Source organism: Rhodoblastus sphagnicola (assembly GCF_002937075.1).
GTDB lineage: Bacteria > Pseudomonadota > Alphaproteobacteria > Rhizobiales > Beijerinckiaceae > Rhodoblastus > Rhodoblastus sphagnicola.
Genome location: NZ_NHSJ01000129.1, coordinates 56640 through 113023, shown reverse-complemented (window position 1 = coordinate 113023; position 56384 = coordinate 56640). Strand labels below are relative to the sequence as shown.

Annotated in this window: 55 protein-coding genes and 2 pseudogenes (2 of these 57 cut by a window edge); 37 read left to right on the top strand and 20 right to left on the bottom strand. The window is 64.8% G+C overall.

Annotated features, from left to right (window positions below):
* From CCR94_RS21495 to CCR94_RS26205, 3 genes and pseudogenes are all read left to right on the top strand, one after another.
* Positions 1-279, top strand: the 3' portion of a protein-coding gene (locus tag CCR94_RS21495; RefSeq protein ID WP_104510157.1) for a DUF2023 family protein. 147 nt of this gene lie to the left of the window's left edge; the window shows 279 of its 426 coding nt (coding positions 148-426); the start codon falls outside the window, past its left edge; it ends in the stop codon at positions 277-279.
* The gene (locus tag CCR94_RS21490; protein ID WP_104510154.1) at positions 276-467 is read left to right on the top strand and encodes a hypothetical protein; all 192 of its coding nucleotides are present in this window, start codon (positions 276-278) and stop codon (positions 465-467) included. The genes CCR94_RS21495 and CCR94_RS21490 overlap by 4 nt, the downstream gene beginning before the upstream one ends.
* Positions 440-550, top strand: a pseudogene (locus tag CCR94_RS26205) (HAD-IC family P-type ATPase); the annotation flags it as partial. The gene CCR94_RS21490 and the pseudogene CCR94_RS26205, both read left to right, overlap by 28 nt.
* Here CCR94_RS26205 and CCR94_RS21485 read toward each other — a convergent pair.
* From CCR94_RS21485 to CCR94_RS21475, 3 genes are read right to left on the bottom strand one after another with little or no spacing between them, the layout of a single operon-like run.
* Entirely contained in the window at positions 551-775 is a 225-nt protein-coding gene (locus tag CCR94_RS21485) for a FeoC-like transcriptional regulator (RefSeq protein WP_104510151.1), read from the bottom strand. It lies immediately after the preceding pseudogene.
* Between the two features lie 4 nt (positions 776-779).
* Positions 780-3128, bottom strand: coding sequence for a Fe(2+) transporter permease subunit FeoB (gene feoB / locus CCR94_RS21480; RefSeq protein WP_104510149.1), 2349 nt, complete (start codon positions 3126-3128; stop codon positions 780-782).
* A 2-nt stretch (positions 3129-3130) separates the two neighbouring features.
* Positions 3131-3373 carry a FeoA family protein gene (locus CCR94_RS21475; RefSeq protein WP_104510196.1) on the bottom strand — a complete coding sequence of 81 codons (243 nt, stop codon included), beginning with the start codon at positions 3371-3373 and terminating at the stop codon, positions 3131-3133.
* A gap of 243 nt (positions 3374-3616) precedes the next feature.
* On the opposite strand from CCR94_RS21475, the gene CCR94_RS21470 reads away from it, so the two are divergent.
* The 7 genes from CCR94_RS21470 (at position 3617) to CCR94_RS25295 (ending at position 10962) form a co-directional block, all read left to right on the top strand.
* Entirely contained in the window at positions 3617-4894 is a 1278-nt protein-coding gene (locus tag CCR94_RS21470) for a DUF2325 domain-containing protein (protein ID WP_104510146.1), read from the top strand.
* Between the two features lie 134 nt (positions 4895-5028).
* Positions 5029-6381, top strand: coding sequence for a carbohydrate porin (locus CCR94_RS21465; protein ID WP_158254866.1), 1353 nt, complete (start codon positions 5029-5031; stop codon positions 6379-6381).
* A 273-nt stretch (positions 6382-6654) separates the two neighbouring features.
* Complete coding sequence (gene efeU, locus CCR94_RS21460; protein ID WP_104510140.1) at positions 6655-7494, top strand: iron uptake transporter permease EfeU; 840 nt, start codon at positions 6655-6657, stop codon at positions 7492-7494.
* Positions 7491-8489 (top strand): cupredoxin domain-containing protein, encoded by a 999-nt coding sequence (locus CCR94_RS25455; RefSeq protein ID WP_170068961.1) that lies wholly within the window; start codon positions 7491-7493, stop codon positions 8487-8489. The genes efeU and CCR94_RS25455 overlap by 4 nt, the downstream gene beginning before the upstream one ends.
* Before the next feature lie 14 nt (positions 8490-8503).
* Complete coding sequence (efeB, locus tag CCR94_RS21450) at positions 8504-9862, top strand: iron uptake transporter deferrochelatase/peroxidase subunit (protein ID WP_104510137.1); 1359 nt, start codon at positions 8504-8506, stop codon at positions 9860-9862.
* A gap of 3 nt (positions 9863-9865) precedes the next feature.
* Entirely contained in the window at positions 9866-10699 is an 834-nt protein-coding gene (gene efeO, locus CCR94_RS21445; protein ID WP_104510135.1) for an iron uptake system protein EfeO, read from the top strand.
* A gap of 122 nt (positions 10700-10821) precedes the next feature.
* Positions 10822-10962, top strand: a complete 141-nt coding sequence (locus tag CCR94_RS25295; RefSeq protein WP_158254865.1) for a hypothetical protein — start codon at positions 10822-10824, stop codon at positions 10960-10962.
* 27 nt (positions 10963-10989) lie between these two features.
* Here the strand turns inward: CCR94_RS25295 and CCR94_RS21440 are convergent, their stop codons facing one another.
* The 12 genes from CCR94_RS21440 to CCR94_RS21390 form a co-directional block, all read right to left on the bottom strand.
* Positions 10990-13086 (bottom strand): heavy metal translocating P-type ATPase, encoded by a 2097-nt coding sequence (locus CCR94_RS21440; protein ID WP_104510133.1) that lies wholly within the window; start codon positions 13084-13086, stop codon positions 10990-10992.
* Complete coding sequence (locus CCR94_RS21435; RefSeq protein WP_104510131.1) at positions 13083-13415, bottom strand: YtxH domain-containing protein; 333 nt, start codon at positions 13413-13415, stop codon at positions 13083-13085. The genes CCR94_RS21440 and CCR94_RS21435 overlap by 4 nt, the downstream gene beginning before the upstream one ends.
* Entirely contained in the window at positions 13408-13737 is a 330-nt protein-coding gene (locus tag CCR94_RS21430; RefSeq protein WP_104510129.1) for a hypothetical protein, read from the bottom strand. The genes CCR94_RS21435 and CCR94_RS21430 overlap by 8 nt, the downstream gene beginning before the upstream one ends.
* Positions 13724-14032 carry a hypothetical protein gene (locus CCR94_RS21425; protein WP_104510127.1) on the bottom strand — a complete coding sequence of 103 codons (309 nt, stop codon included), beginning with the start codon at positions 14030-14032 and terminating at the stop codon, positions 13724-13726. The genes CCR94_RS21430 and CCR94_RS21425 overlap by 14 nt, the downstream gene beginning before the upstream one ends.
* Before the next feature lie 21 nt (positions 14033-14053).
* Positions 14054-14371, bottom strand: a complete 318-nt coding sequence (locus CCR94_RS21420) for a hypothetical protein (RefSeq protein ID WP_104510125.1) — start codon at positions 14369-14371, stop codon at positions 14054-14056.
* 9 nt (positions 14372-14380) lie between these two features.
* Entirely contained in the window at positions 14381-14854 is a 474-nt protein-coding gene (locus tag CCR94_RS21415) for an HMA2 domain-containing protein (protein WP_104510123.1), read from the bottom strand.
* The gene (locus CCR94_RS21410; protein ID WP_104510121.1) at positions 14851-15105 is read right to left on the bottom strand and encodes a hypothetical protein; all 255 of its coding nucleotides are present in this window, start codon (positions 15103-15105) and stop codon (positions 14851-14853) included. The genes CCR94_RS21415 and CCR94_RS21410 overlap by 4 nt, the downstream gene beginning before the upstream one ends.
* Positions 15106-15120: 15 nt before the next feature.
* Complete coding sequence (locus CCR94_RS25290; RefSeq protein WP_158254864.1) at positions 15121-15297, bottom strand: hypothetical protein; 177 nt, start codon at positions 15295-15297, stop codon at positions 15121-15123.
* Positions 15298-15354: 57 nt separating this feature from the next.
* Complete coding sequence (locus CCR94_RS21405) at positions 15355-15600, bottom strand: hypothetical protein (protein WP_104510119.1); 246 nt, start codon at positions 15598-15600, stop codon at positions 15355-15357.
* Positions 15601-15624: 24 nt separating this feature from the next.
* Positions 15625-16098 (bottom strand): iron response transcriptional regulator IrrA, encoded by a 474-nt coding sequence (gene irrA / locus CCR94_RS21400; RefSeq protein WP_275112831.1) that lies wholly within the window; start codon positions 16096-16098, stop codon positions 15625-15627.
* A gap of 132 nt (positions 16099-16230) precedes the next feature.
* Positions 16231-17592: an Nramp family divalent metal transporter gene (locus tag CCR94_RS21395; RefSeq protein WP_104510117.1), complete on the bottom strand. Its 1362-nt coding sequence runs from the start codon at positions 17590-17592 to the stop codon at positions 16231-16233.
* Positions 17593-17819: 227 nt separating this feature from the next.
* Complete coding sequence (locus CCR94_RS21390) at positions 17820-18239, bottom strand: MarR family winged helix-turn-helix transcriptional regulator (RefSeq protein WP_104510191.1); 420 nt, start codon at positions 18237-18239, stop codon at positions 17820-17822.
* Positions 18240-18808: 569 nt separating this feature from the next.
* Here CCR94_RS21390 and katG point away from each other — a divergent pair.
* The 19 genes and pseudogenes from katG to CCR94_RS21295 all read left to right on the top strand — a co-directional run bounded on the left by katG (position 18809) and on the right by CCR94_RS21295 (position 42576).
* A complete protein-coding gene (gene katG / locus CCR94_RS21385) occupies positions 18809-20977 on the top strand; it encodes a catalase/peroxidase HPI (protein WP_104510115.1) in 2169 nt (722 codons plus the stop codon).
* Positions 20978-21317: 340 nt separating this feature from the next.
* Positions 21318-22934 carry a sensor histidine kinase gene (locus CCR94_RS21380; protein ID WP_104510113.1) on the top strand — a complete coding sequence of 539 codons (1617 nt, stop codon included), beginning with the start codon at positions 21318-21320 and terminating at the stop codon, positions 22932-22934.
* The gene (locus CCR94_RS21375) at positions 22931-23611 is read left to right on the top strand and encodes a response regulator transcription factor (RefSeq protein ID WP_104510111.1); all 681 of its coding nucleotides are present in this window, start codon (positions 22931-22933) and stop codon (positions 23609-23611) included. The genes CCR94_RS21380 and CCR94_RS21375 overlap by 4 nt, the downstream gene beginning before the upstream one ends.
* Positions 23612-23754: 143 nt before the next feature.
* On the top strand, positions 23755-25659 hold the full coding sequence (locus CCR94_RS21370; RefSeq protein ID WP_104510108.1) for a methanol/ethanol family PQQ-dependent dehydrogenase: 1905 nt from the start codon (positions 23755-23757) through the stop codon (positions 25657-25659).
* A 210-nt stretch (positions 25660-25869) separates the two neighbouring features.
* Positions 25870-26502 (top strand): pentapeptide repeat-containing protein, encoded by a 633-nt coding sequence (locus CCR94_RS26420; protein ID WP_104510106.1) that lies wholly within the window; start codon positions 25870-25872, stop codon positions 26500-26502.
* Between the two features lie 29 nt (positions 26503-26531).
* Positions 26532-26912, top strand: a complete 381-nt coding sequence (locus CCR94_RS21360; RefSeq protein ID WP_104510103.1) for a hypothetical protein — start codon at positions 26532-26534, stop codon at positions 26910-26912.
* Between the two features lie 58 nt (positions 26913-26970).
* Entirely contained in the window at positions 26971-27801 is an 831-nt protein-coding gene (locus CCR94_RS21355; RefSeq protein WP_158254863.1) for a DUF1194 domain-containing protein, read from the top strand.
* Between the two features lie 79 nt (positions 27802-27880).
* Positions 27881-28100: pseudogene (locus CCR94_RS21350) on the top strand (IS3 family transposase); the annotation flags it as partial.
* Positions 28101-28524: 424 nt separating this feature from the next.
* Complete coding sequence (locus tag CCR94_RS21345) at positions 28525-29172, top strand: cytochrome b/b6 domain-containing protein (RefSeq protein WP_104510099.1); 648 nt, start codon at positions 28525-28527, stop codon at positions 29170-29172.
* Positions 29173-29239: 67 nt separating this feature from the next.
* Positions 29240-30484, top strand: coding sequence for an MgtC/SapB family protein (locus tag CCR94_RS21340; RefSeq protein ID WP_104510097.1), 1245 nt, complete (start codon positions 29240-29242; stop codon positions 30482-30484).
* A gap of 37 nt (positions 30485-30521) precedes the next feature.
* Positions 30522-34235, top strand: coding sequence for an HAD-IC family P-type ATPase (locus CCR94_RS21335; RefSeq protein ID WP_104510095.1), 3714 nt, complete (start codon positions 30522-30524; stop codon positions 34233-34235).
* Between the two features lie 442 nt (positions 34236-34677).
* Positions 34678-35769 carry an efflux RND transporter periplasmic adaptor subunit gene (locus CCR94_RS21330; RefSeq protein WP_158254862.1) on the top strand — a complete coding sequence of 364 codons (1092 nt, stop codon included), beginning with the start codon at positions 34678-34680 and terminating at the stop codon, positions 35767-35769.
* Position 35770: 1 nt separating this feature from the next.
* Positions 35771-38881 carry an efflux RND transporter permease subunit gene (locus CCR94_RS21325; protein WP_104510091.1) on the top strand — a complete coding sequence of 1037 codons (3111 nt, stop codon included), beginning with the start codon at positions 35771-35773 and terminating at the stop codon, positions 38879-38881.
* The gene (locus tag CCR94_RS21320) at positions 38857-39168 is read left to right on the top strand and encodes a DUF3240 family protein (RefSeq protein ID WP_104510089.1); all 312 of its coding nucleotides are present in this window, start codon (positions 38857-38859) and stop codon (positions 39166-39168) included. The genes CCR94_RS21325 and CCR94_RS21320 overlap by 25 nt, the downstream gene beginning before the upstream one ends.
* Positions 39165-39563, top strand: coding sequence for a hypothetical protein (locus CCR94_RS24745; protein WP_146090134.1), 399 nt, complete (start codon positions 39165-39167; stop codon positions 39561-39563). The genes CCR94_RS21320 and CCR94_RS24745 overlap by 4 nt, the downstream gene beginning before the upstream one ends.
* A gap of 173 nt (positions 39564-39736) precedes the next feature.
* The gene (locus tag CCR94_RS21310) at positions 39737-40015 is read left to right on the top strand and encodes a PepSY domain-containing protein (protein ID WP_104510084.1); all 279 of its coding nucleotides are present in this window, start codon (positions 39737-39739) and stop codon (positions 40013-40015) included.
* Position 40016: 1 nt separating this feature from the next.
* Positions 40017-40577, top strand: coding sequence for a cytochrome b/b6 domain-containing protein (locus tag CCR94_RS21305; RefSeq protein WP_104510081.1), 561 nt, complete (start codon positions 40017-40019; stop codon positions 40575-40577).
* Complete coding sequence (locus CCR94_RS21300; RefSeq protein WP_104510078.1) at positions 40574-41251, top strand: response regulator transcription factor; 678 nt, start codon at positions 40574-40576, stop codon at positions 41249-41251. Before CCR94_RS21305 ends, CCR94_RS21300 begins: the two co-directional genes overlap by 4 nt.
* Entirely contained in the window at positions 41248-42576 is a 1329-nt protein-coding gene (locus CCR94_RS21295) for a sensor histidine kinase (protein WP_104510075.1), read from the top strand. Before CCR94_RS21300 ends, CCR94_RS21295 begins: the two co-directional genes overlap by 4 nt.
* Before the next feature lie 787 nt (positions 42577-43363).
* Here the strand turns inward: CCR94_RS21295 and CCR94_RS21290 are convergent.
* The 5 genes from CCR94_RS21290 to CCR94_RS21270 form a co-directional block, all read right to left on the bottom strand.
* Positions 43364-44803, bottom strand: coding sequence for an aldehyde dehydrogenase family protein (locus CCR94_RS21290; protein WP_104510072.1), 1440 nt, complete (start codon positions 44801-44803; stop codon positions 43364-43366).
* A gap of 7 nt (positions 44804-44810) precedes the next feature.
* A complete protein-coding gene (locus CCR94_RS21285) occupies positions 44811-46358 on the bottom strand; it encodes an FAD-binding oxidoreductase (protein ID WP_104510070.1) in 1548 nt (515 codons plus the stop codon).
* A gap of 20 nt (positions 46359-46378) precedes the next feature.
* A complete protein-coding gene (locus CCR94_RS21280) occupies positions 46379-46813 on the bottom strand; it encodes a twin-arginine translocation signal domain-containing protein (RefSeq protein WP_104510067.1) in 435 nt (144 codons plus the stop codon).
* A complete protein-coding gene (locus CCR94_RS21275; protein WP_104510065.1) occupies positions 46810-47205 on the bottom strand; it encodes a c-type cytochrome in 396 nt (131 codons plus the stop codon). Before CCR94_RS21275 ends, CCR94_RS21280 begins: the two co-directional genes overlap by 4 nt.
* A 398-nt stretch (positions 47206-47603) precedes the next feature.
* Complete coding sequence (locus CCR94_RS21270; RefSeq protein ID WP_104510062.1) at positions 47604-48632, bottom strand: helix-turn-helix domain-containing protein; 1029 nt, start codon at positions 48630-48632, stop codon at positions 47604-47606.
* Positions 48633-49103: 471 nt separating this feature from the next.
* On the opposite strand from CCR94_RS21270, the gene oah reads away from it, so the two are divergent.
* From oah to CCR94_RS21230, 8 genes are all read left to right on the top strand, one after another.
* Positions 49104-50201: a 6-oxocyclohex-1-ene-1-carbonyl-CoA hydratase gene (gene oah / locus CCR94_RS21265; protein ID WP_104510059.1), complete on the top strand. Its 1098-nt coding sequence runs from the start codon at positions 49104-49106 to the stop codon at positions 50199-50201.
* Positions 50198-50965 (top strand): cyclohexa-1,5-dienecarbonyl-CoA hydratase, encoded by a 768-nt coding sequence (locus CCR94_RS21260; RefSeq protein WP_104510057.1) that lies wholly within the window; start codon positions 50198-50200, stop codon positions 50963-50965. Before oah ends, CCR94_RS21260 begins: the two co-directional genes overlap by 4 nt.
* Position 50966: 1 nt before the next feature.
* On the top strand, positions 50967-52151 hold the full coding sequence (gene bcrC / locus CCR94_RS21255) for a benzoyl-CoA reductase subunit C (protein ID WP_104510055.1): 1185 nt from the start codon (positions 50967-50969) through the stop codon (positions 52149-52151).
* Complete coding sequence (gene bcrB, locus CCR94_RS21250) at positions 52148-53458, top strand: benzoyl-CoA reductase subunit B (protein ID WP_104510052.1); 1311 nt, start codon at positions 52148-52150, stop codon at positions 53456-53458. Before bcrC ends, bcrB begins: the two co-directional genes overlap by 4 nt.
* A gap of 9 nt (positions 53459-53467) precedes the next feature.
* Complete coding sequence (bcrA, locus tag CCR94_RS21245; protein ID WP_104510049.1) at positions 53468-54781, top strand: benzoyl-CoA reductase subunit A; 1314 nt, start codon at positions 53468-53470, stop codon at positions 54779-54781.
* Between the two features lie 11 nt (positions 54782-54792).
* Entirely contained in the window at positions 54793-55632 is an 840-nt protein-coding gene (gene bcrD / locus CCR94_RS21240; protein ID WP_104510046.1) for a benzoyl-CoA reductase subunit D, read from the top strand.
* Positions 55633-55644: 12 nt separating this feature from the next.
* Entirely contained in the window at positions 55645-55890 is a 246-nt protein-coding gene (locus tag CCR94_RS21235) for a YfhL family 4Fe-4S dicluster ferredoxin (RefSeq protein ID WP_104510044.1), read from the top strand.
* A gap of 231 nt (positions 55891-56121) precedes the next feature.
* Positions 56122-56384, top strand: partial view of an SDR family oxidoreductase gene (locus CCR94_RS21230; RefSeq protein WP_244594171.1) — the 5' portion only. It continues 511 nt past the right edge of the window; 263 of the gene's 774 nt are visible here — the first part of the coding sequence; its start codon is at positions 56122-56124; its stop codon lies off the right edge, out of view.

Genomic DNA, 56384 nt, shown 5'->3' with positions numbered 1-56384 from the left:
ACGCTGACCCGCGCTGAACTGGCGCGCGCGCGCGACCGTCTGGGAAAGCTCGGCATCGACCATTTCGTCCAGGAGGTGTGTCCCGCCAAGGCCAACCTGTTCTTCGGCCGGCGCGCCTTCGTCGATGTGGCGCGCGCGCTGGCGACGCGACCGCTGAACATGCTGACGGCGGAAGAGGATTTCATGCTCGGCGCGCTGCTTGGCTATGATCGCGAGCAGCAATGCCTCCGCTATCTCGCGCGCTGCGAACGCGTCGCGCTGGCGACCGCCGCAGAGTGAATTCGCCCCCGCGCGACGGCGCCGATGGCGAGGCGCTCAACGCCGAGGGCAAGACGGTCTTCGTGCGGGCGTTCGGCGCAACGCCCGGCGTCGCGACGCGCGCCGAACGGATGCCGGAGGACAAGCAGCGCATCGTGCGCGATCTTAAGGCCGCAGGGATTTTCTCGTCACCACGCTGGTCGGGCTGACCGGCCTGTGGCCGGCCGTTCTCGCCAACACCGGCGCGACCGCGCCGGTGACCGCCAACGCCCCGCGCCTGCTTGCGCGCCGATCATGGCGTCACCCATTCATAGACGTCGTCGGGCCGGCTGGCGCAGGCGCAGCCGGCCTTGCAGGGCGCGCCTCGCAGCAGTTTTGCCCGACCCTTCGCCACCCAATGCTGCATGACGTGCCGCGCGGCGTCGGGCGATGAATCGAAATGGGTCGCGATATCGCAAAGCGTGGCGCGCCGCTTGTCCATCAGATAGGCCTTGGCGTCGGTCAGCGTCATCGTCATGGCGTCACTCCGCCGGGGCCGCCGCGAGCGCGCGCAGGCGCATGCGACCAGCCACGATCATCAATCCGATCGCGAGCCCGGCCAATCCGACGCAGGCCGCAAGCGTGTTCGATGACGATACGGGATCGCGCGAGAAGGTGGCGATCTGGTAGAACGCGACCGCCGCCGTGTAGCCGAGCGCCGTGTTCCAGCCCGCCGCGAAGGCTGTCCAGGCCAGGCCCGCCTCGTGGCGGATCGCGCCCAGCGCCGCCACGCAGGGCGTGTAGAGCAGGATGAACAGCATGTAGGCGAAGGCGCCGGCGAGGCCGTCGAAACGGCTGGTCATCGCGCCGAACACGCCGTCCTGCACCTTCAGTTCGGTCGCCGCCTGCGCGGCGTCGCCGGTGTAGGACACGTTCAGCCCCAGCGGATCGATCAGCGAAGAGCCGATCTCGCCGAATTTGGCGGGAATGGTGGCGACGGCTTCCGAGAGCTTGGCGACAATGCCGCCGCTTTCCTTCGGCGCCGCTGTTTCGCCCCCGGCCCGCGCCTTCGCGGCCGCGTCCGCCGCGCCCATTTCGGTGTAGAGCGAATTCAGCGTCCCGACCACGGCCTCCTTGGCGAAAATGCCGGTGAACAGGCCGACGGCGGCCGGCCAGTTCTCGTCGGTCACGCCGAGCGGGCGAAATATCGGCGTAATGGCCTGGCTCGCGACGGCGAGCACGGAGTCGCGCGTGTTCTCCTTGCCGAACGTCCCGTCCGTTCCCAGCGCGTTGAAGAAGCTGAGCGCGGCGACAATGGGCACGATGATTTGTCCCGCACGAAAAATGAATTCGCGCAGCCGTCGCCAGGCCTGAAGCAGCACGGTGTGCGGCGTGGGCAGATGATAGGGCGGCAATTCCATCACGAAGGGCGAGGTCTCGCCCTTCAGCAAGGTCGCCTTCAGCAGCAGACCGGTCGCCACCGCGAAGCCGATGCCCAGCAGATAAAGCGCGAACACCACGTTCTGGCCGTTGCTCGTGAAAAACGCGGCGGCGAACAGGGCGTAAACCGGCAGCCGCGCGCCGCAGGACATGAACGGCGCCATCATCATGGTGAGGATGCGGTCGCGGCGGTTCTCCAGCGTCCGCGTCGCCATGATCGCCGGCACGTTGCAGCCGAAGCCGACGATCAGCGGCACGAAGCTTTTGCCGGGCAGGCCGATGGCGCGCATGGCGCGGTCCATGACGAAGGCGGCGCGCGCCATGTAGCCGGAGTCTTCAAGGAACGACAGGAACAGAAACAGCGAGCCGATGATGGGAATGAAAGTGGCGACGGTTTTTATGCCGCCGCCGATGCCGGTGGCGACGAACACGGTCAGCCATTCCGGCGCGTTGATCGCCTTGAGCGCCTCCCCGACGCCGTCGACGAACACGGCTTCCGCCGTGAGGCCGAAGAACTCGATGAAGGCGCCGCCCACCTTCATCGTGAACAGGAACATCAGATACATGGCGAACAGGAACACGGGCACGCCCAAGAAACGGTTCAGCACGATCCTGTCGATGCGCCGCGTCAGTTTTAACGAAATCTTGCGCGGCTGGCGGAAACAGGCGGCGATGACGTCGCCGATGAAGCGATAGCGGCCGTCGGCGATGATGATGTCGGCTTCATCGCCGCAGGCGTCTTCGATCGCCGCGCCATGCTCTTTGATCTCGCTCGCCAAGTCCTGGCCGGCCAACGCTTCGGCGAAGCCGTCGCCTTCCAGCAGTTTGAGCGCCACCCAGGCGGGATCGACGCCTCGGGCGCCCGCCGCCTCGGCGATCCTGGGCAGCAGGGCGGCGCGCGCGGCTTCCACCGCCGGGGCGTGTTCAAGCCGGACCGAGGGAATCGACGGCTTGCGGCAGGCGGCGGCTATGGCCGCCTTCAGTTCGGCCACGCCTTTGCGCCGGCTGGCGACGATGGAGACCACCGGGCAGTCCAGCTTCCGCGACAAGGCCTTCACGTCGATATGGATGCCGCTCTTCTCGGCCAGATCCACCATGTTGACGGCGACCACGACCGGAACCCGCATCTCCAGCAATTGCGTGGTCAGATAGAGGTTGCGCTCCAGATTGGCGGCGTCGAGGATGTTGACGACGACTTCCGCCTCGCCGGAAAGGATGAAATCGCGGGCCACGCGCTCGTCCTCGGCCCCCTGCGCCAGACTCCCGATCATGTAGATGCCGGGCAGGTCCACCAGGTCGAACTTTTCGTCCTCCAGCCTGTAGGAGCCGACCTTCTTCTCCACAGTGACGCCCGGCCAGTTGCCGACCTGCTGCGTCGAACCGGTGAGCGCGTTGAACATGGTCGTCTTGCCGCAATTGGGATTGCCGACGACAGCCACCACGTGGGTCATGATCAGAGCCTTTCCGCCAGTAGAATGGCCGCCTCGCGCCGGCGCAGCGTGAGCGTGAAATTGCGCACCGAGATTTCCAGGGGATCGCCGAGCGGCGCGACGCGGGTCACGGAGAAGACGGTTCCCGGCGTCAAGCCCATGGCCAGCAGGCGCTGGCGGTACGCGCGCTCGCCCTTCACGAAACCGACGATGCGGGCGGCGTCCCCCGGCTTCATCGTTTGCAAGGAAATCGCGTCGTCAGTCATGAGCGCCTCGTTCGGCAGTGAAATCACTTCGGTCAAGTGTCGATTATTCCGAGAGGGACAGGCCTTGGTCAAGGCGATCGCCGCAGTTTAGAAGTGTTCCAACTACGGCTATTTCGCTTGAGCGGCGCCGCCCGAAGTGTTGTCTCATCCTGGAGACAACAGATTTTGGAGAGCTACCATGACTTGCCAGCGTCGTCGATCGTTCGCGTGCGGCGAATTTGACCGCGCCGGCGCGGCGCGGTCATGAAGAAGAAGCCGACCGTCGCGCCGGCGGCGCTGGCGCTGGCCTCTTCCGGGTTGACGCCGATCCTGGCCGATCTCGTGCGGCCGCCCGCCAACAGCGTCACGGCCGACCATCGCGCCGACGGGCGCCGTCTCACTATATGGGAAGTGCGCGGCGCCTCGCTGTGCTCGATCGTCGGCACGTGCATGTCGCTTGGCGAATTGCGTCGCATCGCGAAAAAATGCGGCGTGGTCGACGACCCCTGGCGCATGAGCGACTACGACATTCACGGCACGCTCACCGCGCGGATGAGCACCGAGACCGCGGCGGCCCGCGCTGTGACAAAACATCTCGACGCCAAGTTCGAAGGCGCCATCCGCAAGGCGCGCGCGCTGGAAAGCGCCGAGGATTTCATCGGCTATTGGGAGGCGGCGGTCGATGCTGGCCTTGCGCCCGGCGCCTATTGGGCGATGCTCACCCATCCCAAGCTGCCGCCCGATGTCGAATCGCGGGTCTATGGCGAAATCCACATGATGTCGCACATGTCCGGCGCCTCCAATCGCGGCGACGCCCGCGCCATCGCGGAGGCGCGCCGGGAGAAGGGCGAACTCGCCCGCCGCCTGACCGCGCGAATCGACGAGCGCGCCGCCCACCTGCGCGAGGCCCAGGCGGAAATGGCGCGGCTGCGCGACCGCGTCGCGGCGATGGAGACGCTCGAAGACGAATGCGCGCTGCTGCGGGGCCTCGCCGACCATAACCGGTTGGCGTCCGAGTTGCGGGCGCAGGCGGACGAACTTGAACTGTTGCGGCAGGAGAATGCGCTTCTCAAGCGCGAGGCCACCGGCTTCGAACTGCAATGCGAACATTTGCGCGCCCGCCTGCACGCCGCCGAGGCCACCGTCGCGGAACCGGCGCGGGGCTGGACCGGGGATGAGAGTCTGGACGATGGCGCGGACGGCGATGGCAAGACCGCGAGCCTGTGCGGCCGCTGCCTGCTCTACGTCGGCGGGCGTCCGCAAACCGTGTGCAAGCTCCGCCAACTGATCGCCGGCCGCAACGGGCAGTTGCTTCATCACGACGGCGGGCTGGAAAATTCCTCCGCCCGGCTCGGCGAACTCGTGCGCCAGGCGGACGCCGTGTTCTTTCCTGTCGATTGCGTCAGCCACAGCGCGGTCGAGGCCGTCAAGAAAATCTGCCAGAGCGAGGGCAAGCCGATGCGGCCGCTGCGCACGGCGAGCGCGACAACCTTCCTGCGCGCCCTGGAATCCGCCCTGGTCCCGACGGGGAGCCCGCCATGACGCGGTCGCGCCGTTGCCGCCGCGGGTTCGGAAAATTCAACTGTTCTCCGCAAGTTTCCATTGCCTTCAACTGCTTAGCAAAGCATCTCGGCAACGGGAATCCATCACCCAACAAGAATAAATTGGAGTTTGACATGACCGGGGCGCGTCTCACCGCGACGAAGCAGAAATGGGCCGTTCGCGCAAGTCTCCTTGCGCTTCTTGCCGCCACCTCGGCGCAGGCCGCCGAGGACGCCAAGCCAGCGGAACCCGCAGCGGACGAACTGCCGTCGCTGCTCACCAGCCTTCCCGCCCTGGCGCCGATCGCCGACGCCAAGAGGCAGCTCAAGGACAGGGGCATATTCGTCCAGCTCAACTATATCGGCGAAGTGCTCGGCAACGCCTCCGGCGGTCTGCGCCGGGGCGGCGTCTACGATGGGCGCATGGAACTGGCTGTCGACGCCGACATGGAGAAGCTCGCGGGCTTGACAGGCGGCGCCTTCCACGCCAACGGCTACTGGATTCATGGAACGGGCCTGTCGCGCTATTATCTTGGCAACACTCTGACCGTCAGCAACATCGAGGCGCTGCCCACCGTTCGTCTCTACGAACTGTGGTACGAACAAAAAGCCTTTGACGACCGGCTCGGCGTGCGTTTCGGCCAGCTTGCCGCCGACACCGAATTCTTCGCCAGCAAATACAGCGCGCTGTTCATCAACGGCACCTTCGGCTGGCCCGCCTTCACCGGCGCCAATCTGCCCAGCGGCGGTCCCGGCTATCCCTTCGCCACGCCCGGCGTGCGCGTAAAACTCGGCAATGATTCCGACCCGGTCAACATCCTCGCCGCCGTGTTCGACGGCGATCCCTCCGGTTCGTGCGGGGACGACTCACAGCGCTGCAACCGATACGGAACCAATTTCCGCCTGCAAGACGCGCCGCTGGCCATGCAGGAAGTTCAATACCGCTACAATCAGGGCAAGGACGATGGCCTCGCGGGTTCGATCAAACTCGGCGCCTTCGAGCATTACGGCGATTTCGCCCATCAGCGCTTCGGCACGACGCTCAAGGGCGACTGGGGCGTTTACGGCATCTGGGACCAGCAGTTCTGGAAACTTGGAACCGGCGAGGACGCGGCCAAGGGCGGGGCGTTTTTCGTGCGCGTCGGCGGCGGGCCGCAGACGCGCAACCTGGTCGATTTCTACGCGGACGCCGGCCTGACTTTCTCTGGCCTCGTTCCCGGCCGTCCTGATGACGGCTTCGGCGTCGCCTTCGGCTACGCCCATATCTCCGATCAGGCGCGGGACTCCGACATCGATGCCGGCCTGACGGTGTTGCGCCGCGCCGAATCCGTGCTGGAGCTTTCCTATCAGGCCCAGATCGTTCCGGGTTGGAGCCTGCAGCCGGACTTCCAGTATATTTTCAGCCCCGGCGGCGGCGTGGCCGACGCCAATGGCGCGCGCGTGCGCGACGCGGCTGTGTTCGGCGTGCGCTCGACGATGAATTTCTGATCAAGCGCCCTCGCGCCGCCCGACGGCGCGAGGGCGACACCTGTCTAATACGGTTTCCGCGAGATTGCTTCGCAATCCGCGAAAACAACGCCTATGGCCACGCGGCGGAGAAGGCGCGCGTGGCATAAAGCATTGATTCCAATGTTTACATCGCAATTTAGAATCGTTCTATTTTACACGTAATGTTTTGACCTTGAGCCTGCCGCAACGCAAATCCTGATCAGTCTCCCGACGCTGAATGCGTCCAGCTGAAAAGCGCCTGCAAGGTCTGCGATGTTGGTTCCCTTTCTCATCATGCTTCGTGAAGGCGTCGAAGCCGCGTTGATCGTGGCGATCGTCGCGAGCTACCTCGACCATGTCGGCCGCGGCGACGCCATGCGCTCGGTCTGGATCGGCGTCGCCGCTGCTGTGGCGCTGTCGGCGGCGATCGGCGTCGCAATTGCTGTCAGCGCTTCCGAACTGCCTCAGAGACTTCAAGAGCTGTTCGAAGCCGCCGTAGGTCTGTTCGCGGCCGTCATGCTCACGGCCATGGCGCTCTGGATGGGCAAGGCGGCGAAATCGATCCGCGCGGCCTTGCACGCCGGCATAGAGAAGGCCTTCGCAAGCGGCTCGCAAGGCGTGGCGCTGGCGGGCCTCGCCTTCTTCGCTGTCGCGCGCGAGGGCATCGAATCCGTTCTCTTTCTAATGGCCGCCTGGCAGCAGCGCGACGATGTCGGCATCGAGGCGTTGTTCGGCGCGGTCGGCGGGCTGGTCGTCGCTATTGGCGTCGGCATCGCCCTCCATCGCGGCGGCCGGCGCTTTAACCTCGCCGGCTTCTTCCGCTGGACCGGGCTTTTCATCCTGTTCGTCGCCGCCGGTCTGCTGGCCGGCGCATTGCGCGCGCTTCATGAAGCCGGCTTGTGGAACGGCCTCCAGGGCATCGCCTTCGATCTCAGCCGCGTCCTGCCCACCGACGGCTTCCTCGGCGCGCTGCTCGCCGGCGTGTTCGGCTATGCCGACGCGCCGACCTGGGGCGAGGTGGCGCTCTGGCTGGCCTATTTCATCCCCGCCCTGATCCTGTTCCGGCGCGCGACCGCCCCCGCCGCGCCCATTGGAAAGCCCGTCATTTCATGAGAACGCTCTTTTCACACGTCGCCTTCATCGTCTTCGCCAGCCTTGCGGCGCAGGGCGCGCAGGCTGCTGACGTCCCGACCCTTCCCATCGCCGTGACCGCGCAGGGCTGCGAGCCGATGGCGCTCACGGCGCCCGCCGGCAAGGTGACCTTCGTGATCGCCAACAAGTCGACGCGGGCGCTGGAGTGGGAAATCCTGCAAGGCGTCATGATCATCGACGAGCGCGAGAACATCGCGCCCGGTTTCAAGGCAAAGTTGACGACGAAACTCGAACCCGGCGTTTACGACATCACCTGCGGCCTGCTCGACAATCCGCGCGGCAAGCTCACGGTGACCGGCGCAACGGCCGCGATCACGCCGGGAGACCTCACCGGACCGGTCGCCGAATATCGCTTCGGCGCCGCGCAGGTTCTGTCCGATCTCGAAACGGCGCTGGGCCGGCTCAAGGCCGCCGGCGCCAACCGCGAGGCGGCCCGCAAGGCTTTTGTGGAGGTTCGCGCGGCGGCGTTGGCGCTGGCCCCGATCTGGGCCGAGGCCGGCGCGACGGCGGGTCCGCTGAGAACCGATCTCGAAGACGCTGACCGCCTGCTGTTCGGCGACGGCGCGGCCGAGGCCGCGCCAATCCTGGACAAGCTCGACAAGGACGCGCGGGCCTTCGCCGCCGCCGTCAGGCCGCTGGTCACGCCGGCTGACCGTCTGGTGGCCGGCGCGCTGGCGCTGGCGCGCGGACTCCCCGCCAAGATCGAAGCGTCGGCTTCCCCCTCGGCGCTGTCCGCGCTTGAGGCCGAACGCGCGGCGGTCGAACGGGTGATCGTCCTGTTCAACCCGCTGTGGATGCGCGTCAACGCCCCGGCGGCCGGCGCCGCGTCGCTGGCGCTGGCGCGGCTGAAAAGCGAGTTGACCGGCGCCGGCGCCCAAACCCTTGAAACCCGCCGGGCGGCGGCCACGGAACTCGCCGAAAGGCTCGCCGGGCTGCCCGCCGACCTCGGTCTTTGATCAGGAGAAGTCTCATGTGCAGCGATCGCCCCCTCGCCAAAACCCCGCCGGCGTCGCCCGAACGCCGCAACCTGCTGCTGGGCCTCGCCGGCGGCGTCGGCTATCTCGCCTCGAACGCGGAGAGCGCCGCCGCGCCCCAGGCGCCGCCGGCCGCTCCCCAAGCGCCGCCGGCCGCTCCCGAGACGCCGCCCGCCGCGCCCGTCAAGCCGCTGACGGTTGCGTTCCATGGCCCCAACCAGGCCGGAATCACCACGCCGCAGCCGTTCTCCTGCCTCGTCGCGTCGTTCGACCTGCTGGTGGAAAAGCGAGACGAACTCGCCACGCTGCTCAAGGACCTCACCGGCCTGTTGCGCCTGCTGGCCGAGGGCGGCGACCTGCCGCAGGACGACCCGCGCCTGCCGCCCTCCGACAACGGCCTGCTCGGCACACACCGCATCAATCCGGAACGACTGACCGCCACGGTGGCTCTGGGCGCCTCGGCGTTCGACGAGCGCTTCGGCCTCGCGCCGCTGCGTCCGCGCCAACTGGTCGAGATGACCGCATTCCCCAATGACGCGCTCGACGATACGCTCTGCCACGGCGATCTGCTGATCCAGTTCTGCGCGGAGACGCCGGAGGAGGTCATCCACGCCTTGCGCCTGGTGCTCAAGGCGACCCCCGACCGATTGGCGATCAAGTGGAAGCAGGAGGGCTTCGCGGCCACGCACGGCGCCCGCTCCGGCCCGCTGGGCACCGGCCGCAACCTGCTCGGCTTCAAGGACGGCACCGCCAACGCCGATGTCGCCAACGCCGCGCTGATGAACGATTACGTCTGGGTGCGGCCCGGCGCCGAGGAGCCGGCCTGGACCGCCGGCGGCAGCTATCAGGTCGTGCGCCTCATTCGCAATTACGTCGAATTCTGGGATCGCACGCCGCTTGGCGAGCAGCAGCGCATCTTTGGCCGCGACAAGACGGAAGGCGCCCCGCTCGGCCATTCCAAGGAATTCGATCCGCCGAACTATGCCGCCGACCCCGGCGGCGACAAGGTGCCGCTGTCGTCGCACATCCGGCTCGCCAATCCGCGCACGCCGCGCGAGACCGCCCGGCTAATCCGGCGCGGCTACAATTATTCCAACGGCGTGACCAAATCCGGCCAGCTCGACATGGGTCTGCTGTTCGTCTCGTTCCAGTCGGACCTTGAACGCGGATTCCTCTCGACGCAGACGCGCCTCAACGGCGAACCGCTGGAGGAATACATCAAGCCGTTCGGCGGCGGCTATTTCTTCGCCCTTCCCGGCGTCGCCTCGGCGAACGCCGCGCTCGGAGAATCCCTGTTCGCAGCAGCGTCTGCGCTGAAAACGCCGGCGCCCGCCGGCGACAAAACGAAAGGTTGATCCATGTCGCGTTTATTCCTTGCCACAACTTGTCTCGCCGCCGTCCTCGCCTCGGCGCTGGCTCTCGGCGCCAACGCCGCGCCGGCTTCGTCCGCCGACCTCGCCGGTCCGATTTCCGACTACAAGATCTGGGTCGCTGCCGAAGTGGATGCGATGCAGTCCGGCGCGAAGGCCTTCACCGACGCCGTGCGCGCCGGAGATCTGGCCAAGGCGAAGGCGCTCTATGCGCCGGCGCGCATGCCTTACGAGCGGATCGAGCCGATCGCCGAGCTTTTCTCCGATCTGGACAAGTCGATGGACGTTCGCGCCGACGATTTCGCCAGGAAGGAGGCCGATCCCGCATTTACCGGGTTTCATCGCCTCGAATACGCCCTGTTCGCCAAGAACTCGACCGAGGGCATGGCGCCCGTGGCCGACAAGCTCGATGCTGACATTGTGGAGCTGAAGAGCCGGATCAACGGCCTGACCGTTCCGCCGAACAAGGTGGTGGGCGGCGCCGCCGCGCTGATCGAGGAGGTCGCCAAGACCAAGATTTCCGGCGAAGAGGATCGCTACAGCCGCACCGATCTCTGGGACTTCGCCGCCAATGTCGAGGGCGCCAAGAAGATTCACGAACTGTTGCATCCGCTGACCACCAAGGCCAATCCCAAGCTGGTGCAGCGGATCGACGCCAACTTCGCCAAGGTGGAAGCCGTGCTGGCGAAATATGCCGTCCCCACCGGCGGTTACGAGAGCTACGAGAAGCTGTCGAAAAAGGACCGCACTGGCGTTCGGGGTCCTGTGACCGCGCTTGCCGAGGATCTGTCCAAACTGCGCGGCACGCTCGGGCTCGACTGACCCCGACACCGGCGCCAGAGGGACGGAATGTCCGCCCCTCTGGCGCTCGGCGTCCCTGTCCACGTTGTCAAATATGGAATTATTCTAAAGAAATCAGTTTCTTTTGCTGGCCTGACGTCTTTTTGCCAAAGTCTTCTCAAGCCCTCGCGGCGACGGCTATCCACAGAAAGGGTCTGCATATGCTGACCACGTCCCGGCTCGAACTTCTGTCCATCTTCGCCGCCTTCGCCTTCATGGTGGGCGTGCTCATCGCCGTGTGGTGAGCCGCGCGCAGGCGCTCCTTGCCGCCGTCAGGCGCTCCGCTTGTCCGAACTCGGCGCCGACCCGCGAAAGGCGTTGAGCAGGATGCCGATGGTCGCGCCGTTGTGCAGCACGGCGGTGGCCACCGGCGACAGAACGCCAAGCGCGGCCAAGCCGAGGATGGCGGTGTTGAGGCCGACCGTCAGTTTGTAATTGGCGGCGATCCGCGCCATCGCGGCATTGGCGAGCAGGCGAGCGTCAGCCACGCGGGCGATCGAGTCTTCCAGCAGCACCACATCGGCGGTGAGCCGCGCGATATCCGCGCCCTTCTGCATGGCGACGCCGACATGCGCGCCGGCGAGCGCGGGCGCGTCATTGATGCCGTCGCCAATGAACGCGATCTTCGCGCCCTTTGCGCTGAGATCGGCGACGATCTCGGCCTTGTCGGTCGGCGTCAGTTCGGCGTGGAACCCGTCGAGCCCCAAGTCTTCCGCCAGTTCCGCCGCGCGGTCGCGGTGATCGCCGGTCAGCATCAGAATGCGCCTGACGCCCGAGCGGCGCAGCCGCGCGATGGTGTCGGCGGCGTTCGACCGCAGGGAATCCTTGAGGGCGAGAAGGCCGAGCAGACGGCCGCCAAAGCCGATGAACAGCAGGGTCTTGCCTTCGAGATAGAGGCGCTCCACCACCTCGGATTGCGCGGAAACATCGACGCCCTCGTGATCCTCGACGAAATGGCGCGAGCCGACCACGACGCGCTGGCCGTTGACCTCGCTGGCCACGCCATGCGCGACGATGAACTGGACTTCCGTGTGATCGAAATGGGCGTTCCTGCCCGTCGCCTGCGCGGCATTGACCACCGCCAGCGCCAGAGGATGAAAATAATGCTCCTCGACCGAAGCCGCGAGCCAGATCAGATCCTCCGCGCTATAGGCGGAATCGAAGGCGATGGAATCGGTCACATCGAGGCGACCGGTGGTCAGCGTCCCCGTCTTGTCGAAAATGAACGTGTCGGCCTCGGCGAGACGTTCCAGCGCGGTCGCGCCCTTGACGAGAATGCCGGCCTGACCCGCATTGAACATGGCCGACTTGAACGCCACCGGCGTCGCCAGTTTGAGCGCGCACGAATAGTCAGCCTGGAGGACGGAGGCCGCCGAGCGCCAGTCGCCGGTCAAGACGGCGGAGACGCCGGCGAGTTTCAACACGGTCGGCACCAGCCGGTCGGCGAGGCGGGCGGCGTCGAGTTGGGCCTCGCTCTTGGCGGTCAGCGACTGCTCGACATAATCGGCGATGCGCGCCGCCGCCGTGTGGCGGCCGACCTGCTCGGCATAGATGGTGAGACGCCCGTCTTCCATGGTCGCGCCGGACAAGACCTTGGACCCGCGCGTCTTGATCACCGACACGCTTTCGCCGGTCATGGCGGCTTCATTGACCACGCCCTCGCCCGACATCACCGTGCCATCGACGGGAATGACCGCGCCGGCGCCGACCACGACGGACTCGCCCACCGCCACGTCGCCAGCGGAAATCTGTACTTCCTCGCCGCCGCGCAAAACCCAGATGAGATCGCTGCTCGGGCGCAAAAGATGTTTCAACAGATCGTCCGAACGCCGCGCGATCGAATGCTCCATATATTCGCCGAGCGCCAGCATGAAGGTGGTGGCGTTGGCGGCGAGGAAATCCGAGCGCGCCAGCGAGATCGACACGGCCATGGCCTCCAGCACATGGCTGGTGACGCCGTTTTCGCGGTAATCCGCCACGCCCTCGCGCAGCAGCGGCAGCGCCGCCGCCAGGCTGATGGGCAGGCGCGCCGGCATGGGCAGGACGCCGGAGCCGAGCAGCACGGCGAGCGAAGAGGCCACCGCGCCCGCGCCCTCGTCGGCGCGCGGCTTGTTTTTTGCTTCGTCCCAACGAAAATCGGCCAGCGTCGCGACAATGGTTTTGGCGTCGGCGCGCGTGGCGTCGAAGGCGATGACCAGCGAGGCGGCGCGCGCGTTGGCCCGCGCCGAGGTCACGCCGTCGATCAGACGCGCCATGCCTTCCAGCGCGGCGGCGTCAGGCGCATGCGGGTTGCGGCGATAGCGCAGGCGAATGCGTCCGGGAAGCCGGTGCACGATTTCCAACGTGCGCAGCCACGGAAGCGCCGTCATGCCGCGCCCTGTTCCGCCTCGACTTCCGCCGCCAGATCGGCCATCTGCTCCTTCATCTCGGCGACGCCGCCCATTACGCTGGAATAGGCCTGGATCGCGCCCTTGAACAGTTTTCCGCGTATGTCCTCGTCCGACAGGACGTAGGCTGCGATCCCGCCGACCGCGAGGCCGAGCAGGAACTGCTCGTTGCGGCCCTTGGGCAGCAGGTTGTTGAGGCTGTTGAAAATGCCCTGGTTGGCCGGAGGGGCCATGTTCGTCTGGGCCGCGAGCAGGCGTTCGAGTCGCTGGCGCTTGAGGCCTTTTCCTTTGTTTTTCTTTTTCTTAGCCAATTTCGGCCTCCTGTTCAGTTTGATGCGTTTCGGCTGCGAGCAGCGTCTCGGCCGCCAGCACGCCCGCGAAGCCGCCGGCGATGGCGAGCGCGGCGCTCAGATAATCCTGCCGCCGCAGACTGTCGGCGGTGGCGACGCCGGCCGCCAGGGCGAAGCCGCCCTGCAAGGCGAGGCGCGCGACCGCGCGATTGGGGGGCGCTCCGGCGGCGCGATTCTGGATTGCGGTCAGCACGCCGGTGGCGACCAGCCCCCGCGTAAAATTGTTGGCGAGTTCCGCCGGCGCGAGCGAATTGCCGCGCGCTCCGAGCTTACGCTTCTTCATTCTTGCTCGTCCCCCTGGAGGTCGCGGTCCCGTCGGCGGTTTCATCCGCAGGCGCCTCGTCGGCGGACGGTCCGGCTTCGCCGGAGAGTTTCGCGCGCAGCCCGGCGCTGGATTTTTCCACGGCGCTCAGTCCGGAAACCGTCGCATCGCGCAATCCCTCGCCGGCCTTGTCGAGACCGCCGCGGGCCTTGTGCGCGAGATTGGTCAGCTTGGCGGGCGCCTCGGCTTTCTTTAGCGCCTTGACGCCCACGGCGCCGACCACGATGCCGGCGGCGAAAGTCAGAAGTCTCCACATGATGAACTCCTTTCAAAAAATTCAGGCGCGCGCCGCGTCGAGCAGGAGGCGCTGCAAATGTTCGCTTTCGGCCGTAGCCTCTCCCGACAGGAAGCTGCTCCAGGCGGCCGGCGGGATCGCGCGGGCGTCGTATTCGATGGTGCAGGATCGGGCCAGGGCGTTGAGGCCGATCGACCGAACGCCCGCGACGGCCCCGAGCGCCTTGCCGAAACGCCTGGCTTCCCCCAGCAGTTCATCGGGGAATGGCCCGCTGATCTTCAGGCGGATGCGGCCGGGAATGTGATGGGCGATGCTGAGTTGGCGGGCGAAGCCGAGCAGCGGCGAAGGGATGGCGGACATAAGCGCCCCCTATCGAAACGCGCGCCGCCAATGAAAGGCGGTGTGGACCAGCATCAGGAAGACGGACAGATAGCCCGCTTGCGCATGGAGTTTTCGGCTTGAGCGCAACGCGGCGATGGAAACGGCCATGGCCGCGAGAGAGCCGATTTTGGCGACGCGATTGATTTCCCTCTTCGCGCGCCGGTCAAGCCATTCGCCGCTGTCGGCGCGCGCGGGGGCTGCTTTCGCCGCCTCTGGCTCTGCGGACGAAAGTGCGAGATCGCCGAGAATCGCGGCGACCTCGGCGCGGATTCGCGCCTCCATGTCCGCGTCCGCGGGATCGAAGCGCAGCAGCAGCGAGCCCGTCGCGGGATTGCTTTCGACCTCGGCGAGTTCGCCCAACCGTTCAACGAATTGCGCATGCACCGCGCGATTGCGCAGGATGGCATGGCGCAGCCTGATCCGCCCCGGCAGGACGGAGACGAAATGGGTTGTCTTTTTCACTGGAGCGCTTCCGGGAACATGACGGGAGAATGACAGCGCATCGTCGCGCACAGGGCGATTCGGCGGTCCCAGCGCGCGCCCCAAGTCAATCGGGTCGACATGATGCTTTGTAAGAAACTGTTCCCAAATGTCTTGCCGTCCGAGGCGACGGCGCCGATACCAAACATCTTGCTGAAATCCCACTCCCTGGCGCGCCGATGATTTCTTTGCAGCCCGGCGCGATCATGCGCGAGGCGGAAACTGCGCCGCAAGCAAATCGCTACAGATTAGACTCGTTCAAATTTCAGCTCTCCCTCGCAGGCGGCGCCCATCGGCGCCGCGGCGCGCCCCGTGGCCGCTTCCTTGAGCGCCTTGAAACGATTCATTGCGACACACATGGTTTCGCCTTCCGCGATCAACGCAGGGCGTAGTTGACGGCCGTGGTGAAGCTGAGCCGCGCGCATGAGCGCGCGTTTCCGGACCTGTTCGGCCTCGGCCTGACCACGGGCGCAAGAAGGCGATCATTCGGCCGGCATGGACGCACAGGCTCGCTCGGCGTCGCGCGAGCGCAGCAACCGGGCGGTGACGCTCTCGCATCGCGCCCTTATCGCCGCAGGGGCGACGAAGTCGAGGAACTGCACGCTGAGCGTCGCGAAGGCCAGATCCGCCAGCAGAGCCTCTCCGGCGCTGTCCATGTAGCGGAAAGGCGCGATCGCCTCGGCGATCATCGCGTCAATCCTTTGTCTTTCGCGGGCAATGTCACACATTTTGGCCTCGTTCGCTGTCAAACTTCATTGAAGGGTTTCGTCGTCGCGCAGGCGGACGATCACATCGACGCCGACGATGCGGTAACCGGGCGGCGCGGCGATCTTCAGGTCGCGGGTCAGATCCGAGGGAATGTCCTCGAGACGTTGACGACCCTCGTCGAAATAGTGGCAGTGGGACCCGGTGTTGGTGTCGTACCAGACCGTGGAGCCGAACACCGCGACTTCGCGGATCAGGCCGCTGGCGACGAATTGCCTGAGCGTGTTGTAAACGGTGGCGAGCGACAGCGGCATGTCGAGCGCCTGCGCCTCGCGATGGAGTTGCTCCGCGGTGACGTGGCGGTCGCCAGCGACGAACAGCAGGCCGGCGAGGCTGATGCGTTGCCGGCTCGGCCGCAGGCGCGCCGCCTGCAAGCGCTGTCGGATCATGCGCGCCAACGGACCGCCGCGCCAGTCATAGGCGATACGCGCCCGGGATTTCTCGCCGCCAAAGGTCTCCATGTTTCCCACCCGCTAAGCATCTGTCTCGCTCAGGAAAAGTTAGCAGCGGCGACGCAGGGCGCGAAACGAAATGCGGGTTTTTTGAATAATTCTAAAAAGCGACAATCGAAGTCGCCTGATGGACCGGGACGATCAGCCGCCAGCCCAGATGAGAGCGCCATTGGCGGCGACCAGGACGCCGAACAGGCTCCAGGCGCTCACCAGCGCCCAGCGCGGCGCGACCAGCGGTCCCATCACTTGTCTGTCGCCCGAAAGCAGGATCAGCGGCGCCAGCGCAAGAGGCAGCAGCGCCGCGAGCGTGACTTGGGACGCTTCGAGCAAGTCCCCGACGCGATCGCCGCCAAGCCAGATCACACCGATGAAGGCCGGAACGAGCGCCAGTCCGCGCGTGATGACGCGTCGCAGCCAGCAGGGGATTTTCAGGTCCAGGAACCCCTCCATCACCACCTGGCCCACGATCGTGCCGGTGAAGGTCGAACTCAAGCCCGAAGCGAGCAGTCCGATGGCGAAGATGGTCGCCGCCGCGCCGGCCGCGCGCCCGCCGGCGTCGCCCTCGGCGATGGTCCGGGTTGCGATCTGGAGATCGGCGATGTCGGTCAGGCCATGGGCGTGGAACGCCAGCGCCGCGAAAACCAGCAGGCCGAGATTGACCAGGATCGCCAAGGAGAGCGTCACCCCCGTGTCGAGCGCCGTCCACCGCGCCGCGCGCAAAACGTCGCCGCTCTCGTCCCTGCGGGTTGCGACGACCGAGGAATGCAGAAACAGATTGTGCGGCATCAAGGTGGCGCCGACGATGCCCAACGCGAGGAACAGGCCGTTTGGTCCACGCAAGGCGTCAATCGGATGCGCCGCCTGCGCCAGCGTGGGGCCGATGGGACCGCCGATCAGGGCGAGATTGATGAGCAGGGCGCTCACGATCAGGGCGATCAGGCCGAGGATGATGGCCTCGATCCGCCGGAAGCCCGCGCCCTTCAACCCGAGGATGAGAAAGACGTCCAGACTTGTGACGAGCACGCCGACCGGCAGCGGCAGGTGAAACAGAATGGCGAGCGCGAGCGCCGCGCCCAGGACTTCGGCGACGTCAGTGGCGATGATCGCGATCTCCATGGCGATCCAGAGCGGAAAGGCTGCGCGAAAGCCCCAGCGCAAGCGGATCATCCTGGCGAGATCGGCATTGGCGGCCAGGCCCTGGCGCGCGGCGAGCAGTTGGAAGCCGATGGCGACGAGGCCGGACAGGATCACGACGGCTGCGAGGCCGCCGCCCAGTTTCGCGCCCCCCTGCAAACTGGTGGTCCAGTTGCCGGGGTCCATATAGCCGACGGCGACGAGAAGGCCGGGGCCGAGCGACAGCTTCAGGCGTTTCCAGAATCCGGCGTCCGCCGGCGTGACCACGGAGCCGGAGACTTCGCTCGGGCAGAACGGCGCGGTCGCCAGTTGCGGCAATCCGAGACGCCGGGCGGCGGCGACAATGGGGGTGAAAAAACGTTCGAACATTCCGGCGATCGATTCCGTTATAACCACATGAGCGTCTGTCCGAGTCTCAGCCGAAAGGCTTTGGCGTCGGGGTGTTGTGATCGGCTTGATCGGCTCTTCGGCGCAAGCGGGCGCCAAGGCCCATCACGCTGGCCGCTACGGCTTGCAGTTGCGTTGCGGTCTTGATTTATGTCAATCAAACAGTTGTCAACGAGACTGCGGCGGCGTGAACACGATCACGTCTGGCGTCATGGCGGATTCGCGGCGGACTCCAGCAGGGCGTCGCGAAGCCGCGCGACATTGCGCTGAAGCGCCATGTAATCCTTGCCGGTCATTCCCGACGCCGCGAGCAGGCAGCCGGGAATGGCGAGAGACTTTTTCCGCAGTTTCTTCGCATCGACGGTCAGGTTGACGCGGACTTGCCGTTCGTCGTCAGGATCGCGGTTGCGGGTGACATAGCCCAGCGCCTCCAGGCGCTTGAGCAGCGGCGTGAGCGTGCTCGACTCCAGGCAAAGCTTTTCGCCAATGGCCCCAACGTTTTGTCCGTCCTCGACCCAAAGCGCGGCCATGACCAGGAATTGTGGGAACGTCAAACCCAGATCCTTGAGCAAAGGCTTGTAAACGCGGCTGAAGGCGTGATTGGCCGAATAGATCGCGAAACACAGCATGTTGTCTGGCGTCAGATCGGGTCCGATATCGGCGTCATTTGCGGTCAAGGCGACTTGCTCCCTCTGGTGAGATTAGATCGCGCGCGATCTTGTCGCAACATTTGAGCGATTGGGATGCGGCTCGCCCATCATGGAGGTGCGAGCGAGGATGGCGTATTACAACCCTGGCGCGCAAGGGGGCGATTGCGCCGGATTGGAGACGGCCGGTCGGAAATCGGAAGGCCGAGCGATTGACAAAAAAGTTGTGCGCGATAATATCGTGTACGATATAATATCGCGACATTGAATTCAAAACGAAGGGAGATCGCCATGACTTTCGCCACGTTCAGACCACCGCGAGCCAGAAAATCCGTCGACACGACACGCGGAGCCCCGCCTGTTCAGACGCCTGTGCGGCGAGAGTGAGCGTGACGATGATCGCTCGTCCGCAAGGGCGGGCGCGCCGCCATCGGGAGGTTCATTCCCGCCGAGCGCTTCGGTCTCAACAAGGAACGCTCGTCACGGCGAGCCTTCGCTTCGGGGTTTCGCAAGCCGAGCCCGCGCGAATCTACTATTGAAAGGAACAGTCCATGACTGAATTGACGAACACGCAAGGAAAATGCCCGGTTATGCATGGGGCTAACACGTCTCAGGGCGTCTCCAATATTGATTGGTGGCCGAAGCTGCTCAATCTCGACATCCTTCACCAGCATGACGTCAAGACCAGCCCCTTCGCGGTCGGTTTCAACTATCGCGAGGAGGTCAAGAAGCTCGATGTGGAGGCGCTGAAGAGCGATCTGCGCGCGTTCATGACCACGCGGCAGGATTTTTGGCCGGCGGACTGGGGCCATTACGGCGGGCTGATGATCCGCATGTCCTGGCATTCCGCCGGAACCTATCGCATCGCCGACGGGCGCGGCGGCGGCGGGCGCGGCGCCCAGCGCTTCGCGCCGCTGGCGTCATGGCCCGACAACGGCAATCTCGACAAGGCGCGCCGCCTGTTGTGGCCGATCAAGAAAAAGTACGGCAATCGCCTGAGCTGGGCCGATCTGATCGTGCTGGCCGGAACCGTCGCCTATGAATCGATGGGCCTGAAAATCTATGGCTTCAGTTTCGGGCGCGAAGACATCTGGCATCCCGAGAAGGATGTCTACTGGGGCTCCGAGAAGGAATGGCTCGCTCCCACCGCCGGCCGTTACGAAAAGGACGACTCCGTCGCCTTGGAGAATCCGCTGGCCGCCGTGCAGATGGGTCTGATCTACGTCAACCCGGAGGGACGCGACGGCAAACCCGATCCGCTGCGCACCGCGCAGGACGTGCGCGAAACTTTTGCGCGCATGGCGATGAACGATGAGGAAACCGTGGCGCTGACCGCCGGCGGCCATACCGTGGGCAAGGCGCACGGCAATGGCGACGCCGCGCGGCTCGGCCCGGCGCCCGATGGCGCGGAGGTCGATGACCAGGGTCTGGGCTGGCTCAACAAAACAACGCGCGGCGTGGGCCGCGATGCGGTCACCAGCGGCCTCGAAGGCGCCTGGACCACCCATCCGACCAAATGGGACAATGGCTATTTCGACATGCTGCTCAACCATGAGTGGGCGCTGACGAAGAGCCCGGCCGGCGCCTGGCAATGGGAGCCGACCGACATCCGCGAGGAAGACAAGCCGGTCGATGTCGAGGATCCCACGATCCGCTGCAACCCGATGATGTGCGACGCCGACATGGCGATGAAAATGGACCCGGAGTACCGCAAGATTTCGGAGCGGTTCCACAAGGATCCCGCTTATTTCTCCGAGGTTTTCGCACGCGCCTGGTTCAAGCTGACCCATCGCGATCTCGGGCCCAAGGCGCGCTATATCGGCCCGGATGTTCCCAAGGAGGAGCTGATCTGGCAGGATCCGGTGACAGCCGGACGCACGGACTACGACGTCGCCGCCGTCAAGGCGAGGATCGCCGGCGCCGGTCTGTCGCATGCCGAGATGATCGCGACCGCCTGGGACAGCGCCCGCACCTTCCGGGGGTCGGACCGGCGCGGCGGCGCCAATGGCGCCCGCATTCGCCTCAGCCCGCAAAAGCACTGGGAAGGCAACGAACCGGCGCGTCTCGCCAGGGTTCTGGAAGCGCTTGATCCCATCGCGCGGGACAGTGGCGCGAGCCTGGCGGACGTGATCGTGCTGGCCGGCAATGTCGGGCTGGAGCAGGCGATCAAGGCGGCTGGATTCGCCGTCGAGGTTCCGTTCGCGCCCGGACGCGGCGACGCGACGCCGGAACAGACCGACGCCGCTTCCTTCGCCGTGCTGGAGCCAATCCATGACGGCTTTCGCAACTGGGTGAAGAAGGATTACGTGGTTTCGCCCGAAGAGCTGCTGCTCGACCGGACCCAGTTGATGGGACTGACGGCCTGCGAAATGACCTGCCTGATCGGCGGCCTGCGCGTGCTCGGGACCAATCACGGCGGGAGTGGGCATGGCGTGTTCACCGACCGCGTCGGCGCGCTGACGACCGACTTCTTCGTCAACCTCACCGACATGGCGAACAGCTGGGTTTCCACCGGCGCCAATGTCTACGACATCCGTGACCGCAACACGGGCGCCGCGAAATGGACCGCGACGCGCGTCGATCTGGTGTTCGGCTCCAACGCCGTGCTGCGCGCCTATGCGGAGGTTTACGCGCAGGACGACAACAAGGAGAAATTCGTGCGCGATTTCGTCGCCGCCTGGACCAAGGTGATGAACGCCGACCGGTTCGACCTCGTCTAGTTCAAGGACCGGCCACACGATTGAGCCTCTGCTGGCGGCGCGCCAAGGCGCCGCCAGTCGCGTTGCCCGCCCCAAAGGCTCCACCCGCGCCAAATGGCGCGGTGTGAGGGTCAGCGCCTTGCGCAATTCCTCCTTCGCCGCCGCGAGTTCGAACCTGTAGCTGGGGTTCTGCGCTGTGGACGGCGCAGGCCAGCGCCCGGCCGCAACGCGGGATCCGCGGCATAGGGCCGCTTGCGGTTGAACAGAGGCGCCGCTCTCTTGCCGCAAAGCATCATTGACTTGACGGAAGACCTGCCCGACCGTTTTGCTGAAGGCAAGCGGCCTCACGGGAGAGTTTTGGATGCAGCCGAACGGCGCCGTCAAGGGCGGGGATTCGCAGGGCGGCATGTCGTTGCGCGCCGCTATGACGGTCGCGGCCCTGGCTGCGGGCATTGTTGCGACGGCGCTCGCTCTCGCCACATTTCATGATCTTTGGAGGGCGGCCAACTACCTCGCGCGCGCCGAGCGCTCCTATGAACAGCTCTCGCTGGTGACGCGCGTTGAAGCCGACGTCAATGCTTTGCTGCTCGACGAGTCGGCGCGCGCGGTTCTCCCGGAATGGACCGTGTTGTCCGATGTCGCCGCGCCGACGATCGAACGCACTCTGGCGCGTTATTTGGCCAGCATCGGTCAGGAGACCGAATTGCTGACCGAATCGCTGGACGAAAAGCGGCAATCCCAAGAGGTTTTGCGGGCGATCGAACTTCGGGACCTGTTTCGCGCTGTTCAAGGCGATCTCGGTTTCATGCGCAATCAGTTGGCGGATTCGCCTCAGGCGCGCGATGGCAGAAATTTCGCCGCGCGTCGGATCGCTGACGGGGTCGTCGAGTTGCGGCGGCGTACGGCCGACATCGTCAAACACGAAAGCGACGAGGTCGCCGCCGTCAATGCGGAAATGGAGGGGCTGCGCGGCCGGTTCGCGGTCCACGCCTGCGCCGCGCTGCTTTTTTTTCTTGCGGGCGGCCTCGCCGCGACCCGACTGGTCGACAAGGGGCTTGCGCGCCCGCTCTCGGCCTTGGCCGGCGGCGCGCGGCGCCTGGCGGAGGGCGACCGCGCCGTTCAGGTTGCGCCCGCCGGCCTGCGCGAATTGCGCGAACTTGGACGCCAGTTCAATGTCATGGCTGGTCGGATCGTTCAGCAGCAGTCCCAGCTGGAGACCGCCAATGAACGTTTGGAGGCGACTGTGCGCGCCCGCACCCGCGAACTTCAGGCCAAGACCGAGCAGCTTGCCGACATCGACCGCAACAGGCGGTTGTTTTTCGCCAAGGTCAGCCATGAGTTGCGGACCCCGGCGACAGTCCTTCTCGGAGAAGCCAGTCTCGCCTTGCGCCATCGCGCGCCCGATGTCGTCATCTTGCGCGAAGCGCTCACCCACATTCGCGCCAATGGGGAGGCCATGCGACGGCGCCTCGAAGACATGTTGATGCTGGCGCAGTCCGACGAGGGGCGCCTTGTGCTGCGTCGCGCGCCTTTCGATCTGGCCGGCGCGGCGCGCGAGGCTGTCAATCTGGCCGGCGCCTTCGCCGCCTCTTCCGGCGTTGTGCTGAAAAGCGACGGGCTTGCGGCGGCGGCGCCGATGGAAGGCGACGAGAGCTGGCTTCGCCAGGCGCTGCTCGCCCTGATCGACAATGCGGTGAAGTTTTCGCCCCACGATGGCCAGGTGCGGGTCGAGCTTGCGCAAGGGGACGAGCTGCGCCTCAGTGTGCTCGACGAAGGTCCGGGAGCGCCCGATGAAGCGCTTGGCCGGTTGTTTGATCCCTATTATCAATGCGAGGGGGGGTCGCTGCGCGGCGGCTCCGGTCTTGGTCTGGCTGTCGCCCGCTGGATCGCCGAGCAGCACGGCGGCGGCGTCGCCGCGATCAATCGTCCCGAGGGCGGCTTGCAAGTCAGTCTGATTCTCCCCAGGAAAGCCGCATGAAAGTTCTTCTGGTCGAGGATGACGCCGGCATCGGCCGGTTGGTGGTCAAGGCGCTGGAAAGCGAGGGCCTTGGCGTGGACTGGCAGCGCGTGGGCCGCCGGGCGCTGGACGCGCTGCGCGAGGGCGGCTTTGCTTTGATCGTTCTCGATCTCATGCTGCCCGATGTGGACGGTGTGCTGCTGGCGCGGCAAATTCGACTGGCCGGCCACGACATTCCCATTCTGATGCTCACCGCCCGCGCCGGGCTGGAGGACAAGCTGGAGGGGTTTCGTTCCGGCGCCGACGATTTTCTCGCCAAGCCCTTTCATGTCGAAGAGTTGCTGGCGCGCGTCCGCGTGCTGCTGCGCCGAAGCATCCCCGCGCGCGCGAGCGCGCCTGTGCTCGCTTACGAGTCGTTGAACGTCGATGCGATCGCGCGCGAAGCCACGGTCAATGGCGCGGCGCTGGCGCTGACCAAGCGGGAGTTCGAAGTGCTGGAGTGCCTGACGCGGAACGCCCAGCGCGCCTTGTCGCGCGAGGCGCTCATCGCCCAGGCCTGGGGCGACGCCAGCGACGTCACGCCCAACGCCGTGGATGTCTATGTCGGGTATCTCCGCCGGAAAATGGCGGCGATGCCCGGCGCGCCGCAAATCGTCACCTTGCGCGGAATCGGCTATCGCCTGTCGCGCCCCGCGTGATGCGCCTTGCCTCTGGCGCCAAAGTACTGGCGATTCTGAGAACGTTATCATCTTCCTCTCAGGACACTCTCACAGTTTCCGCCCTAACCTCTGTTTAACGCGGTCGTTCAGAGCCGTCGTTCAACGAGTCCAGGGAGACCAAAATGATTCTTGCGCCCTGCGCGCCCCAGCGCGCGCGCCTGCTGGCGACAGCCTCTCTTGCCGCTTTCTCTCTTGCGGTCGTCTTTTCCGCACCCGCAGCCCGGGCGGAACGCGGCGAGAAGCTCGTGACGTGGGAAGATATCGCCAATGACGACAAATCGACCAATGACGTGCTCACCTATGGCCTTGGCCTCGGCGCGCACCGCTATTCGACGCTCGACAAGATCAATGTCGATAATGTCGGCAAGCTGAAGGCCAAGTGGGCCTTCTCCTTTGGCGACGAGCGCCAGCGCGGCCAGGAAGGCCAGTCGCTGGTCCACGACGGCGTGATCTATGTCACCGGCTCTTATTCGCGCATTTTCGCGCTGGACGCCATGACCGGCAAGCGGCTTTGGGCTCATTCGCACCGTCTCGCCGAAGACATTCGCCCCTGCTGTGACGTGGTCAATCGCGGCGCGGCCATTTATGGCGACAAGATTTACATGGGCACGCTCGACGCGAGCATCATCGCGCTCGACCGCAAGACCGGCAAGGTCGCCTGGCAGAAGAAATTCGAGGATCACACCGCCGGCTATACCATGACCGGCGCCCCGGCCTTCATCAAGGACCAGAAGACCGGCAAGGTGTTGCTGATCCATGGGTCTTCAGGCGATGAATTCGGCGTTGTCGGCCGCCTCTACGCCCGCGATCCCGATACGGGTGAAGAAATCTGGATGCGTCCGCTGGTCGAGGGCCACATGGGCCGCCTCAATGGCAAGGACTCCACGCCGACGGGCGATCCCAAGGCCCCGTCTTGGCCGAACAATCCCGACGGCACGAAAAAGGACGCCTGGAATCATGGCGGCGGCGCGCCCTGGCAGACGGCGACCTTCGACGTCAAGTCCAACACCATCGTCATCGGCACCGGCAATCCGGCGCCTTGGAACTATCACCACCGCTCCGGTCCCAATGGCGACTGGAAGCCCTATGACAGTCTGTTCACGTCGGGCCAGATCTATATCGAGCCATCGACGGGTGAGGTGGTCGGCTTCTTTCAGCATACGCCAAACGACGCCTGGGACTTCTCGGGCAACAATTCGGTGCTGCTGTTCGATCTGGAAAAAGACGGCAAGAAGATCCGCGCCGCGGCCCACGCCGACCGCAACGGCTATTTCTTCATCACCGATCTCGACAAGCTGACCGCCCGCGACGGGCGCCTGTCCAAACAGGCCGGCAGCGCCATCGCCATTTATCCCTTCGTCAAGGACATTTCCTGGGCCACGGGTTGGGATGTGGCGGCAGGCCGCCCGATCGAAGGCAACGGGCGCCCTCCGGCGCCGCTCGAAGGCGAAAAACAGGGCCAGCCTGTCAAGGTCACGCCGAATTTCCTTGGCGGCACCAACTGGATGCCGATGTCCTACAATCCGGAAACCAAGCTGTTCTACATTCCATCGAACGACTGGATGGAAGATTATTGGACCGAAAACCTCACGTACAAAAAGGGCGCCGCCTATCTCGGCCAAGGCTTCCGCATCAAACGCAAGTTTGAGGACCATGTCGGCGCCTTGCGCGCTCTTGATCCGGCGACCGGCAAAATCGTCTGGGAGGCGTTGGAGCCGATGCCGCTCTGGGCGGGCACGCTGACCACCAAGGGCAATCTGGTGTTCACGGGAACCTCCGACGGCTTCGTCAAGGCGTTCAACGCCAAGACCGGCCAGGAGCTGTGGAAATTCCAGACAGGCTCCGGCGTGGTCTCGATCCCGGTCACCTGGGAGCAGGACGGCAAGCAGTATCTCGGCATTTCCTCTGGCTATGGCGGCGCCGTGCCGCTTTGGGGCGGCGACATGGCCGACATGACCAAAACGGTCAGTCAGGGCGGTTCCTATTGGGTGTTCGAACTGTCAACGGATGTGGCTGACGCCAAATAAGCCTCAGTCAGAGTTTGGCCGGCCCTTTTTGCCGTGGGGCCGGCCATGATTCGCAGCGCCTCCATTTTCCCATTCCGGACGGCGTTGTGATGTGGCCAGCGAGAATGTCCGTTTCGTCAGGGCATTCGATTTCCTGAATCCCAAGAAGGACGTCGTCCCATGTCGACCGGAAGTCTCTCTCTATCAGGGGCTCGTTCTCGCTGGCCTTTTTTGTTTCGCAATCTGGCGCTGCTGGCGTCAGCGCTGTCTGTCGGCCTGTCGCAGGCAAATGCCTATGACATCATCGTCAACAAGGATCCGAGGCCATCGCCCTGGGTGGAAAATGGCTGCACGATTGCGCCCAACGCACGCTGCCCCGGCGTCGATCTTCGCCATATCGATCTGAAGGACGCCAATCTTTCGGGCGCCGATCTGTCCGGCGCCAATCTCGCGCGGGTGGACTTGCGCCACGCCAATCTCAGCGCCGCCAATCTTGAAGGCGCCAATCTTGAAGGCGCGCGGCTCTACACCGCTTTCATGCAGAGGGCGCGGCTGAAGGGCGCCAATCTTCGCGGCGCCGATCTGTCGTTTGCGCGCATCGCGAGCGCCGACTTCACCGGCGCCGACCTGACCGCCGCAAGTCTCGAACATGTCCGCGCCAATGCCGCGAACCTGTTCCAGGCGCGACTGATCAACGCCGACTTGCAGGAAGCCCAGCTTTACGACGTGAACCTGGCCGAAGCCGATTTGACCGGCGCGCTGAAGCGCTACACGATTTTCCAGAACGCCGTGATGGACGGCTGCACAGCCTGCCCGCAAGACTGGCAGAAGGGACAACGCGCCTGGGAGCAGGAGAAGAATTGAGCGGGGCCGCAAGGTTTGGGCGTTGTCTTGTGGTCGCTTGCGTTCTCGCCTCCGGGGTCGGGCGGGCGGAAATCATCAGGGAGAGCTTCCTTGCCTGCCGCGCCATTGCTGGCCCGGCCGAACGGCTCGCCTGTTATGACGATCTCGCCCATCACTACGAGACGCCGCGTTTCAGCGGCAGCCGCAACGCGATGACCGAGCCTTTCACATTGGACAGGCCTCATCTCATGAGGTTCAGCTCGCAGGGCGTCATATTCGTTCTCTACCTGATGGACGGCGCCGGCAATGTCGTCCAGAATCTCCACATCGGCGGGGCCGGCGAGGACAGCTATCTGATCGCCAGACCGGGCGTTTATCAGTTGCGCATCAATGCCGCGGAAGACTGGCGCATCTGGCTGGAGCCGAAATGAGGGCGCGGACTCGCCCGGGCGCTGTTTCGGCGCCGCCCGATCAAAACGCGGAGGCGCGATGAGCCTGTTCCGACTGATCGCTCTGGCCGTTGGACTTCTCGGACTGGGCTTTGGCGCGGCCCGGGCGCAGCAGCAGCTGGACATTGCTTTGATCCTCGCCGTCGACGTCTCCGGCTCCATGGATGATGCGCGCTATCGGGTGCAGTTCGAGGGAATCGCGCGGGCGCTGGACGATGAATCGGTGATCCAGTCGCTGATCGGCGGCCAGCGCCACGCCATGGCGATCGCCATGCTGGCCTGGTCGGACAAGGCCGAGGAGGTCATGCCCTGGCGGATCATCGCCAGTTCCGCCGACGCTCATCGCATCGCCAGCCTGATCCGCTCGATGCCGCGCGTCTCCGGCGAGTTCACCTGCCTCGCCGGCATGTTGCGCCAGGCGCGCGAGGGGCTGGTTCGCTCGGTTCCCGGTCAGGCGAGCCGCGTCATCATCGACGTCTCCGGAGACGGTCCGGACAATTGTTCTGGCGCTCACGCTGCGGAAGACGAGCGCGACAAGACCATCGCCGAGGGCGTGACCATCAACGGACTGCCGATCCGAACCGAGAATGAAGTCGTCGGGACCGGCGCCTATCGCGCGCCAGGATTTGGGATCGAAGAGCTTCGCAATGAGCCGCATGCGTCCGGCGTGACCATCGAGGACTGGTACAAGCAGCATGTCATCGGCGGCCCGAGCGCCTTCAACATTGTCGCCAACGGCTATCATGATTTTGAACGCGCCTTTCGCCGGAAGTTCCTGATCGAGATCGCCTCGGGCGTTCAGGGGCAGGGTCAGCTTTCCATGTCGAATGCAAATCCCTCGGCGCGCGCGGGCATCATTCACCGCAACTGAGCCATGACGATCGGCCTTTCGCGACGTCGCCCTCGGAAGTGTCCGGCTTGCGCGCGCGAGGCATTATCAACAGTGATCCGCCCAGTTCACCAGCGAGGCGTTCACGCGCGTTCTGATCGACAAGAAGATTGCGATCAGCAGGGACGGCAAGGGCGCGTGGCGCGACAATGTCTTCGTTGAACGCGTCGATCGCCCGGCATCTCAACTCCTATGACAGCCTGCGTCCGCATTCGAGCCTTGACCGGCGGACGCCGGACGAGGCCCACCTCACCCCAGTCCCCATTGCGCTGGCCGCATAAATTGTCCGCCGCCGCGCGTTTGTCGCAATTCCGGTTGGGCTACGCCCGCCCTCCATCGGAATAAACGCGCGGCAAGTCCCTACGACCCAAACCCGGCAGAACACCACTTATCTTTCGCGGGAAAATGTTCAGACAACCGGCGCCGGCTCTGGCTGAGAGTTTTCCGACCCTGGTTGAGCGAATGAATCTCGTCAATCTGACGGGCGTTCGACAGCGAGGCTGGCGCATGGTCCCGCGCGGCCGCGCCGCATCGGCGTCGAAGCCAGAAAAGAGACAATGAACAAAACCGCCCTGGTCGACGGGGTGACCCGGCGCCCCCAAGGACAAACAGAGTAGATTCCGAACCTGTCTCGTCGGTCAGAGCGCCTGATAATGGCGAGAGGCGTCTCTACGTCGGCGTGTGATCACAAGAGGAAATCCGGCGATGTCTTCAACAGATCAACCAACGTCGATTCAAGTTTGGGATCCCCTCGTCCGCTACGGCCATTGGGCTTTGGTCGTGGCGTTTGCCGTCGCCTATCTCAGCAGCGAGGACGAGTCCGGCGGTCCCGATCAGCTTCACGTCTGGAGCGGATATGCCGTCGGGTTCATCGTGGCGGTGAGAGTGCTCTGGGGGCTGGTTGGCGCGGGCCATGCTCGGTTCAGCGATTTCGCCTGCGGCCCGATTACGGCGCTGAAATATCTCACCGACGAAGTTCGCGGCCGCGCGAAACGCTATATCGGTCATAGCCCCGCCGCAGCCTACATGATCGCGGCGCTTCTGGTGTGCCTGACGGCGACGGTCGTGACCGGGCTGGTCGCAAATGGCGATGGCGGCAAGGGCGCCCGCGCAAGCGTTCACGGCCTTGTCATCGCGCAGGCGCAAGCCGACGAACACAAGGGCCGCTCGGAACGCGGCGGCAAGCACGGCGAGGGCGGGGAGAGCGCGGTCGGCGAGTTGCACGAGGCGCTCGCAAATATCACCCTTGGGCTTATCCTCCTGCACATTCTTGGCGTCGGTCTGGCCAGCGTCGCGCATCGGGAGAATCTCGTGGCCGCCATGTTCAGCGGCCGGAAGCGCTCGGGAGATTGAGCGCGAGAGCGGTGGGCGCCGACTCAAGCGTTTGGTTCCGCGCCCGCCGACCGTGGGAGTCTGAGTCGTGATCGCAGTCCCGTGGCTCAATTTCGCCATCGCCATCGGCGTCGGCCTGATGATCGGGCTGGAGCGCGAACGTTCGAAAGGCGTGGGCGCCGCCCGCCGCCCGGCCGGGATAAGGACGTTCACGCTCGCGGCGCTGATGGGCGCGGTCGCGAGCCATCTTGGCGGCGTTCCGCTTCTGGCGGTTGTGACCGCGAGCGTCATGGCGCTCTCAGCCCTGTCCTATTTGCGGAGTCCTGATGACGATCCGGGCCTGACGACCGAAATCGGCCTGGTCGCGACCCCACTGCTCGGGGGGCTCGCGATGTCGGATACGGGACTCGCCGCCGGCCTGGGCGCGGCGGTCGCCGTCATCCTCGCGGCGAAGGCGCCGCTGCATGGCTTTGTGACGCGAGTCCTGACCGGCGCTGAAGTCACGGACGGGCTTGTTCTCGCGGTCGCCACGCTGGTCATCTGGCCGCAGCTTCCCGATCGCTATCTCGGCCCTTTTGAGGCATTGAACCCGCACAGCATCTGGTTTCTGGTCATACTGGTGATGGCGCTCGGGACTTGTGGGCACGTCGCGACACGGGCGCTGGGAACGCGCCTGGGGCTGCCTGTCGCCGGCTTCGCATCCGGCTTCGTCTCCAGCACGGCGACCATCGGCTCCATGGCTGGCCGAGCGGTCAAGGACCCGACAAGCATGAAGGCGGCGGTCGCGGGGGGCGTTTTTTCAACCGTCGCCACCTTTGTTCAACTGGCCCTGCTGCTCGTGATCGTCAGCCAGCCGACCCTTGTCCTGATGGCCCCGGCGCTGGCGGCGGGCGCGCTCGCCGCAGCGGCTTACGGCCTTGTCTTTGCCCTGCGCGCGGCGACGCCGGAGGGCGGCGCCGACAGCGAACCGGGCCGCGCGTTCAGCGTCGGAACCGCCCTCGGTCTTGCGGCGATGATGGCCGTGATGCTGGTGATCGCGGCGGCCTTGAGAAACTGGCTCGGGGAGACGGGCGTCACGGCAGGGGCGATTGTCGCCGGCTTTGTCGACACCCATGCCGCAGCCATTTCGATCGCTTCCCTGGTCGCCTCGGCGAAGACGACTCCGCAGGAGGCCGTATTGCCGATCCTGGCGGCGATGACGAGCAACGCCGTGGCGAAAATGGCGATGGCGATGGGCGCGGGCTCGCGCGGTTTTGCGCTGCGCATGTCGCCGGGCCTGATCGCGCCAATTGCAGCGGCCTGGGCGGTCGCTGTCCCGACACTCTTCCGATGACCGTTCCATATCGCTGGAGCGGCGCGAGGTGCATTCCATGTTGATTACCAGGCAGCGCCAGACTTCGCCGCAACCGGGCGCCCCAATCATGGATCTCGGGACATTCACCGGACGCCTGCTCGTCATTCTCGTCATCGCCGCGCTTGCCGGCGCCGTATGGCAACTGAGCGACATTCTGATCCTGCTGTTCGGCGCCATTCTTCTCTCCATCGGGCTTTGCGCGGCGGCGCGGCTGATCGCCCGATACGCCCACATGCCCAGGAGCATCGCGCTGGCGGTGGTTTTCCTGCTGGGGCTTGGCCTGTTCGGCTCGGCGCTCTGGGTGTTCGGCTCGACGATCACGTCGCAGCTCAACGACGTGATCAAGGCCGCGCCCGCCGGGTTCAAGCTGTTCATGGCCTGGATGGCCCAGTTCCCTTACGCGCAAAAACTGCTCGAAACGGTGCGCGGCGTGAATGTGATGGATGCGACGGGATGGGCGACGTCGGCGGTCACCAGCGCCGGCGGCCTGATCACCCGCGCGCTCGCCTACAGCGTGGTCGCGCTGTTCGTGGCGATCTATCTGGCGGCGCAACCGGAGCGGTACCGGCATCTGTGCCTGCGCCTCGTGCCCCCCGCGCAAAGACCGATCGCCGAGACGTTCTTTGGCGTGACCGGCCAGGTGTTGCAGCGCTGGCTGGTCGGCCAGCTCGTGGTCATGGCGACGATTGGCGTGCTCAGCGGGTGCGGCCTGTGGATGTTGGGCATAGAAGCCGCCTTCGCGCTCGGGCTGATGGGCGGCCTGCTCTCCTTTATTCCCTATGTCGGCGCGATTCTGGCGGCGGTCCCGGCCACGCTGGTGGCGTTGACGCAGGGGCCGACTTACGCCGCCTCGGTCGTCGGCATGTATGTGGTGGTGCATTTCGTCGAGGGCAATTTCATCACCCCGATGGTGCAGGCGGAAGCGACCGCTTTTCCCCCGGTGCTCGCCATTCTCTCCACCGTCGCCTTCAGCGTGCTGTTCGGGCCGCTCGGCGTGTTGCTGGCCGCCCCGCTCACGCTGATTCTGTTGGCCACGGTCGAGGTTCTCTATGTGCAGCAAGGACTTGGCGAGGCGCCGGAGCTTGATGCGCCGCCTGAGGCCGCGCCGCCGGGCGGCGCCAAGGCGTCCACGCAGGCGCCGTGCGCGCAAACCGCCGCCGATCAGGGCCTGACGGCGGCGGAGGCCGCCGCCCGGTTGCGGCAGGATGGCCCGAACGCGCTGCCCCAGGATCATCAGCGCGGCGTGTTCCGCATTGTTGTTGACGCCCTGCGCGAACCGATGCTGCAACTGCTGCTGGGCGCCGCCGTCGTCTATCTGATCGTGGGCGACCTGTCCGGCGCCCTGGTGCTGCTCGCTTTCGCGGTCCTGAACGTCCTCCTTGTGGTGGTTCAGGAAAACCGCATGGAAAACGCGCTCGCGGCCCTGAAGGATCTGACCAGCCCCGGCGCCTTCGTCATCCGCGATGGCAAGCGCCAGCGGATACCGGGGGCCGAGGTCGTCGCCGGCGACATTGTCGTACTGATGGAGGGCGATCGCGTCCCGGCCGATGCGCGCCTGCTTGAGGTCGCGAATCTCGAAATCGATGAATCGCTGTTGACGGGCGAATCCGTCCCGGTGCGCAAGGCGCTTGGCGAGGGCGAAACCGAGGACGCCCGCCCCGGCGGAGATGACAGTCCGAACGTCTGGTCGGGCAGCCTGATCGTGCGCGGTTCGGGTGTCGCGCGTGTGTTCGCCACCGGCGCGCGCACGGAGATCGGCCGCATCGGCGCGTCGCTCGCCGCCGTCGAGGCCGCGCCGACGCCGCTCCAGATCCAGACCCGCAGGCTGGTGATGATCTTCGCCGTGCTCGGCATCGGATCGTCAGTCGCGCTCGCCTTGGCCTATGGCGTGCTGCAAGGCGACTGGATCAAGGGCGTGCTCGCCGGCATCACGCTGGCGATGGCGACGCTGCCGGAGGAGTTTCCGCTCGTCCTGACGGTGTTCATGGTGCTCGGCGCCTGGCGGATGTCGCAAAACAAGGTTTTGACGCGGCGCTCGGCGGCCATCGAGGCGCTTGGCGCGGTGACCGTGCTGTGCACCGACAAGACCGGCACGCTGACGCTGAACAAGATGACCGTCACGGCGCTGGTGGCCGAAGGGGAGCATTGGGACGTTTCATCCCAGGCCAGTCCGGAACTGCCGGAACGTTTTCATGCTCTCGTCGAGTTTTCGATCCTGGCGAGCCGCCCCGATCCGTTCGATCCGATGGAGCGGGCGTTTTCCGATCTTGGCGAGAAATACCTGAAACAGACGGATCACATCCATGCGGATTGGACGCTGGCGCACGGCTATCCGCTGCAACCCGCCCTGCTGGCGATGTCGCAGGTCTGGCAAACCAAGGGCGGGACGGGTTTTGTCGTGGCGGCCAAGGGCGCGCCGGAAGCGGTCGCGGAGCTGTGCCACCTTCCGGCTGACCGGATCGAGATCCTGCGCCGCGACGTGGCGGCGCTGGCCGCGCAAGGCCTGCGCGTGCTGGCGGTGGCGCGAGCCGCATGGGCGACCGACGCCTGGCCGGAGTCGCAGCATGATTTCGACTTCGATCTGGTGGGTCTGGTCGGTCTCGCCGACCCGCTGCGGCCGGAGGCGCGCGCCGCCGTCGAAGCCTGCGCCAAGGGCGGCATTCGGGTTGTGATGATCACGGGCGATCATCCCGCGACCGCGCTGGCCATTGCGCAACAGGCCGGCATCAAAAGCGATGAAGCCGTGACCGGCGCGGAGCTGGAAGGACTGGACGACAGCCAGTTCGCGGCCCGTCTCGCGCGGACAAATGTGTTCGCCCGCATCATGCCCGAACAGAAGCTGCGACTGGTTCAGGCCTTCGCCGCGTCGGGCCAGATCGTCGCCATGACGGGCGATGGCGTCAATGACGCGCCCTCGCTCAAGGCCGCGCATATCGGCGTCGCCATGGGCGGACGCGGCACCGACGTCGCGCGCGAGGCGGCCTCGCTGGTGCTGCTCGACGACAATTTCGCCAGCCTGGTCACGGCGGTGCGGCTCGGGCGCCGCATCGCTGACAATCTGCGCAAGGCCATGGGCTACATTCTGGCGGTTCACGTGCCGATCGCCGGCATGTCGCTGCTGCCGGTGTTGTTTGGATGGCCGATGGTTCTCGGGCCGGTTCATGTCGTGTTTCTGGAACTCATCATCGATCCGGTCTCCTCGATCGTGTTCGAGGCCGAACCGGAGGAAGACGGTCTCATGGCGCGCCCGCCGCGCAAACCCGACGCGCCCTTGTTCGATGCGCCGCTCATGCTGCACGGCCTGCTGCAAGGCGCCGTGGTGATGGTCGCGGCGCTCGGGATTTTCCAGCTTGGGATTGGCGACGCCCATGGCGAGGAGGTCGCGCGCTGCATGGCTTTCGTGACGCTGGTGATCGGCAATCTCGGCCTGATGCTGACCAACAGATCCACCAAGACCAGCGCGTTCCGCGCGCTGATGCGCCCCAATCGCGCCCTGGTCCTGGTCGTGATCACCACCATTGCCGCGCTGGGGCTTGCCCTGTCCGTGCCCTGGTTGCGCGGCCTGTTCGGCTTCGCGCCGCTGGGACTGCCGCGCTTGGCGGAGGCGGCCGGCGCCGCATTGGCCTGCATCGTGGTGAACGACCTGATCGGACTCGTCTGGCGTTGGCTGGCGGGGGAGGCGGAGGCGGCCCCGCGCGCCAGCAGTCCGCGACCGTCGTCGTTCGATTAGGTGGTCAGTCGCGGCGCGCTCAGCGGATGCCGCCAAGCGTTGGCCGGCGTTGCGCGGAGAGTCTGGGTATATTCCGATCCTTTCCATCAGGGCCTGAGCGCTTAGGGTTTTCCTCGTTATTGCGCGCATCGGACACGTCGAAGGTCGTATGCGGATTTTGTCAAGAGCAAGCGGGCTGGCCTGCGACACAGCCGCACAAATGGCCGGGCTCATCTGGGTCGCCACGCGCGCCGTGACGACGGGAGGTGACGCGCGCCTTCGTTCGCGCGGGTCGAGAATTACGGAACGCTGACGGCGAAGTGACAGGTTCCGCGCCTGATAACCCGGTCTCGGACAAGCAATGGACACCCCTTGGCCTGATGAAAAGGTCGCCGCGCCGACCCCACGGATCGGCGCGGGCGAAACAGAATTGCTTGGGAATACTGACCAGACTGGATTCGTCATGGCGCGCGCTTACCACAATAGCTCTTACCGATCCTGGCTCGCCGCTCTGCCGATTGCATTGCTGCTGGGCTGCGACGCATCTCTGGCGGCGCAGGACGTCGATAAGGAACTGCCGATCAAGGCGGACCAGATGGAACAGTTCGATGTCCGCGCGGTCGACGTGCGCCTGGCGCAAAAGAGCATCGTCGTGGCTCTCCCGGCAACGATCATCCCGCCGATGAACGCGCGCATCGCCGTCGCCGCGCCCTTTGCCGGCACGGTTCTCAACCTGCACGTCCTTCCCGGACAAACCGTCAGGAAGGGCGATCTTCTCGTGACGCTGGCGAGCCGCGACCTGTCGGAGACAATGGTGCGGCTGAAACAGGCCGAAGCCGATCTGCAGACCGCGGAAGTCATGGCGCAGCGGCAGCGCGACCTGTTCCAGAAAGATCTCGTCGCGTCGGGCCGCGTGGGCGAAGCCGAAGCGCAGGTCGAAAAGGTCCGCGCCCTCACAAAGGAATCCGTTCGTCTGCTGGCGATGGGCGCGATCAAGCACAACGCCGACGGCAGCTACACTCTGACCGCCCCGAACGACGGCCGCATCGTCGAGATCCGCCCGACGCCGGGCGCGGCGGTCCAGGCGATGGAGGCCGCGGTTCTGATCGACACCAGCGAGGAACTCTGGCTTCAGGCGCAATTACCGGGTCAGATGGTCGGAAAGGTCAGGGTCGGCGACCTCATCGAATTGCCGGACGGCGATGCCGGAAAGGTGATTTCCGTCGGCATCACGCTCGACCCGGTCACGCGCTCGACCACGCTGCTCGCCGAAATTCCTTCGCGCCGGGATCACATGACCGGACAGGCGACCACGATCATGGTGGTGCGGCCGGCGACCGCCAGGGAATTCGAGATTTCCGCCGACGCCATCGCCTGGATCGGCGGCAACCCGCATGTTTTCGTCCGCACCAAAGGCGGGTTTCTCCCCGTGGGGATCCTGGTCAAGGGCAGGACCGCCAATGTCGCGACGGTGGAATCCGAAGGCCTGAAATCCGGTCAGAAACTGGCGACCAACGGTTTGGCGCAGCTCGAAAAAATGATGACCGGGGAATAACATGCTGCGTCGTCTGGTGGAATTCTCGCTGTCGCAGCGCCTGTTCGCGCTGCTGGTCGCCGCCCTGATCGTGTTGGCCGGCGCCTATGCGTTCATGCGCATCCCCATCGACGCCTTTCCCAATATCGCGCAGGTGCAAGTCAAGATCATCCTGAAGGCGCCGGGCATGACGCCGGCGGAGGTGGAGACGCGAGTCGTCGCGCCGCTCGAAATGGAGCTGCTCGGCATTCCCAGGAAAACCGTGGTGCGGTCCTCGGCCAAATACGCCATCGCCGATCTGACGGTGGATTTCGAGGAAGGGACCGACATCTATTGGGCGCGCCAGCAGGTGACGGAGCGCTTCGCCGCCGTGCGTCCCGATCTGCCCGCGAACATTTCCGGCGGCCTCGCGCCGATCTCGACGCCGCTCTCGGACGTGTTCATGTTCACCGTGGAAGGCGACGGACTCTCCATCGCCGAGCGCCGGACCCTGCTCGACTGGACGATCCGGCCGGCCCTGCGCACCATTCCGGGCGTCGCCGATGTCAATACGCTCGGCGGCCACGTCCGCGCCTTCGAAGTCGCGCCGGATTCGCGCCTGCTCGCCGCCGCCGGGCTCAGCGTCGCCGATCTCGTCGACGCCATTTCGCTCAACAACCGCAACGATGGCGCGGGGCGCTTGAGCGATGGCGAGAAGGCGCTGGTGGTGCGCTCGGAAGGCTCGATCCAGACGCCGCGCGATCTCGAACAGATTGTCCTGAAGACCGACAAGGACCGCATCCTGCGCATCGGCGACGTCGCCAGCGTGAAGATCGGCGCGGTGACGCGCTATGGCGCGGTGACGCAGGATGGCAAGGGCGAGGCGGTGCAGGGCCTCGTCATCGCGCTGCGCGGCGCCGACGCCAGCGCCGTCGTGAAGGATGTGCGCGCAAAACTCGACGAGCTGAAGACAAGTTTGCCTGCGGGCGTGTCGGTCAATGTTTTCTATGATCGCGCCGACCTGATCCAGGGCGCGGTGGGCGCGGTGAAGAAGGCGCTGATCGAGGCGACGGTCCTCGTCGTCATTTTGCTGCTGCTGTTCCTCGGCGATTTGCGCGCGGCCATCGTCGTCGCTGTCACCCTGCCGATGGCGGCGCTGGCGACCTTCCTGATCATGTCGGCCTTCGGCATGTCGGCCAATCTCATGAGCCTGGGCGGCCTCGCCATCGCCATCGGTCTGATCGTGGACGCGGCGGTGGTCGTGGTGGAGAACAATGTCGAACGGCTCGGCTCCGCCGGAAAAGGCGCCATGCCGCGCCTGCATCTCATCTTCGAGTCGACGGTCGAAGTCGCGACGCCGGTCGCCTCGGGCATCGTCATCATCTGCCTCGTGTTCCTGCCGCTGCTTTCGCTGCAAGGCCTCGAAGGCAAGATGTTCGCGCCGGTCGCGCTCACCATCATCTTCGCGCTGAGCGCTTCGCTCTTGCTGTCGCTGACGCTCATTCCCGTGCTGTCGTCGATGCTCCTGAAAGTCTCAGGTCCTCACGAACCCTGGCTCATGCGCCGGCTCACGCCAGCCTATCGCAAGGCGCTCGGCTTTTCGCTCAGGCGCCCGCTGCCGATCGTGCTGGTGGCTTTCGCCGGGTTGGTCGCGTCTGTCTTCGCCTATAACGCGGTCGGCAAGGCCTTCATGCCGACCATGGACGAAGGCGCGATCATCATGCAGACGACCAAGCTGCCGTCGATCAACCTCGCCCACAGCGCGGACCTCGACCGGAGAATTCAAAAGGCGTTGCGCGATAAAATTCCGGAGGTTGAACGCATCATCACGCGCGTTGGCGCCGACGAGCTCGGTCTCGATCCGATGGGCCTCAACGAGGCCGACAATTTCCTGGTGCTCAAGCCGAAGGACAAATGGCGCGTGCAGGACAAGGACTGGCTGCTCGGCCAGTTGCGCGACGTGATGGTCGGCTTCCCCGGCGTCGAGTTCGCCTTCACCCAGCCCATCGAAATGCGCACCTCCGAAATGCTGACGGGATCGCGCGGCGATCTGGCGATCAAGGTTTTCGGCCCCGACCTCGCGACGCTTTCCGACCTTTCGACCCGCATCAAGGCGGTGCTGACAAAAGTGCGCGGCGCGGCGGAAGTGGTGACGCCGGCCGCTGGCGCGGTCGATTATCTGCACATCAAGCTGGACACGCTCGCGCTCGGCCGCGCGAAATTGTCGGTCAACCGCGTGCAGGATGAGTTGCGCGCGCTGCTTGAAGGCGCGCCGAGCGGACTCGTCATCGAAGGCAATCGCCGCACCCCGATTCTTGTGCGCGGACCCCAGGAGGTGCGCGAGTCGCCGGACGCCTTCGCGCAAATGCAGATTGCGACCGGCGACGGCGGCGTCGTGCGCGCCGGGGATGTCGCGCAACTCGCGCGAACCGAGGGGGGTGTCAAGATCGACCGCGAGGACGGCTCGCGCTTCGGCATCGTGCAGGCCTATGTCAGCGGCCGCGATCTCGTCGGCTTCGTCGAGGACGCGCAAAAGGCGGTGGCGGCGCAAGTTCCGCTGCCGCCCGGCTACCGGCTGGTCTGGGGCGGCCAATTCGAAAACCAGCAGCGCGCCGCCGCGCGTCTGGCGATCGTCATCCCCATCGCGCTCGGCTTGATCTTCATCGTGCTGTTCGCGACGCTCGGCTCGGTGAAACATGCGCTGCTGGTGCTCGCCAATGTGCCGTTCGCGCTGGTCGGCGGCGTGATCGCGCTGTGGATATCCGGCGAATATCTTTCGGTGCCCGCTTCCGTCGGCTTCATCGCCCTGCTCGGCATCGCCGTGCTCAACGGCCTCGTGCTCGTCAGCTATTTCAACCAGCTCGTGGCGATGGGCGCGTCGCTTGAGGTCGCCGTGTTCGAAGGCGCCCAGCGGCGGCTGCGTCCGGTGCTGATGACGGCGAGCATCGCCGCGCTCGGTCTCGTTCCGCTGCTGTTCGCGCAGGGACCGGGATCGGAGATTCAAAAACCGCTCGCCATTGTGGTGATCGGCGGCCTGATCACATCGACTTTGCTCACCCTGGTGCTCCTGCCCATTTCGTTCAGGCGCTTCGGCGCGTCCTCATCCCCAGCGCACATTCGGAAACGTCAATGGATCGAGATCTCCGCAGACTGACATTGGTCTATCCCGTCGCCGCCGAGGATCGGGTGGTCGATTTTCTCCTCGACCTGGCGCCGCCTGTGCCGGGCTTCACCAGCTGGCGCGCGGAAGGCCATGGCGCGAGCTTCGACGGGAAGTCGCCACGCGAGAAAGTGCGCGGCTGCATTGAACGCAACATGCTGGTGATGGTGATCGAGCGCGCGCGCCTTGCCGATCTGCTCGCCGAGGTGCGCGCCGGCTGCGCCATACCGGACCTTGCCTATTGGGTGGAGCCGGTGGAGAGTTTCGGTCGGTTCAAATGAACAGCCTGCGCGACCGAAGCCGCTTCCCGTGGCGTCGCTCCGCCGTCGTGGAGACAGACCTCACGTGCGCCGTCATTTCCTCGAAAGCAAGGGCGGGGACGCGCGCGCCTGCGTCCGCGTCAGCCAGGAGGAGCTTCATCATGAGCCGTTCATTTTTTTGCTTTCTCGTCGCCTTGCCGCTGATCATGACCCACCCGACGAAAGCCGTCGCGGGTATGTTCGATTGGGAAGAACACCGCAATCACGGGGAACATGTGGAGAGCTGCGAGAAGGAAAAATATTCCTGTTTGCTCGATATCGGCCCCGCGCCTCGGCGGTCGCACGAAATGACCCAATGCGCCATCGCCTATGACCAGTGCATGGACCGCGGCATCCTGGAGCAAGGCGCTCGCTGAGGCCATGTTGCAACGCAGGTTGGACTATGGATCCTTCGCGGGCAGCCCATAAACGGGGCGTCATGCGATGCAAAAATCCTCAGGAATTCTCGCGTCATTGACAGGGGAACGACAGCCTCGGCCGCGCAAGGTCCTGTCGCCGGAAGGGACGCCGGCGCAACAGGAGACTTTCCATGCGCAAGATCGCCATTTCCATCATGTTCGCCTCGGTCGTCGCCGCTCCGCTCGCGGCCCAGGCGGCGCCCAATTGCACCGCCGAAGCCAAGGACAAGTGGATGTCGGAAGACGCCATGAAGGCCAAGGTCGCAACGCTGGGCTACGAGCGGATCAAGACCTTCAAGGTGTCCGGGAACTGCTATGAGATCTACGGCTACACCAAGGACGGCAAGAAGGCCGAGGTCTATTTCAACCCCGTCAACGGCGACGTGGTGAAATCCGAGATCGGCGACTGAAATGGCCGCGCCCTCGGGGACGAGTGAAGACGAAGTCCTTCCGCCCCTGTCGCAGGTCCGTGTCTGGGATCCCGTGGTGCGGCTGTTTCATTGGAGCGTCGTCGCCGGATGCGTGTTGAACCTCGCCGTCTTCACCGACGGCAAGGGCGCGCACCGCTGGATCGGCTATGCCGTCGCTTTGGCGCTGGCTATCCGCATCGTCTGGGGCTTTGTCGGCGCGCGCTACGCAAGGTTTTCGGAATTCGTCCCAAGACCGTCCGCGCTTGCGGCCTATCTCAAGGCGCTGGCGCGGGGACGCGCGCCACGGTTTCTCGGCCATAATCCGGCCGGCGCGGCGATGATGCTGGCGCTGATGGCCTTGCTGGCGGGCGTCTCGCTGACCGGCTGGATGCTGACGCTCGACGCCTGGTTCGGCGATGACAATCTGGAAGAGTTGCACGAGGCGCTCGCCAACGTCATTGTCGTGTTCGCGGGCGCGCATGTCGCCGCGGCTCTGTTCGAAAGCTGGAGACATGGCGAAAATCTCGTCAGGGCGATGATCACGGGGCGAAAACGGGCATGAGGCTGCTGCTGGTCGAGGACAATCCGCGCCTGAGGGAACTCTTGACCGAGAGCGTCCATGGCGCGGGTTGGCGCCTCGACGCCTTCGGGACCATCGAAGAGGGGCAGGAAGCCTCGGCCACGACGGCTTATGATTTGCTGTTGATCGACCTCGGCCTGCCCGATGGCGACGGCCTCGACCTCATCCGCGACATCCGCCAGCGCGCCGTCCAGACTCCGATCCTTGTCCTGACGGCGCGCGGCGCGATCGACGAGCGCATCGCCGGGCTCGACGCCGGCGCCGACGATTATCTTGTCAAACCCTTCAACCATGGCGAGTTTCTCGCCCGCTGCCGCGCATTGCTGCGCCGGGCGCCCGACACCGCGCCGCCCATCCTCGTCGCTGGCCGCCTCAGCTTCGATCCGGCCAGCGGCGTCCTTGCCTGCGGCGAGACCGAGCTGGCGCTGACGCCGCGCGAGCGCACGATTGTCGAAGTCTTGATGCGCGACGTCGGACGTGTCACGCCCAAGCGCAAGCTGGAGCACGCCTTATCGGAATTCGGCGATGAACTTTCAACCAACGCCGTCGAGCTGTCGGTCTCGCGCCTGCGCAAGAAGTTGGAGGGGCAGGTCACCGGCGCGGCGATCGAGACGATCCGGGGCGTCGGCTATCTGTTGCGCGAGGTCGAACCGTGACGCGCCAAACCTCCCTTGTCACCATTGTCGTCCGGCGCATCGTGTTCTTCTCGGGCTTCGCCATGCTGGCGCAACTGGCCGGTGTGTTCGCCGAATATTGGTATGATGACCAGAGCCTGGCGCGTCTGGCGATCAGGATGGAGACGGAGGCGCTGGCGCAGGGTCTCGTCAGTGGCGCGCAGACAACCGGCTTCACGCTGCCCGGCGCGCTGCGAGGCCGCTATCAAAAAGCCGACAGCGGCTATTTCGCGCGCGTGCGCGCGGTGAGCGGCGCCGTGCTGTTCGAGAATTGCGACAGGGAATGCGCGGCGCAATTCCTGCCGATCGACCTGAAGCCGGTCACCTTCTGGATGACGCAACTCACACCGGGCAAGCCGCTGAATGTCGTGGGCGGGCGCGTCGTGGCCGCCACGCCGGAGCCGATCGTCCTCGAAGTGGCGATCATCGGCGATCGCGACGGCGTGCTCTGGGAGGTTCTGGCCCATGAGGTCGAGGATCACTTGATCTTGCCGATGAGCCTGCTGCTGGTTTTCGTGCTGGGCGCCACCACCTGGTCGATCGTCCAGGCCTTGCGGCCAGTGGGGGAGGCCGCCGAGCGCGTCGCCGCTCTGAACCCGCTGGCGCCCGGCGACCGCCTGCCGACGGAGGGCATGCCTCGGGAAATCGCGCATTTCACGCAGGCGGTCAACGCGGCCTTTGATCGCGTCATCGAACTGATGCGGTCGCAAAAACTGCTGACCTCGGCGATTTCCCATGAAGTGCGAACCCCGCTCGCCATCGCGCGTCTCGAACTCGAAAAAATCGACGACCCGCGCGCGCGAAAAGTCGAGCTGGATCTGGAGGCGCTCAATCGGCTTGTCGAGCAATTGACCGCTCTGGCGCGGCTCGAAGGCGCGGGCCTCGCCAAGGCCGCGCTGATCCAGCCCGTGGACATGGCGGAGCAGGTCGTCGGCGCGCTGGCGCCGCTGGTCTATGCGTCCGGCAAGACGATCGAATTCGCCGACAAGGGCCCGAAGCCTTTCAAGGGCCATCCGGCGCTGGTCGAGAACGCCCTGCGCAATCTCATTGAAAATGCCGTGCGCCATAGCGGGAAGGGCGCAGCCATCCGCGTCGAGGCCGGGCCCGGTCCTGAATTTTCGGTCCGCGACGATGGCGGACGGTTTTCAAAGCCCGCGACCGTCAACGCGGATCGGCTTGGCCTCGGGTTGAAGATCGTCGGCCGCATCGCCGATATCCATGGCGGCTCGTTCGCCTTGACCATGCTCCCCGGTCAGGGAGCGACGGCGCGGATTGTTTTCGCGCCGACGCCGCGCGGGATTGCATGAAGCGCCGAAAGCGCTTTGGCGCGTCCTCGCAAGGCGCCCGCAAAACCGCCGGCGCCTTGCGAGGTTCTTCAGCGGTCGAGACAGCGGCGATAGTCGTTGTGGCAAGAGCTCACCTGCCACAGCCGACGCGGCGTCGGCCCCAGGTCCTGGACGCACGCGAATCGTCTTTTCTCGCAACTGTTCACACTTTCGGCGCGCATTTGGCGCCCATCCGAACCAAGGCCTGGACCCCTGTCCGCGTTGGCGGCTCCGACGTCGAGAGTCAGGACAATCGTGCTTGTGGCGATGAGTGCGAGAGTTTTATTCATGTCTTCGGAACTTCTCAAGAACGGTTTCCAGAGCCGGGCGACGTTCCCTGCGCCGCGAGCAAAAGCCCATGAGCAGCCGGCCAGGTCCCTGGCGAGTTAAGAAACCCTGGCCCGGCGAAGCTGTCGAATTCCTGTCAGAAATCCTGAAAACGCATGTTTGCCGATCGTCGGGCGGGAGGGGCCGACATCTACCGGGCGCGCCAGCGGCTGACGGAGCGCTTTGCCGCGGCGCGTCCCGATCTTGCCCGCGAACGCTCTTGGCGGCCTCTCGCCGACCTCGCCGAACCGCCTGCTGATTGACGGCGAGGCGCGGGCGCTGGCCCCTTTATTCGGCTGATGAACGCACACCCCTCCATGCCGCGCATCGGGTTTTGGATGACGGGCTGGGTTTGCCAGATCGACGGGGCGAGGGAGTTTCATCGTCCGTCGCCCCGTCGATCATTATCGCGCGGGCGCGCCGTCCGGCCCGAGGCGCCGGCTCAGAATGGAAAATGGCGTTGTCCCAACTGGATGGTGATCCATTTCAGTTCCGTCATGTCCTCCATCGACCAGCGGCCGCCTTCGCGGCCAAAACCGCTGTCCTTGACCCCGCCGAACGGGACGTGCGGCTCGTCGCTGATCGTACAGTCGTTGACATGGACCATGCCGGCCTCAAGCCGCAGCGACAGGTCGAACGCTTTTTGCAGGTCGTTGGTCACCACAGCCGACGACAGGCCGTAAGCCGTGTCATTGGCGATCCTGAGCGCGTCCTCCGAATCCTCGGCCTTGATGACGGAGACCAGCGGACCAAAGCTTTCCTCGCGCCAGACCTCCATCTGGTCGGTGATCCCCGCCAAAATGGTCGGCTGATAAAAGGCGCCTTCGAACTTGCCGCCGCACAGCAGTTTGGCCCCCTTGGCCACGGCGTCGTCCACATGCTTCTGGACGAAGCCGCATTGTTTTTCGCTGATCAGCGGACCGATCACCGTATGGGGATGGTGGGGGTCGCCGACTTGCAGCGTCGCCACCTTGGCGGCGAGGCGCTGGCAGAATTCCTGATAAAGCGGCGCCTCGACGATGAGCCGGGAATTGACCATGCAGACCTGACCCTGGTGCAGGAAAATGCCGAAGGCGGCGGCGTCCACGGCATAGCCGATGTCGGCGTCCTTGAGGACGATCATCGGGCTTTTGCCGCCTAGTTCCAGCGTGCAGCGTTTCAGCGTTTTCGCGCAGGTCTCGGCGATGCGCTTGCCCACGGAAGTGGACCCCGTGAACGTCACCAGTTTGACACGAGGATCGCGGCACAGGATGTCGCCCACTTCGGCGCCGCCGGGGATCACGTTCAAAACGCCCTTGGGCAGGCCGGCGGCCTCGAATATTTCCGCGATCTTCAGGCAGATGACCGGCGTCTGTTCCGACGGTTTCAGCACAAACGTGTTGCCGGCGGCGAGCGCGAGGCACACTTTTTTCATCGCCAGCAGGAAGGGAAAGTTGAAAGGCGTGATGCCCGCCACGACACCGAGCGGCCGGCGGATGGTCATGGAGATCACGCCGGGAGTGTCGGAGGGCATGGTCTCGCCAAACAGCCGGCGCGCCTCGCCCGCCGCGCTGCGCAGCAGGGTGATCGCAAACGTCGATTCGAACATCGACTTGCCGAAGGTCGCGCCGCCCTCGTAGCGCAGAACCTCCGCGATCTCCGGGACGCGTGCGGCCAGAATGTCGGCGGTCTTGATCAGAAGTTCCTCGCGGCGGGCGGGCGGCGAGGCGCCCCATTCCGCCGCCGCGCCCTGGGCGGCTGAAAGCGCCGCCTCCACATCCTCCGGCCCCGCCTGATGCACGCGGGCGTAAACTTTGCCCGTCGCCGGATCGAAATCGTCCTCGATCCGGCCGGAACGGGCGGCGACCCAGTCGCCGCCGATGAACAGCTTGCACTCGTGCATGGCGTCCTCAGTTCCAGATGCCGGACTTGCCGGGCGCGATAATGCCGTTGGGGTCGAGCGCCCGCTTGATCTTTTGGTTGACGTCCTTCTTGACGGCGCCATAGCTGTCCGCGACCTTGTCCATGAAGGCGGTGTTGACGCGATAGGTGCCGTAGCCCGCCTTGGTGAACGCGTCCAAGAGTTCGTCGAAGCAGGCGTGGGCCGCTTTCAACTGCTCGGGATTGGTGCGGTCGTAAAGCAGGTCGATGATGTGGTGCATGTCGCGCCAGCCCACGATGAATTCGGCCACGTAATCGAAATTGTATTTGGTGAGGATTTTCTTGGCGAGCGCCAGTTGCTTCACCGATTCCGAGCCGCGCGCCTGACTGACCGGCGCGAACCAGGCCGAGCCGCCGCCGCCGCGCCAGTTGTAGAGGCCGAATTCGGCGGTGGTCATCTTGCCCTGCATCAATTCGGCGCGGTACTTGAAGGCGCGGTCGTCGCCAACCTGTTCGGCGGTGAAGATTTCGCCCTTGCCCGACGCCTTGATGGCGCCCTGGACGATGGCCCAGTTGACCTCGATCTGCTCGGGCGAGCCGTACAGGCCGCAGTAAACATTCCACACGCCGACTTTCTTCTTGCGCGTCAGCTCCTTCACGATGTCGTCGGGAATGGAATCGGTCCCCTGATACCAATCGGCGCGCTTGAGCTGCGTCCCCAATTCCCACAGCGCGTGCGAGATCACGATGGCGTTGGGGATGATCATGGCCATGCGCAGCGGCCGTATCGTCTCGACGATGTCGCCGACGTCGGTTTCATCGGGATAGCGGATGACGAAGGGTTTGAAGGCCGGCGGCGCCGGCATCAGCCACAGGCCGAGTTTGGTCACGACGCCGAAATTGGACTGGGTGAAAATGCCGTCGAGATAGGGGCCGTAGCCCCATTTGAACACCTGCGCCGTGTTCGAATTCGCCAGCCCGCCCATGCCGGTTTTCAAGATTTCGCCGGTGGGCATCACCACTTCCATGCCGCAGGAGAACATGAAGTGCTCGCCATAGGGGGTGTAGCCGACGCCGCGATCGACGGTATTGCCGAGCGGCCCCGCGATCGAGGACGGCGCCGGGCAGGACAGCCACAGCGGAATCTTGTGCTCCTGCAAATAGTCGTACAATTGCTGGTAGGTGACGCCCGGTTCGACCAAAGCGGTGCCGAGATCGGCGTCCACCTCTATGATCTTGTTCATGCGGCGCAGATCCATCACCACCTGGCCGCGCGAGCCGGGCGCCGCCGAGCCATAGCCGAGATTGCGGCCCGTCGAGATCGGCCACACCGGGACCTTGTAGGTGTTGCAAACGGCGATGCAGCGCTGCACCTCCTCGACGGAAGCTGGCGCGATGGCGGCGGACGGCGTGTGGTTGGCGTCCGCGTCGGGGATCATGATCTTGCTGTAGGCCGCGAGGTACAAGTCGTCGACATAGACATTTTCGGCGCCGAGGATCGCGCGGTATTCGTCGAGGGCGGCGTCGAAATCCTGTTCGGACACGCCCTTGGGCAGGGCGATATATTTGCTGGCCATAAAACTCTCCCGAAATTTTCTTATGATTGTGCGGCGAAAGAAAACCAGGCGCCGCCGGCGCCGGACGTGCTGGCGGTCGCGGGCGCCCGCTCCAGTCTTGCAAGGTCTTGGGCGGTGGCGCGAAGCCAGACCGACGAGGGCGCGTCCTTGAACACGTGGTGGTCGCTCCACAGCCAGCGCGCCGAGCCGCGCGCGACCATCTGCATGAGCAGCACGCCGTCGGCGTCGCTCAGCAGGCCCGTCAATGCCCTGTTGGGCGCGGCCGCCAGCCAGTCGGCCGCCTGTCGCAACTGCGCGGGCTCCCGGATGATCAGGGCGTTGGAAAATGTCGCGCGCAGGGTTTCATCCGCCAACGTCAGAATTTCATGGGGGGCTGACCATGCCGGGAAGGGCAGGGCGGCGGTGGCGGCGCCCGCCGCGACAGCGGTCAGGAGATGACGTCTCGATATCGTCATTTGCTGGCTCGCTCGCTGGTGGACAGGAATTCGGCGAGTTTAACCAGCATGGGGTCATCGACGTCGGTGACGCGGAACGCGGGCATTGCCTTAAGACCGCGGCGCACCGTCTGCTGGATGAAATCCACCTCGAGCTTGCGGCCCTTCAACCGGGGACCGACGCCGATCTCGTGGCAGTTGCCGCAGATTTTGGTGTAGACATGCGTGGGATTTGCCCATTGTCCGGCCGCCTGGGCATGGACCTGGCCGGGCGCGACCGCGCAAAAAGCCGTTCCCGCGAGAACGGCCATCCTCTTGAGTTTCGTCACTTGCTCCTCCACTTTTTTCTTCTTGGCTTTTTTGTTTGGCGCCAGGCCCGCATCCGCCGGCGTGTTTGTTTCTCCCTGCGCCAAATCGCATTGTTTTTTGCGAACCGCCCGCTCTTGTCGTTTTTTGCGGTCCAGCCATTTCAGGCGCCATCAAACTATTGACCGATCGCCAGCGAAAGCAATGCAGGAAGATCTTAAAAGCATGCACTTTTCATACGTTTTCGCCAAAGGCGGACAGACGCCAGAAACGGCCGGAAAAACAGCGCAGGCCGGGCCGGGGCGATTGTCATGCGCGCGCTTGCCATGAATGCGCGGGCTTGGCTTGGACGCGTCAAGACGCCTTCTTGAATTGGCGAGGAAATTTTGGGGACGCGCCTGCCTTCCGGCCTGAAACCGGACAGGCCGGGACGCGCGGAACGGCGCCTGTGGCGCATCGGCGTCGATCGATGCAGGTCACGCTTTGACTGAAGTGAACAATTTGATCAAAGCGCATGAACAGCCTTCGCGCCGGCTGGCGACGCGGAGTCAAACTCGCCCCGGACCAATCTGCGAAACTCGCCGGGCGAGGCGCCGGCTTCGCGCTGGAAAAAGCGATAGAAATAGGCGACGTCGCTGAAGCCGAGATCGTAGGAAATGGTCGCGACCGGCAGCACGGTGTAGGTCAGCAGGCGCCGCGCCTCCAGCACGACGCGGTCGGTGATGATTTCGAACGCCGAGCGTCCGGTCAGGGCGTGGCAGGAGCGATTGAGCCGCCCGACGGTGACGCCCAGTCTTTCGGCGTACCAGGCAACCGGCCGCTGCGCGCGGTATTCGCGCTCGACCAGATCGCGAAACGGCGCGTAGAGCCGGGCTTTCGGCTCGGCCAAGGTCAGCCCGCCGGCCCCGCGCGGAATGTAGCGGTGGATCAGCAGCAGCAGGGCGCTAACGAGCCATTGCAGCATCAGGGCGCGGTTGGACAGGCCCCAGCCGAACTCCTGCGCGACCTGCCGCATCATCGCGAGGACGCGCTCCTGTTGTTCGGGCATCTGGCGAAGATCGGCCACGAGGGGCTTTTGCAGGAAATCAGCCAAAACCTCGCGGCCGGCCATTTGGCCGGACAGCAGGCCCTCCGCGAGAGTCAGAACGAATCCGTCGGTTCCCGGTTGCAACTCGAAACCATGGACCACCGAGGGCGGGATGGCGATCACGCCGGGACCGGCGAGTTCGGCGACGGCGCCGTCCAGCCGCGCCCGCGCAAAACCGTCTGTCACCATCATCAGCTGAAACAGACCGGGGTGGGCGTGCGGCGCGATATCCCATCCATGCCGCGCCGACCGGCTCTTGATGTCTTCGACGTGCAGGAATTCGGGATGGCTGGCGTAAGTCTCGTCTCCATAAAGCGGGTAGAGGGGAATGCGCTCCTTCCTTTCGGGCCTGAGGCATCTTGCGGAAGGCGCGAACGCCGGGGCGTCGGTCGCGGAATACGATTCGCGCGGCTCCTGCCTCGGTTTCTGGCGGCATGGCGAGGACATTGGATCGACTCCCGCATGACGGCTGCCATGATTGCTCACTTGCCGCGCTCCTTCAACTGTTTCGCGGTTTCGCCGTCCCCGCCAAGAGTGGCGCCAAGCGTGGCGCCACTCTTGGCGCCGAGAGCGGAAAAAACGAACTTGCTAATTCGGTATTTAAATACTAAATTACCACTGTAGAAAAGAGAGGAAACGTCATGATCGAGAGTTGGGGCTCGCCTTTGGCGATTTGTCGCCGGAACCGAGTCGGGCGCGAAAGGAGTCTTGGCGACGACGCATCCCGGCGTCCGCCATGCTGATCGTGTCTTTCCTCGTCCGACGGCGCCTTGCCCCTCGGGACTGAACTTCGCGACCCCGATCCGGTCCCAGCTTGCGAATTCGACTTTTGCGTCGCGACCGCGCTTCGCCACGCCGGCCCTCACGCCTTTTACGCCCCCCTGCGCGCCGTTTGTCTTTTTGATTTTGGAGACGTCAATGTCGAAAGCCTTGGTTGATCACGACGTCACGCCGATGGAGGCGGTTCCCGGCGTGATTTTTGAGAAACGGCCGGCGCGCAGGCCCGACGGCGCAATCGCCGAGGGGCTTTATAACGCGTGGATTTGGCTCGATAATCCCAGCCAGTTCAATTCCTACACCACCGACATGGTCAAGGGTGTGATCCGCGCCTTCCGTGCGGCCTCCAACGCCCGCGACGTCGTGGCGGTCGTTTTCACCGGCGTCGGCGACAAGGCGTTCTGCACCGGCGGCAACACCAAGGAATATGCCGAATATTACGCCGGCAACCCGCAGGAATACCGCCAGTACATGCGGCTGTTCAACGACATGGTCTCGGCCATCCTCGGCTGCGACAAGCCGGTGATCGCGCGCGTCAACGGGATGCGGATCGGCGGCGGCCAGGAGATCGGCATGGCCTGCGATTTCACCATCGCCCAGGACCTTGCGCGCTTCGGCCAAGCCGGTCCCAAGCACGGTTCGGCGGCCATCGGCGGCGCGACGGACTTTTTGCCGCTGATGGTTGGCGCCGAGCGGGCGATGGAATCGGGCACGCTGTGCGAGCCGTGGTCGGCGCACAAGGCCTATCGTCTCGGCATCTGCCTCGACATCGTTCCCGGCCTGAAGGTGGACGGCAAGTTCGTGGCCAATCCGCTGGTCGAGACCGAGCGCTACCTCGACGAATACGGCCGCATCGTCCACGGCGAAGCCAAAACCGGCGAGGCGCTGGCCAAGGGCAAGGCGCTGTTGGCGCGCGGCGCGGTGGATTTGGCGCTGCTCGACGCCAAGGTCGAGGCGCTCTGTGCAAAGCTGCTGGTCACCTTCCCGGAATGCCTGACCAAGAGTTTTGAGGAGTTGCGCAAACCGAAGATCGAGGCCTGGAACCGCAATAAGGAGAACAGCCGGGCGTGGCTGGCGCTGAACATGATGACCGAGGCGCGCACGGGATTCCGCGCCTTCAACGAAGGGCCGAAGAACGAGCGCGAGATCGATTTCGTCGCGCTGCGCCAGCAGCTTGCCAAGGGCGCGCCGTGGACCGAGGCGATGATTGAAGCCCTCATTCCCAAGGCAAAAGCATGAGCGGCTCCCTGTCCGTCTGGATCGAGCGTGACGGCAAGCTGCTGCGCCTGCGTCTCGACCGCCCCAAGGCCAATGTGCTCGACGCCGAAATGATCGCCGCGCTCAGGGCCGCTTTCGCAACGCATTGCGCCAATGCCTCGCTGCGTGGCGTGCTGATCGATGCTTCCGGCCCGCATTTCAGTTTCGGCGCCAGCGTCGAGGAGCATCTACCCGAAAAATGCGCCGCCATGCTCGGCGGTTTTCACGCGCTGATCCTCGACGTTCTCAAGTCGCCGATTCCGGTGCTGGTCGCGTTGCGCGGGCAATGCCTCGGTGGCGGCTTGGAACTGGCGAGCGCCGCGCATTTGCTGTTCGCGGCGCCGGATACGCGGCTGGGGCAGCCCGAAATTGCGCTCGGGGTTTTCGCGCCCGCCGCCTCCTGCCTGCTCACCGAGCGCATCACGCGGGCGGCGGCCGAGGATTTGCTGCTGTCCGGGCGCTCGATCACGGGCATCGAGGCTTACGACATGGGGCTGATCAACGGCCTCAGCGACAATCCCGAAGCGGCGGCGCTGGACTATTTCGACGCGCATCTGGCGCGAAAAAGCGCCAACGCGCTGCGCTTTGCTACGCGCGCCGCCCGTCTCGATTTTTCCGCGCGCGTCGCGACAAAACTGGCGGCGGTGGAAGAGCTTTATCTGAACGAACTCATGCAAACGCACGATGCGGTCGAAGGCCTCACCGCCTTCATCGAAAAGCGCGAGACACGGTGGAAGGATCAATAACATGCTCGATCTGGCGACGCCGACGACGGCGCACATCATTGAGCGCTGCGAGGCGCTGTTCTCCGACTTGCACTTCGAAGCTCAGCGCGCCTGGAAGGCGGCCAAGCCCGGACGAAAGGTCATCGGCTTTCTGCCCTATTACGCGCCGCGCGAACTCGTCCATGCCGCCGGCTGCCTGCCCATCGCCATACTTGGCGGCGGCGACCAACTCGAAGTCATCCACGGCGACGCCTATTATCAGAGCTACATCTGCCGCATTCCCCGCTCCACGATAGAACTGGGCGTCTCGGCCCGGCTCGACTTTGTCGATGGCATGTTGTTCCCGTCAATCTGCGACGTGATCCGCAACCTGTCGGGCATGTGGAAGCTGATGTTCCCGCAAACGCCGGCGCGCTATCTCGACCTGCCGCAGAATTTTTCGCCCGACATCGGCGTTCCGTTTTACGCGCAGGAGCTGAAAGAGCTTCGTGAGTTTCTCGAACATATTGTCGGCAGGCCGATCGCCGACGACGATATCCGCGCCTCCATCGCCCTGTTCAACGAGAACCGGCGCCTCGTGCGCGAAGTGTACCAGCTGCGCGCGGACATGCCGTGGAACCTGCCCGCGTCGGAAGTCTATCTGCTGATGCGGGCGGGCCTGCTGCTGCCGGTCGAGGAGCACAATGCGATGCTCGTCGACTACATGCGGCTGGCGCGCCAGTCCGACCGGCCGATGAAGGACAACAGCCGCATCGTGCTGTCCGGCGTGTTCTGCGAGCAGCCGCCGCTGAACCTCATCAAGAGCATCGAACTGGCCGGCTGCTATATCGTCGATGACGATTTTCTCGTCGTGAACCGCTGGGAGAAATCCGAGGTCGCCACGCAAGGCGATCCGCTGGAAAATCTTTCGCGCGCCTACATAAATGATTCCAAGTCGATCGCGCCGAAATACGAGCCGAACGTCGCGCTCAAGGGCAAGTATCTCGTTGACAGCGTGCGCGAAAATGGCGCCGAGGGCGTGATCTTCGCCATGCCCAGCTTTTGCGATCCGGCGTTGCTGGATCGCCCCATGCTGCAGGCGGCGCTCAAGGCCGCCAACATTCCCTATATCGGCTTCAAATACGCCGAAAACACCGGACAGATGCAGCCGGTGCGCGAGCAGGCCGGCACCTTTGCGGATTCCATCAAACTGTGGAGCGGACAATGAGCACGACGATCATTCGACCCAATTCCGCCCCGGCGGAAATCATTCGCGACGCGTCGATGTCCAAGCAGAAGGACATGCTGGCGCGCCATTACGACCGCCTGTCCGACGCGCCGCAAAGCGGCGAGAAGGTGTGCGCGACTTTCGTGCCCGGCAATCTCAACGAACTGATCATGTGTTTCGATATGGTCAACAACCTGCCTGAAGTGAACGCCATTCAATCGGGCCTGCGCAAGCAGAGCGGACCCTATGTGCTGGAATCCGAAAAGATCGGCCATTCCGAGGATGTCTGCACCTATGTGAAATCCGACATCGGCATGATGGCCAAGGGCAATATCGGGCCAAACGGGCGCCGCATGCCCGACCCCGACGTGCTGCTGCTGTCCTACACCGGTTGCTTCACCTTCATGAAATGGTTCGAGCTGCTGCGCGAGCAGTACAAGTGCGAAACCGTCATGCTGCACACGCCCTATCTCGGAGATGGCAAGATCACGCCCGAGATGATCCAGTATATGGTCAAGCAACTCAAGCAGGACGTGATCCCGACGCTGGAGCGCGTCTCCGGCGTGAAATTCGACATTGACCGCTTGCGCGAAAATCTGCGCCGCTCGGCCAAGGCGGAGGACGATCACCTCTGGGTGCTGCAAAGCGCCAAAAACAAGCCGTCGCCGATCGACGCCTATTTCGGCGGCATCTATTATGTCGGCCCTATCTTTGGCGCCTTCCGCGGCACCGACGACGCCATCGAATATTACAAGTTTTTACGCGAGGAAGTGGAAGAACGCATTCGCCTCGGCAAGGGGCCGGTGACGCCCGATGGCGACATGCCCCGCGAGAAATATCGGCTCGTCGTCGAGGGGCCGCCGAACTACACGCACTTCCGCCAGTTCTGGAAAATGTTCTATGACGAAGGCGCGGTGGTGGTGGCGTCGAGCTACACCAAGGTCGGCGGCACCTATGATTATGGTTTCCGCCACGATGCCGACAACCCGCTGGAATCGCTCGCGGAATATTGCCTGAATGTCTACACCAACCGCAACCTGCCGATGCGCGTGGACATGCTCGCCAATTATATCAACGAATATGAGGCGGACGGGCTGCTGATCAATTCGATCAAGAGCTGCAACAGTTTTTCCGCCGGCCAATTGTTGATGATGCGCGAGGTGGAGAAGCGCACGGGAAAACCCGCCGCCTTCATCGAAACCGATCTGGTGGACCCCCGCTATTTCTCGGCGGCCAACGTGAAAAACCGTCTCGAATCCTATTTCCAGATGATCGAGCAGAAACGGTCGTCATCCGCCGCCGCGTAAGGAGCCAATATGCGCACATTCATTGGAATCGACCTTGGCTCCACCACCACCAAGGCGGTGTTGCTCGACGAAAACCAGCATGTTTTAGGGCGCGGGATCACCAATTCCCGCTCCAATTACGCCACGGCCGCGCGCGTGGCCAGCGAGGAGGCGCGCGTTGACGGCCGCTTCACTCTGTTCCGCCGCGCGCTGACCGATCTCGACGGCGGGGCGCATCGTTTCGACGAGTTTTTGGCCGCGCTCGAACGCGGTTTTCGCCTGGAGCAATTTCTCGAGCAACTGACCGATCTCGAAGTCACCTGCATCGACCAGTTGAAGGCGGAGCGTTTCGCCAAGGTCGGCGACAGCCTGCGCGAAGCGCTGGGCGAAATTTTCCTGCGCCTGCGCAAGGAGGCGCCCGAGCTTTACGCGCCGGGCGCCAAGCGCAAGTCGGATTTCTTTCGCGATATCGCCGGTTCGCGCTTTCATGTCCATGCCGAAGCGATTGCGAAAGAGGCGGGCGTTGGCCATGACATGCTGCTCAACGCCTATGACAAGTCGATCATCGATGTCGAGAACCGCCCGCCGTCGGGCGATCTCGACGACAAGTTCCGCCGCGCCATGGCCCGCGTGCTCGGCGACACCAAGGCGCTCTCCGGCGACGCGGCGAGCCTGACGACGGCGATTGAGGGCAGCCTTGGCATCGAGCTTGCCGAAACCTATTTGGTCGGCACCGGCTATGGCCGCGTCACCCTGCCGTTCTCGAAGGAACACATCCGCTCGGAAATCCTGTGCCACGGCCTCGGCGCGCATATGATGTATCCCAAGACCCGCACGGTGCTGGATATTGGCGGGCAGGACACCAAGGGCATTCAGGTCGACGCAAGCGGCATCGTCGAGAATTTCCAGATGAACGACCGCTGCGCGGCGGGTTGCGGGCGCTATCTCGGCTATATCGCCGACGAAATGAACATGGGCCTGCACGAACTCGGGCCGCTCGCCATGCAATCGAACAAGCCGGCGCGCATCAACTCGACCTGCACCGTGTTCGCCGGCGCCGAATTGCGCGACCGCCTTTCCCTTGGCGAAAAACGCGAGGACATTCTGGCCGGTCTGCATCGCGCCATCATGCTGCGCGCCATGTCGATCATCTCGCGCTCGGGCGGCGTCACCGACGAGTTCACCTTCACCGGCGGCGTCGCCAAGAACGATGCCGCCGTGCGCGAGTTGCGCCAGCTCATCAAGGAGAATTACGGCGACGTCGTCATCAACATCAACCCGGATTCCATCTACACCGGCGCGCTCGGCGCCGCCGAATTCGCGCGACGCGCGGTTGACGCCTGAAGGAGCTTTTCATGACCATCACCGCTGGAATTGATATCGGCGCCGGCGCCGTCAAAGTCGCGCTGTTCGACGTGGACGGCGCCGATGAAAAGCTGATTTCGTGGCGCTGCGAACGTCTGCGCCAGCGCGATCCGCTCGCGCTCGCCGCCGGCGTTTACGACGATCTGCTCGGCGAAGCCGGTTTTTCGCGCAAGGACGTGGCTTATTGCGCCACCACCGGCGATGGCGAATCCATCCCGTTCCACACCGGTCACTTCTATTCCATGACCACGCATGCGCGCGGCGCCATCTATCTCCAGCCGGAGGCCCGCGCCGTGCTCGATTGCGGCGCCCTGCACGGCCGCGCCATTCGCATCGACGCGCATGGCAAAGTCTTGAACTACAAGATGACCAGCCAATGCGCCTCCGGCTCCGGCCAGTTTCTGGAAAATATCGCGCGCTATCTCGGTATCGCCCAGGACGAAATCGGCGCGCTGTCAAAACAGGCGGACAATCCCGAAAAGGTCTCGGGCATTTGCGCCGTGCTGGCCGAGACCGACGTCATCAACATGGTGTCGCGCGGCATCACCGCCTCCAACATCCTTAAAGGCATTCACTCTTCGATGGCGGACCGCCTCGCCAAATTGCTGAAGACGATTGGCGGCCTTGAGGGCGTCATCCAGATGACCGGCGGTCTCGCGCTCGACGATGGCCTGGTCGAGGCGATGAAGGAGGCGATGGCGCGCGAGAAGGTGTCGGTTCCCATCGCTTCGCACAGTGACGCCATCTACGCCGGCGCCGTCGGGGCCGCGCTGTGGGGCGCGTTCCGGCATGAAAAACTCAAAAACCTCGGCGCGAAACGCGCGGCGTGACGGGAGAAGACCATGGCCCTGATGATCAACGAGGATTGCACCGCCTGCGACGCTTGCCCGTCGGCCTGCCCGAACGAGGCGATCAAGGCCGGCGATCCGATTTTCATCATTGACGCGCTGCGTTGCACCGAATGCGTCGGCGCGCATGACGAGCCGCAATGCAAGCCGGTCTGCCCGGCCGATTGCATCGTGGAGAACCCGGATTTCGAGGAAACGCGCGACGAGTTGCTCGCCAAATACAGCGCGCTGCATTCCTGAGCATCGGGTCAGAGACTCTTGGAGAGCAGGCTGCTGAAGGAGACGCCCAGCGCCCTCGTCCTTCGAGACGCGCCTTTCAGGCGCTCCTCAGGATGAGGGCTACTCGATTCCATTGATCCCCTCATGCTGAGGAGCAAGGCGGAGCCTTGCGTCTCGAAGCACGAGGGGATCAACACACGCCTTTTTCAGCGGCCTATTGCCGAGCACAGTAACCGCGAGACGGAGATGTTTGTGATCAATCCCATGAGCCTCGAAGGGCGGACCATCGTCGTCACCGGCGCCGCCCAGGGCATCGGCCTCGCGATCTGCGACCTCGCCCAAAAACTTGGCGCCAATCTTGTGATGATCGACGTCAAGGCCGATGCGCTGGACGCGGCGTCGAGAAATTTCGAGCCGTCGCGCATTCTCACTCGCGCGGGCAGCGTCACCGACGAAGCCTTTGTCGCGGAGGCGATGGCGGAGGCGAAAGAAAAATTCGGCGCGCTGCACGGGCT

Coding starts and splice junctions, on each gene's coding strand:
- CCR94_RS21355 (WP_158254863.1), top strand. CDS start 26,971: ATGAGCCTGTTCCGACTGATCGCTCTGGCCGTTGGACTTCTCGGACTG.
- katG (WP_104510115.1), top strand. CDS start 18,809: ATGACTGAATTGACGAACACGCAAGGAAAATGCCCGGTTATGCATGGG.
- bcrC (WP_104510055.1), top strand. CDS start 50,967: ATGCTCGATCTGGCGACGCCGACGACGGCGCACATCATTGAGCGCTGC.
- CCR94_RS21470 (WP_104510146.1), top strand. CDS start 3,617: ATGAAGAAGAAGCCGACCGTCGCGCCGGCGGCGCTGGCGCTGGCCTCT.
- CCR94_RS21370 (WP_104510108.1), top strand. CDS start 23,755: ATGATTCTTGCGCCCTGCGCGCCCCAGCGCGCGCGCCTGCTGGCGACA.
- CCR94_RS21310 (WP_104510084.1), top strand. CDS start 39,737: ATGCGCAAGATCGCCATTTCCATCATGTTCGCCTCGGTCGTCGCCGCT.
- oah (WP_104510059.1), top strand. CDS start 49,104: ATGTCGAAAGCCTTGGTTGATCACGACGTCACGCCGATGGAGGCGGTT.
- CCR94_RS21440 (WP_104510133.1), bottom strand. CDS start 13,086: ATGACGGCGCTTCCGTGGCTGCGCACGTTGGAAATCGTGCACCGGCTT.
- efeB (WP_104510137.1), top strand. CDS start 8,504: ATGTGCAGCGATCGCCCCCTCGCCAAAACCCCGCCGGCGTCGCCCGAA.
- CCR94_RS21430 (WP_104510129.1), bottom strand. CDS start 13,737: ATGAAGAAGCGTAAGCTCGGAGCGCGCGGCAATTCGCTCGCGCCGGCG.
- irrA (WP_275112831.1), bottom strand. CDS start 16,098: ATGGAGACCTTTGGCGGCGAGAAATCCCGGGCGCGTATCGCCTATGAC.
- CCR94_RS21260 (WP_104510057.1), top strand. CDS start 50,198: ATGAGCGGCTCCCTGTCCGTCTGGATCGAGCGTGACGGCAAGCTGCTG.
- CCR94_RS21300 (WP_104510078.1), top strand. CDS start 40,574: ATGAGGCTGCTGCTGGTCGAGGACAATCCGCGCCTGAGGGAACTCTTG.
- CCR94_RS21485 (WP_104510151.1), bottom strand. CDS start 775: ATGACGATGACGCTGACCGACGCCAAGGCCTATCTGATGGACAAGCGG.
- CCR94_RS25455 (WP_170068961.1), top strand. CDS start 7,491: ATGAGAACGCTCTTTTCACACGTCGCCTTCATCGTCTTCGCCAGCCTT.
- CCR94_RS21465 (WP_158254866.1), top strand. CDS start 5,029: ATGACCGGGGCGCGTCTCACCGCGACGAAGCAGAAATGGGCCGTTCGC.
- CCR94_RS21405 (WP_104510119.1), bottom strand. CDS start 15,600: ATGTGTGACATTGCCCGCGAAAGACAAAGGATTGACGCGATGATCGCC.
- CCR94_RS21285 (WP_104510070.1), bottom strand. CDS start 46,358: ATGGCCAGCAAATATATCGCCCTGCCCAAGGGCGTGTCCGAACAGGAT.
- CCR94_RS21305 (WP_104510081.1), top strand. CDS start 40,017: ATGGCCGCGCCCTCGGGGACGAGTGAAGACGAAGTCCTTCCGCCCCTG.
- CCR94_RS21235 (WP_104510044.1), top strand. CDS start 55,645: ATGGCCCTGATGATCAACGAGGATTGCACCGCCTGCGACGCTTGCCCG.
- CCR94_RS21425 (WP_104510127.1), bottom strand. CDS start 14,032: ATGTGGAGACTTCTGACTTTCGCCGCCGGCATCGTGGTCGGCGCCGTG.
- CCR94_RS21375 (WP_104510111.1), top strand. CDS start 22,931: ATGAAAGTTCTTCTGGTCGAGGATGACGCCGGCATCGGCCGGTTGGTG.
- bcrB (WP_104510052.1), top strand. CDS start 52,148: ATGAGCACGACGATCATTCGACCCAATTCCGCCCCGGCGGAAATCATT.
- CCR94_RS21290 (WP_104510072.1), bottom strand. CDS start 44,803: ATGCACGAGTGCAAGCTGTTCATCGGCGGCGACTGGGTCGCCGCCCGT.
- CCR94_RS21475 (WP_104510196.1), bottom strand. CDS start 3,373: ATGACTGACGACGCGATTTCCTTGCAAACGATGAAGCCGGGGGACGCC.
- CCR94_RS21280 (WP_104510067.1), bottom strand. CDS start 46,813: ATGACGATATCGAGACGTCATCTCCTGACCGCTGTCGCGGCGGGCGCC.
- bcrD (WP_104510046.1), top strand. CDS start 54,793: ATGACCATCACCGCTGGAATTGATATCGGCGCCGGCGCCGTCAAAGTC.
- CCR94_RS21270 (WP_104510062.1), bottom strand. CDS start 48,632: ATGTCCTCGCCATGCCGCCAGAAACCGAGGCAGGAGCCGCGCGAATCG.
- CCR94_RS21320 (WP_104510089.1), top strand. CDS start 38,857: ATGGATCGAGATCTCCGCAGACTGACATTGGTCTATCCCGTCGCCGCC.
- CCR94_RS21420 (WP_104510125.1), bottom strand. CDS start 14,371: ATGTCCGCCATCCCTTCGCCGCTGCTCGGCTTCGCCCGCCAACTCAGC.
- CCR94_RS21395 (WP_104510117.1), bottom strand. CDS start 17,592: ATGTTCGAACGTTTTTTCACCCCCATTGTCGCCGCCGCCCGGCGTCTC.
- CCR94_RS24745 (WP_146090134.1), top strand. CDS start 39,165: ATGAACAGCCTGCGCGACCGAAGCCGCTTCCCGTGGCGTCGCTCCGCC.
- CCR94_RS21380 (WP_104510113.1), top strand. CDS start 21,318: ATGCAGCCGAACGGCGCCGTCAAGGGCGGGGATTCGCAGGGCGGCATG.
- CCR94_RS25290 (WP_158254864.1), bottom strand. CDS start 15,297: ATGCGCGCGGCTCAGCTTCACCACGGCCGTCAACTACGCCCTGCGTTG.
- CCR94_RS21325 (WP_104510091.1), top strand. CDS start 35,771: ATGCTGCGTCGTCTGGTGGAATTCTCGCTGTCGCAGCGCCTGTTCGCG.
- CCR94_RS21330 (WP_158254862.1), top strand. CDS start 34,678: ATGGCGCGCGCTTACCACAATAGCTCTTACCGATCCTGGCTCGCCGCT.
- CCR94_RS21345 (WP_104510099.1), top strand. CDS start 28,525: ATGTCTTCAACAGATCAACCAACGTCGATTCAAGTTTGGGATCCCCTC.
- bcrA (WP_104510049.1), top strand. CDS start 53,468: ATGCGCACATTCATTGGAATCGACCTTGGCTCCACCACCACCAAGGCG.
- efeU (WP_104510140.1), top strand. CDS start 6,655: ATGTTGGTTCCCTTTCTCATCATGCTTCGTGAAGGCGTCGAAGCCGCG.
- CCR94_RS21390 (WP_104510191.1), bottom strand. CDS start 18,239: ATGCTGTGTTTCGCGATCTATTCGGCCAATCACGCCTTCAGCCGCGTT.
- efeO (WP_104510135.1), top strand. CDS start 9,866: ATGTCGCGTTTATTCCTTGCCACAACTTGTCTCGCCGCCGTCCTCGCC.
- feoB (WP_104510149.1), bottom strand. CDS start 3,128: ATGACCCACGTGGTGGCTGTCGTCGGCAATCCCAATTGCGGCAAGACG.
- CCR94_RS21335 (WP_104510095.1), top strand. CDS start 30,522: ATGTTGATTACCAGGCAGCGCCAGACTTCGCCGCAACCGGGCGCCCCA.